The sequence below is a fragment of the Roseimaritima sediminicola genome (assembly GCF_009618275.1).
In the GTDB taxonomy this organism is placed as follows: domain Bacteria; phylum Planctomycetota; class Planctomycetia; order Pirellulales; family Pirellulaceae; genus Roseimaritima; species Roseimaritima sediminicola.
Genome location: NZ_WIAD01000049.1, coordinates 1 through 45,273, shown reverse-complemented (window position 1 = coordinate 45,273; position 45,273 = coordinate 1). Strand labels below are relative to the sequence as shown.

The following is a 45,273-nucleotide window of genomic DNA, read 5'->3' as shown; positions in this document are numbered from 1 at the left end:
GAAGCCTATGCCACTGGTCCACAGGCTGGGAAGAGCCTATGCCACTGGCTTATTCGGCGTCCGCGGCGTCGTCCGCGGGGCCGCTGGGAACCATCTGCGGCTGCAGCTTCTGGAGCAGTTCCGCGGCGATGGCTTTCCGCTGGGCCGGAGAGGCTTTCTCCAGCTTGGCCAAGCCGTCCTCCAGGATGTCCGCCCGTTCGGGGTCGACTTCGCGGACGTTGGCGACCAGGGCCGGGTATCCCATCGATTCACTGCCGATCGCTTGGCCTTCGGCATAGCGTTGCAACAGCGAGCGTGGTTCGGACAGCGGATCGTTGGCCGTGCTGACCTGGATGTCGCGTTCTTGCACACCACGGCTGCACCCCAGCAGCCCAGGCGAGACAAGGCACAGCGCCGCCAGGGCAACGAAGAATCGTTTCTTCATGTTGAAAGCATCTTTCATCAAAAGTTCTGGAAGGTGAATACGAAATCGTCCGGCAACTAGAAATCGCCCAGAGGTTCTCCGTCACGGCGATTGCCCAGTCGTTGGAACGTCAGCAGATTGACCGTCTCGGTGATGAACCGCACCGAGCCGTCGCCCAGCACGGCGTTGACACCGCCGGGGTGCATGCTGCGTGGGGGAAAGATACCGACGCCCCAGTCGTGCGCTCCGCCGGGACAGCAGTCGCCGCCGGTGGTCGGATATTCCCAGTTGGGCGGTGCAGCGGTGGTCAGTGTCGACTGGCCGGCGGCGTACCAGCCCCACATCGTGCCGTTGTTGCTGCGCACTCCCGAAGCGCTATCCCGAGCGGCGATACCGATCGCATCCAGTTCCGCCTTGGTGGGAAAGTCCTTGTCGACCACGGCGTTGAAGGGGCCGTTGCTGGAGTAGAACACGTCGTAGGGATAGCGTCCGCTGCTGCCGGTGGCACCGGATCCGGAGAGCAGTTCCGAAGCCAGCAGCGTTTGCGACAGGCCGTCGGTTACGTCGGCCATTTTCCGCGGATTCTGATAGGAGATCATGCCGTTGAACCGATTTCCGGCCCAGACCGTCTCGGTCCGGCTGCCGGTGCTCCAGCCATAGTTGGTGCCGGGGCCGTCCCAGCCGTTGGGGTGCGAGCCACGCTGCGGTGCTTCGGGCGAGGAAGGACAGAGAAACCCGGGGATCTCGGTGTTGAAGATCGTGTTGTAGAAGAAGCTCCAACGCTGTGCTTCGGTTAGGCTGTCGTCCCGCAGTCGCGACTGACCCTGTTCGTACAGATTGTTCTGTTCGATGTAGGGCAGAACATGGAAGTTGGCACTTGTTGCGTGCCACGCGCTGGCGCCGACCTTGGTGTAGTTCTCAGGAAACTCACCGCGCGTGTCATGGAAGTTGTGCATGGCCAACCCCAGTTGTTTCAGGTTGTTGCTGCACTGCATCCGCCGCGCGGCTTCGCGAGCGGCTTGCACGGCCGGCAAAAGCAAGCCGACCAGGACACCAATAATTGCGATCACAACCAACAGCTCCACCAGGGTGAAGCCGGTCCGCGGTGCGGACGTACGTACTTTAAGACCATTCATAGAAAGGACGCCCCGTTTCTAAGGAAGGAGGGTGCCCGCTATTGCGGGCGTAAAGGAGGGCAGGGGTACGCAATCGTACTTGCCGGGGGGCGTCGGGTCAAGCATTTGAATTGCGCGTCGCTCGGGCGGCATCCGTACAGCGTGGCGGCGCTTTCCGGCTCAATACCGTTCGGCCGCTTCGCGAGACGTGATCACGGGAGCTCGAAGCGTGTTGGTGCCGAGCGACTCGCCGCGGCGGACATCGATATTGATACGCCCGCGGAGGACGCGGTTCGGTTCGAGCCCGATCAGTTTGGTCGTGAACAAAAAGCAATCGTCGGTTTGGGCCGTCAACCAATGGATGTTGTTGCGGTAGTCCGAGATGCTCGACCAAGTCCCCACCCCTGCGACGGGTTCGTCCACCGTTTGACGCACGACCAAGTGTTCGCCTCGGTCTTCCAGTTTGTCGTATTGCCGCACGGCAAACTCGCCGGACAGACATAGAAACGCGCTGGTCATATTGGAGTGACCGTGCGGCGGGATGCTGCGGCCTTTCTTGACATGCGCCACTTTGGTGATCAGCGCCCGGTGAGGTTCACGCCCCGAAGCGTCCGCGTTTGGTTCCCCTCGTAGCTCGACCCGATGAAACAATTCGCCCCGATCGCTGGGGATGTCCGCCAGGATCTGTTGCCGCAGCGAATCAAAACGCAGATGCTTGCACAACGCTTCCAAGGGCGTATCGGCATAGATTGCATCCATCGTCTCCTGCCACTCGAGTCCCGACTGGGCGGCGAGTTTCAATCGTCCGGCATTGCGATACAACCGGTCGAGCCAAACTTGCACCGGGTCGGGCCCTGCCTCCGAGGCCAGCGACCGCTTCGTCCCCAGCAGGCTGTACGCCAAGGCCGCCGCACCAAGAGCTTGCAAGTGATCGCGACGGTTATGCAGACGGGTAGACATGGCAGCGGCCTTTCGATGCGACGAAGAAGCCACGGTGCCGCCGACGGTTCCACCCGATGAGGAACCGAAACGCGGCAGCGCCGCGATGAACCTCATTTCTCAAAGTACCGCCTCGGAGGGGTTTGTGCAAAGTTTTTTTGGGGGTGTTTTTCACGTGCGGCCAGCAAGCGATCGAGGATGGCCAGCCGCTGGCCGGCCACCGCGTCGCGGCCGCCAAGTGTGGCCAGATACCGCTGTTGCTGCTGCAGCTGTTGCACGAACCACGTTTCCCAGCGTCGCAGGTGCCAGGGTCCGAACACCAGGGCGGCTTCCCGGTCGAGCGAATCGTAGACCGGGTCGGGATGCCCGTCACCGCGGACAAAGACCAAAACGTCGAAGCGGCGGCGACCGGCGGTGCGGAGCTCTTCTTGGAGGTGGTAGCCGGCGGCGAACGCCCATCGCCGCAGCTGCTCGGCGTGTTTGTTGGGCTGCAGGACCAGGCGTTCGGGAATCCGTTCGGGCGCCTCCCCCAGGATTCGCTCGATCGATCGGCCGCCCATCCCGCAGATGCTGGCCGAATCGGCTTCGCCCGGACGCAGCGGCTGCAGGCCCTCGCCGAAGCGGACGTCGGCCGGCAGTCCTCGGAGCGTCGCTTGCGAGTTCGCCCACGGTTGCCGTTTGTTCTCGATCGCGATGCCGCGCTCGATCCGGCCGGCGGCGAGCAGGGCCTTTAATAGATGCCCGTGATCGGAACCGATATCGGCGTGGCAGCGCGCACGAATCTGACGCGCAACCAGTTTCAGCCGTTGATCAAGTCGAGGCATCAAGCTTGTAGACCGTTCAGCGTGCCGCGGCCACTGGAGAACTGCTCGACCGGATCGGCCGCCTGCACGCCGGCGCTCGATGCCAAGGTCAGTAGTACCAGAAACGCTTTGCTGAAGCTTTTAGGTAGCATGCAAATCAAAGCCCTCCCCGGGCCTGAGAACCCGACCCTCCCGGAGGGGCGGGGGTTGCAGTTCGAAACACTTCTCGCTACTTGGCGATCCACTGCACGGCGTCGGCGATCACGTGACCGTCGGTGCCGTCGTTCGAAAGCGTCACGACGGCGGGCTGGTCCGCGGCGAACGTGAACTCACCCAGCGAGATAAATAGTTTGTCGATCGGCGGCTCCTTGCGTTGGTTGACCGTCACCGTGGTTTCGCCGTCGGCGTGATGGATGGTGACCGGAACATTGGTGGCCCGATTGCCATGGTACGCGTAGGCCAGACGCACTTCGTAGCGGCCGGCTTCGAGGGGAGCTTCGAAGCGCGCGACGCTGCGTCCGTCGGCTCGGTTCTCGTCGTGGGCGTACTGCCCTCCGACCCAGCGGAAGGCCGACGTGCTGACGTTCCACACGCCCGACAGTTCGGCTTGCCGATCATCGACGACCGTGCCGTCCAGATCGGCCACCGGCGTGCCGCGACCAACTCCGGCTCGGCCGGTCGGGCCGTCGTACTCGAGCACTTGGCCGTCATCCAGCAGTCGCTGGCGGATTTCCTGGTAGTCAACATCTTGAACGGCTTTGTCTTGATCCAGTGCCAGACAGGCCACCGTGGCCGCGGATTGACCCAGGATCATGAATACCGGTTCCATGCGAATCGAACCGAAGGCGATGTGGCTGCTGGAGACGCACACCGGCACGACCAGGTTTTCGCATTGTTCGCGCCGCGGCAGCACCGACCCCAGAGCGATCTCGTACGGGCCTCCGGTGCGCACGCCGATGTCGCCTTCGTTCTGTACGTAACCTTCGGGTGTGACGTAGCGCTGCACGTTGTGCGAGTCGATCGTGTAGGAGCCCATACCGATCGAGTCGGGCGTGGGACGTTTCTTCAGCAATTCGTTTTCAGTCATCACGTACTGGCCGATCATTCGGCGGGCTTCGCGGATGTACAGCTGATGAGGCCAATTGCCGTTGTCCTGAAACTCGTCCTTGGCCAATCCCCACTTGGCGAATTTGCTGCGCACGTCTTCCGGGACCCGCGGGTCGTTGGCCAGGAAGTACATCAAGCCCTTTTGGTAAACCTCGTGTTCGCGGATGATCTCGCGTCGCCGCTCGTAATCGGCTTCGGGGTAATCGTAGTTGAACCCGATGTTGTCGGTGCTGAAAGGGCCGTGGTTATTGGTGTCGGTTTTGTGGTTGGGGATCGGATCGAATTTTTGGAAACCCTCGCGCCAGCCGGCTTCCAACACCCGCAGCAGCAGCGCGTACTGATCCGGGTCGTAGCCTTCGGGTTTGGGAAACGCCACGCGGTTTTCCGGGTGATCGGTCAAGCACATGCGAAAACAATACGCCTGCACGCGATGGTCACCGGAGCCGTACTCGCCGGGAGGATCGGGGCTGATCCGCGGCAGCAGTCCGCTGCTGGGATCGTCCGGGATGCGGTAGGGGCTGACGGGAGTGGGCAGAACGCCAAAGTGATGGCCGTGATGCAGCACGCCGGTCTGCACGCCATTCCACTGTTCGCCGTACTGCTGCTGCGACTCGCGTCCCACGTGGTAATCCACGCCCGCGGCCGCCATCAGATCGCCTTCGTAGGTGGCATCGACAAAGGATCGTCCGCGGTAGGTCTGGCCGCTGAGCATGCGGATCGCCTGGATGCGTCCGTCGCGTTTGCTCACACCCGAGGTGCGATCGAGCCACTGGTCGCGGTGGACGGGGATCTGGTGCTCGCGGACCAGATCGTCGAAGACCTGTTCGGCGACATGCGGTTCGAAAATCCACATCGTCCGCTGCTTGCCGTCGATCGCGGCATTGCCTTGACCTTTGTTGCCGTAGTCGCTGCGCGGCTGCCACTTCCAGGCTTCGTCTTGGTCGTAATGTTTCCAGACGCGATGGTAGAACTCGCGGGCCAGTCCGCCGATGACGGATTTGTTGCCCGTGTCGGTCCAGCCCAGGCCGCCGCTGGACAATCCGCCCAGGTGCTTGTCCGGACAGACCAGGATAACCGAACGGCCCATCTTCTTCGCTTGGACTGCGGCGATCACGCCGCCCGAAGTGCCGCCGTAAACGATCACGTCGGCCTCATGGGTTTCGGACTGGGCTGGCGGCGGGGCGGCCAGAGCAACAGCGGCCGGCAGCAGCAGACCACTGGCAAGCAGCAAAACAAAGCGTCGTAGCATGGATATCTTATTGCGGAAAACGAGGGAGGGGGCGAGAGAGGCAGCGAGCCGCTGCGGCAAGGCGGATCATTATAGTTTGCCCCGCCGCCACCGTGGCGTTGACCGCCGGCCGTAAACCGCCCTTGCGACTGGGCGGGACCAGCAACCCGGCCGCGGCATGAGGTTTGCCACCGCGGCATGAGGTTTGCGGCTTCTGGGCTGCTTTCGTCGTCGTTCGTTGTTTCCTATCCAAGTGCACAGGTTATGTCAGACATCAAAACCAACGGTGGTCCCGAACCCAGCTCTGCGATTGGCCAGTCGATGCGAGCGATCGTCTTCGACGATTACGGCGATGCCTCGGTGTTGCATCCTGCCGAGCGTCCGGTACCCAAGCCGGACAGCGACGAGGTGTTGATCGCCGTGCGGGCATCCAGTGTCAATCCGGTTGACTATCGGTTGCGATCCGGCGAGATGAAGGGGTTGCTGCCCGGCGGGTTTCCGCGCATCCCCGGCTACGACGTGGCGGGTACGGTGGTGCAGTGTCCACAGGGCAGCGGGCTGACCGCTGGCGATTCTGTGATGGCCTTTTTGGATTCGCTCCGCGGCGGGGCGCTTGCCGAGTACGCCGCGTGTGGCGTCAGTGCCGTGGCCAAGATTCCGCCGGAGATGAGCTACGAACAGGCCGCGGCCATCCCCTTGGCCGGATCGACCGCCCTACAGTCCCTGCGGGACCATGGCCGGATGCAGTCCGGTCAGCGCGTGTTGGTCAACGGAGCCAGCGGTGGCGTGGGGATGTTTGCCGTGCAGATCGCAAAAGCCTATGGGTGCCACGTCGACGCGGTGGCCAGCGGCGAGAACGAAGCGTTTTGTCGCGAGCTGGGGGCGGACCACTTCTATGACTACCTGCAAACCGATTTTGCGAAGTCCGATGAACGGTGGAACATCGTGTTCGATGCGGCCGGCAAATCGGGGTACCTGGACGTTCGCGAGGTCCTGCTCGAGGGCGGCCGTTACGTGTCGACCGAGCCGGACGTCAAAGGCATGTTGATGACCGTGTTGACCTGGCCGCTATCGAAATCCGGCACGATTATGTTGGCCAAGTCCAAAGCCGAGGATTTGGAAGAATTAATTCGGCTGTTCGTCGAGAAGAAGCTGGCGGTCACCATCGACAGCGTGTACGACTTTGAGGATGCAGCCGAAGCGCATCGCCGTGTCGAAACCGGCGTCGACCGCGGCAAGGTCGTCATCCGCGTGGCCTAGGCCCGGGAAGCAATCGCCCCGTGGACGCATCGCATCCACGGGGTTCAAGATAAGATTCCTACCGCGTCAACAACGCGACGCGGCAGAGAACTACTCGGTGTCGGCCACCTGAACGTTCTCGGCGCACGGTCCCTTGGGGCCGTTGCCTTCTTCGTAAGTCACTCGCTGCCCTTCGCGAAGGTCATCGAATCGGACGTCTACCAGGCTGGACAGGTGAAAAAACAGGTCCTTGGGTCCACCGGCGTCGATGAATCCAAAACCCTTGTCCGTCAGCCGTTTGATCGTACCTTCTGCCATCTCTCTTTTCCTCTCCAAAAAACTTCAGTCCAGCAATCCCCGCCCGAGTCGCTTCGTTCGGACTGCCAGGAGGGACGCTATGGCGAGAAGTATACCGCTTGCGGCAGCGAAAGGCGAATGGTTCCTGGGGTTTTTGGGCGACTTGGCGAAATATGTCGTTTTTCCCACGCGTTTTGGAGCAGGTCGGGGCCGGCGGCGGTTTGCCGTGGCGGTTCGGAAAAAGCTGACAAGCGACCGCAGACCGCGCTATACTGAGGCCTCTACGGGTCTGCCGACACGCCGCGACCCACTCCGCGTCCTGCCCCGCGATCTCCTGCCTTACGCCTCCTGCCCCGAGAGGTTCTCGCCTGATGCCGCATTCTCGACACCCTGGCCGTTCCGCTGCCAGCGAAGGTTGTTCTGATTTTCGTCGCAGCTTGCGTTCTCGACGTCACCTGCTGCAGGCCGGCATGCTGAGCGGCTTGGGGATGGGGTTGGCGGATTGGTTTGCGGCCACCGACGTCCGGGCCTCTGCGACGGTCGCCAAACCGGCCAAAGCCTGTATTTTCCTGTTCATGTGGGGTGGGCCCAGCCAGCTGGAAACGTTCGACATGAAACCCGATGCGCCGGCGGAGGTGCGGGGCAGTTTCAACCCCGTGTCGACTCGCGTTGCCGGGATGCCCATCTGCGAGCACTTCACGCACCTCGCGCAGATGACCGACAAGTTGGCGATCGTGCGGTCGCTGTCTCACGACGATCCGGCCCACCTCTCCAGCGGACACGCCGCCGTCACCGGCCAACCGGCTCCGGTTGTCAAGAGCGATGCCACACCGCCCAGCAACAACGATTCACCGCACCTGGGATCGTTGGTATCGAAGCTGCGGCCGAGCGAGCAGGGGGTGCCATCCTTTGTGACCCTGCCCTGGAAGGCTTTGCATCCGGCGGCTCCGGGAGGCGAGGCGCCCGGACAACACGGCGGTTGGTTGGGGCCGGCACACGACGGACTTTTGCTGACCGGCGACCCCAACGCGGCGGACTGGAAGCCCAGCTCGCTGGCCCTGCCGGCGGACATGTCACTGGCACGTTTGGAGAGCCGGGTCACGCTGCTGAAACAATTGGACGCCCAGCGCCGGCAGATGGAAAGCGACGCTCCGTTGCTCGGACGCGGCACCGACGATCCCACCGCGACGCTCCGCCAACATCAACAGCGAGCCCACCGGCTGTTGGCTTCACCGCACGTCCGCAAGGCCTTCGATCTGGCGGCCGAACCGGAAAAAGTGCGGCAGCGATACGGACGCAACATCCACGGCCAGAGCGTGTTGATGGCCCGCCGCTTGGTCGAACACGGCGTGCCGCTGGTCAGCGTGAACTGGCACAACGACGGACGCAACTTCTGGGACACCCATGTCAACAACTTCAATCGTTTGAAGGACGACCTGATCCCGCCTTCGGACAGGGCCCTGTCGGCGCTGCTGGAGGATCTCGAGCAGCGCGGCATGCTGGACGAAACGTTGGTCGTGTGGGTCGGCGAGTTCGGCCGGAAACCACAGATCAATCCCGCCAACGCCGGCCGCGAGCACTGGCCGTTCTGTTACAGCGGGCTGATGGCCGGCGGCGGAATCCGCGGCGGAACGGTGTATGGGGCCAGCGATAAACTGGCCGCACATCCGATCCGCGATCCGGTCAGCCCCTACGATTTCGGCACCACCATCGTGCACGCTTTGGGGATGGATCCCGAAACCTACCTGCCCGACCGCGAAGGGCGGCCGCGCCCGATCACCGCCGGCAAGGTGATCCATCCGCTGTTCACCGGATAGTAGCTCGGCTGTCCCAGCCGAGAAGCAGATAGTAGCTCGGCTGTCCCAGCCGAGAAGCAAATAGTAGCTCGGCAGTCCCAGCCGAGAAGCAGAAACGGTCACGGCTCGGAGAGCCGTGCTGCTTTGGCGGCGTGCTGCTTTTTACCGTTCGCCGGAGACGGTTTCGGCAATGTTCTCGGCGTGGTCGCGAACCCGGGCGTAGGCATTCAGCGAGGCCAGGTAGGCGACGCTGACCAGCGGCGGGATGCCGCCACCGGACAATTCGTCCATGTGTTTGCGGCGATGCTGTTTGATCTGGCTGCGCAGCCGTTTGCTCATCGCCACCGTCTTGGTCAGGACGCTGCGGTTGTTCTGCACGTAGGCTTCGTTGATCTCGCTGACGTAGTCGATCGCCTGGGCATTCAATTCGCGCAAGCCCGCCCGCTGGGATTCGCTGAAACGGTGCCCGTCGCGGCGCAGTTTCCGGTCGAACTTGTCCAGGTTCGCCACATAGTCGCTGATCGATTCGTACTCATCGGCCATCCGCAGTTGTTGTCGAGCTTCATCGGCCACGCTGTGCGGCACATCGTTGGCCAGCAGGTTGGTGACGTAGACGGCGATTTCGTCCTGCATCGCGTCGAGCACTTGTTCGCGGTTCTTGAGTTTGTCGGCCAGCTTCTTGTCGGGCTTGTCCGCATCACGAAGCTCGTCCAACCACTTCAGCATCTTGATGCATTCGGCACCCATCTTTTCGACTTCCTTGTGCGACTGTTCGATCGCCATCAGAGGCGTTTCCAGCATCCGCACGTCCAGGTCCGTCAACCGCGGTTTCTCTTTGAACCCCTTGTCCGGAGCCAGGCGGTGCAGCAAGCGCACGAACAGCGGGACGAAGGGCAGGAACAGCAGCATGTTGGCAAGATTGAACACGGTATGGGTTGCGGCAATCATCGCCGTCGTGTCGGGAAACGTCTCGACGCCCTTGACCATTTTTATTCTCTGGACGTCCCCCGGGATGATCGACTGGATGAAGTCGATGTACCAGTGAAAGATGGCGGTGATCCACAGCACCCCGACAAAGTTAAAGATGACGTGGAAGTAGGCCGCGCGGCGGGCGTTGGTCGTCGCTCCCAGCGACGCGACGAAGGCGGTGATCGTGGTCCCCAGGTTCTCTCCCAGGACCAACGCGGCGGCCGTCTCGTAGGAGATGACGCCTTGCGAGGCCAACGAGATCGTGATCCCCAGCGTGGCCGAGGAGGACTGGACCAGGGTCGTCAGCACGCATCCCACGAGAGCGCATTTCAGCACGCCGAAGTAGCTGTCGGCCGTGAAGTAGTGGAAGGCTCTTTCGAAGCTGGGGATTTCGCGGATGATCGCGCAGGCATCCTTCATCAGCTCCAGCCCAAAGAAGACCATCCCCACGCCCATGATCGCCATCGCCCAGTACCGCCAGCGATCGCCGCTGGAAAACAGGTACACAAACGCCGCGGCGCCCAACAGCGGCAGCCCGTACTTGCCGATCTTCAGTGCCAGAAACCAACCGGTAACCGTGGTGCCGACGTTGGCCCCCATGATCACGCCCACCGCCTGAGCCAGTTCCATCACGCCGCTGTTGACGAAACCGATGACCATCACCGTGGTGATCGAGCTGCTCTGCACCACGCCGGTCACGACCACCCCGACGACCGTGGCCATAAAGCGATTGTTGGTGACGATGCTGATCAATCGCCGCAGGCTGTTGCCGGCGACCGCTTGCATCCCGTCGGACATGTTCTTCATGCCCAACAGGAAAATGCCTAAGCCTCCAACCAGTTCAAACACCAGTCTGATGAGCGCGTCGAAATCCAAAAGTACACCGAAGGGGTTTTAGGGATCGCAAGGAAGGGGCGTGGCAACTTCTAAAATCCCTTTCCCGACCCTGCTGGATCCCAGGGCCGGCCTTCACGCAATCTTCCTGCTGAATGGGTAACGGCTCTCAAAAACTACCGGATCACCTGCTAGCTGGCCATAACCCTCGTCGCGATTCTTCCCCGGGCCCGCTCATGACGGCTCCCCGCCCCGCGGCGGCTGTGGGGGCGTGGGGGAATCGGCTACCTCGGCTGGTGAGGCGCTGGCGATCACCGGCGCCGCCATGCTGGCCGCGCCGGGCCGCACCGACAAGACGCGAAGGCGGATCGAGTGCAACTGGAGCCGCGGCAGCCTGATGCCCGAGAGGACCACCAGGCAGGCCAGCCGCCCCACCGACGAGAGCGCGAACAGGCCGTGGTAAGTGCGGCTGCTGAGCCCAAAGTGATACAGGAACGCCGCGCCGGCGGCCGCTCCGATCGCCATCGCCGCGGTGTTGGCAAAGTTATACAGCGTCAGCAGCTGGGTGCGTCGATCCGCCGGCAGGGTTTCGAAAAACAACAGAAAGAATCCCAGTTCGTAGGCGCCCCAGGCGACGCCGCTGAGCACCTGCATGGAGGCCAGCCACCAGACGTTGCTGCTGGGAATCCACAGGGCGGCCAGCGGCACCAGCCCCACGCCGCCCAGCCACAGCACGCGGCTGGCTCCGGCGCGTTCGGCAACGCGTCCCCACATCGACATCGAAACGACCTTGCTGACAAAAGCCAGCGAGATCAGAAGCACAAAAGTGCCGTAGCTGAAGTCCAGTTGCTCCAGCATGTAGGGAACGAAGTACGGTCCGCTGAACTGGAGGAACACCTGCATCAGCACCAGATATACCAGCAAACGCTTGGCCGCGATCACTCGCCAAGCCTTCGGTCGCCGGCGGGACTTTGCGGTCACCCGCACCCCGCGCGATGCCGGGGGCAATTCGCCTGTTCGGTACAATTGCCACGCCGACAACAACCGGCATCCGGCGGCGACCAGAAACAACGCGGCGAACCCAGCGAATTCCCAGCCCCGTTGCGAGCACCACTGCAGGGCACCGCCGGCTAGTAGCAGCCCGGCGAACGTCGTGGTCTGCTGCAACCGCGTGCGCCGGGAAAAGAAACGCGTCCGCATCCGGTCGGGCACCACGCGTTCGATCCAAGTGTTCCAGGCAGGGCCGGTCGCCAGTCCCGACGCCCAGTACAGCGATGCCAGAACCAACAGGACGGTCATGCTGATGCTGCCCTGCCAGGCGGCCAGCGCCAAAGGCAGAAACGTCAGGGCCTGCAGCACCGCGCCCAGGACGATCCAACGCCGCAGATCGCCCAGCCAGGCGATCGCCCAGGGAGAAATTAATTGCAGCGTTCCGCCGGTCACCAGAGGCACGCTGGCCACCAAGCCCGCAGCGGTCTCTCCCAGACCGGCGGCGAGGGCGAAGGCGGCAAAGTAGGTTTCGCCACAGCCGATCATGCCGCCGTAAAAGCCCGCATCGACCATGCTGCGAACCAGGTTGCGATCGGTCGTCTGGGTGGCACTGCGAGCAGCGGACCGAGCGGGGGAACCGTCCCCGTGGCGGGCGCGAGGATCCATCAAGGTGCGGCGATTGGTACGGCAAGGGAAGGAGAGTTTCTGCGGACCAGGGTAAACCATACGCATCCGCGACGAAAACATAGGCCTCAGCAAGGAAACGGCGAAGAGCGAAAATGCATAGCCCGGGCCCACGCCCCGGCCCGCGAATCTCTCTTGCCCTGAACACTCGTCGCCTTCTAGGGTCGCAGCTCCCGGTCGTTCCCGTCCCCCACATTCCCTCTCCGCAAGGTGCCGTTGCTTTGAATCGCCCTGCCCCGCTCGTCCCATCACCTGCCGCCCCGGCCGGTTCCGCTTCGCAGAACCCCGTATCCGCCGCGGACAGCGACGAACACTTGCTCGGCCAGTACATCCCGCTGCTGTACCACTACAACATGCTGCAGGACGCCGACCGGGTTCAGGCATTCCAGGCCGCGATCAACACCGTCGTCCAGCCCGGCATGCACGTCCTGGAACTGGGCGGGGGAACGGGCATCCTGTCCTCATTTGCCGCCCGTCGCGGGGCCCGCGTCACCTGTGTCGAGCGGTTGCCCGCCCTGGTCGAAGCTTCGCGAGGGTTTCTGGCGGACAATGGTTTGGATGATCGAGTGACCGTTGTGCACGCCGATGCGGCTCGGTACGTTCCCGATTCGCCGGTCGACGTGGTGGTCTGCGAAATGCTGCACGTGGCGCTGCTGCGAGAAAAGCAGGCTCAGGTGATTCGCGCCTTCAAGCAGAATTATCGAAGCGCCTTCGATGGAGCATTGCCGACGTTCATCCCAGAGGTCAGCATTCTGATGGCCCAGCCGGTCCACCAGTGCTTTGATTTCGCCGGCTACCACGCCCCGGTACCCAGCTTTCACGCCCCGGTCCTGGAGCGTGAGGGCACGGCCGAGCTGGCAGCGCTGTCCGCCTACGCGAATATCGATTACGCCGAAACCATCCCGCTGGATTTCGCTGTCGCGATGCGGATGAAGGCGGACGTGGCGGGACAGATCAATGCCCTGCGTTTCGTCACCCAAAACGTGCTGGCCGTGGACATGCAAAAGCAGCAGGCGATCACCTGGGCCAACCAGTGCATGGTGCTGCCGCTGGCCACACCGATCTCGATCGACAAAGACCAAAACATGGTTCTGCGCTTCGCCTACGGGGCCGGCGGAACCGTCGAAGACCTGCAGCAAACGGTTGCAGTGGAGACTCTGGCGTAGCCGAAGTCACCAGACTTTGGGAAACACTGACTCTAACGGTAGCTCTGTATGCTTTGCGACATTCGGGCATAGCAGCCACGTAGTGGCGACAGGATGTAGCCATGGGCGTCAGCCCATGGTATGAGCTGTCGTCCCTGCGGGACTAAGTCTTCCTTCCCAGCATACGGTCCAGCGAATCGGAGGTCTGGTAGATCAGGGCTTCGGGATAGTGCCGATAGGGATGGAAGTACTCGAACGTCAGGTAGCCGTCGTAGCCGATTCCGTCGAAGGCCTCCAGGACGGCCGGCCAATTCGTCGTGCCGTCCAGCAGCGGCCGGAACGCTTCCAATGAGTGATCGGTGCTGTTCTTGCTGTACTCTTTTAAGTGCACGTTGCCGATTCGTTTGCCCAGGATCGGAATCCAGTGTTCGGGAAACTGGTACTCCATGATGTTGCCGGTGTCGAAGTGCACGCGGACGTAGGGGCTGGAAAACGAATCGACGAAATCGGCCATCTCCATCGGCGACATCAGAAAGCCGTTGAAGAAGATGTTTTCCAGGTTCAGGTGCACGCCCAGCTTCTCCGCTTGCGGCAGCAGCTTGGTGATGGCGGTTTCGGCGCGGCGATGACACACGTCGTTGGGCGTCGGGTCGTGATCTTCTCGCCAGGGCATGTGCACCGCGCCGGGAACGACCAGCAGATTGTCGGTGCCCAGGTCGTGCGCGGCCTGCGTCATCTTGCCGGCCAGTTCCATGCCGCGGGCGCGTTCGGCCGGATCGTTGCTGGTCAGCGGGTACGGCCAGAACAGAAACGAACACACGCCGCTGATCGCGATCCCGATCTCTTCGGCTTGACGCCGGATCCGCTGAAAATCCTTGCTTGTCGCCTTGGGTGACAGGTCGCTGTCGAGATCGTAGTTCAATTCGATCCCGTCAAAACCGGCGTCCTTGGCCAGTTGCAAGCACTGCACCAGCGTCATCTTTTCCGGATACGGAAACGCCCACAGATTGATCGACTTCTTCATCTGGTAGCGCGGCCGCGGTGAAGGTGCCGGAGCCGCTTCGCCGGTCGGTGGGGGAGCGGCAGCCGTGGCGTCACCGCGATGGCCCGCGGCGGCGACCACGCCACCAAACGCGGCGTAGCTGAGCAATTGGCGGCGGCCCAAGTTCGGTTTGTTGGAATCGTTCACGGTAGGGGGGCTCCTGGTGGAAGGGGCGAGACGAGACCGAGTCAATCGTCCTGGGGATCGGCCACGCGGGCAGGCACGGGGAAGGAGGACAGCCCGACCGTGTTGACCGACTGCAAACTGTACCGCGGCCCCTCGGCGGCCGCGTCGTCACTGATTTGAAATTGCATCGGAGCCAGAGGCTGGGTCGGCGTGTCGCTGTACAGCAGGTTCTGAAAAACGTTGCGACCGAAGCGGTTGGCCGTCGGTGGCACGATCCGTGCAAAGACCTGTCCGTCGCGCAGCAGCACAAAGGACTCCACGCCGCTTTCGAGGTCCGCGCCGGCGTTCCAAAACAGCGTGCTGCCTTCCAGGCGAACATCCGACGGTGGCGGCGGGGGCGTTTCGTCCTCGACCGCGGTGTCGGTGACGTACTGCGTCCACTGCCTTGCGAGCGCTGCATCGGGAATCCAGGCGGCCGTCAGCGGGTCGCCCTGGAACTGGTCGGCCGGAACGGCTTGCCGGCCCGTCGGCTTCGCCAGGTAAGCTTGCTCACGCGGCATCTCGCGCAGCGGCTTGCCCGCTTGATCCGGAAGACGGGCCGTCAAGCACGCATGCAGCCAGGGGATCGCCAGATAGCGTTGGTTGCCGCATTCATGCGAGGTCAGGGGATCGATCGCGACGCCGATCAACCCGCCTCGGCTCCGCAGGGCGTTGAAGAAGGTTTGGTTGGCGGGCCAGACGCCGGCAAAGCGACCTTCGGTGTTGCTGACCCCTTCTTTGGTTCCCAGATTGCACATGATGGGAACGTTCAGGGCCGCATCCTTCAGGGTATGCGGCTTGATCGAAGGCCGGTCGGGATTGGCCTGCAGCAGCGGTACGCCCGAACGCAGCCATGCCGCGGCCACTCGCTCGGGATACAGCAACGTCATGCCGCCGGCCCAGTGACCACCGCCGCTGTGGCCCCACAGGGCCCAGGGGACCGTCGCCAATTCGGGATGCCCGGCCTGTTGGCCGAGGTCCGCCAGGGCTCGCAAGAACGTGTCGGCCGAACCGTTGCGGGGATCGCACCAAAGTTGACAGTCGGCGTCCTGCGGTTGCTCGTACGCCGGTGCCAGGAGGGCGCAGTTGTGTGCAAGTGCCAACGCCTGCCAGTGCAGATCGTAGGCACCGGTTAATCCGCTGCGGCAGGAACCTTCGCCGCAGCCGTGTTGATGCACGATGACGCCGCGCACGTTTTCGACACCCGGCGGAATCCAAACCGTGTACTGAACGGCAAACGCCAGCTCGCCTTCTTTGTCCGATGCTTCGTACCGCACGCGGTAGTAGGGCGGCTCGGCGGCCGGAGCCTGGTCATAGGGAGGAGCTTGAGCCGAGCTGCTGGCGCAGACGACTGCGACCAGCAACAACCAACACAGCGGTCCGGGAAAGCGTCCAGCGAAGTCAAGGGTCATAGTGCGAACTCGGGCGGCGTTTGGCGGCATGAGAGGTCGCACGAGGTCGACCTTGTTCAGCTGCCGGCGATTTCGTATTCCAGGTGTGGGGCGGCCGTCTGTCCGGCTTCGCCTTCCAACAAGCGAACCCCGGTCGGTTCGTTGGGGTCCACGACAAAGCTTTTGGGATAGGCAAACGGTTGCGGTTTGTTAGGCAACAGTTTACCAGCATAACGCAGGCCGCGGGCGAGCATCTGTTTGGCGTGAGCTTGCCAGCCATCGATCTCGGCAGAGCTGGGTTTCAGGCCCAAGCGGTTCCGCAAAAAGTAGTTGGCTTGATGGACGTTCAAGCGACGCCGAGCCGCGGGGTTCTTGTGTTCGGTCGAAAGCGAGACGTTCAACCCGTCCAGGTTCGTCACCCGGTGTGGCGTCAGTTGGGGCCACGTGATCAACTGGCCCGGTTCGGCGTCGAAGACCTCGGCGAACGTATCGTACGAAGCGTCGTAAGGAATCTCCTCGGACCATTTGTTACAGCACACGTGCTCCAGCACGGGCAGGCTGGCCACGCGCGTATCAAACGGCGGATACACCCAAACGCGTTTACGACCGCGCAGGTGCCACAGCATGTTCACAGGCATGTCGACGTGGTAATGGACCACGGCCGAAGGTGAGGAGATCAATAGATTGGCGGTACGGTCTTCGGCGCGAAACTGCGGGTTTTCGGCTTCCAGTTCGTCGTACAGCTCGTCCACCAAACGCGCCAGTTTGGGCTGGTGCTGCATGACCTGACGGCAGTTGATCCACAGTTGGCCCCGGCGCACGGTTTCCAGCAGGGTTTCGCCGGAGACGCCGCCGCGGTCGCCGTCCCGCCATTCGAACGTCATGCTGTCGCGATCCATGGTCGACAGACCGAGCGCGGCATCGGGATGCCGGTCCAGGATCTCGACCAGGCCTTCGTCGCTGAACAGGTCCAATTCGTGCAAGCGATGTTCGGCCAGCAGGATGCGTTTTTCCAGAGCCCCGAAGGTGGCAGGGTTCCAATCAACCAGGTAGGACATGTGAGGGAGCCTGCAGAACGAGGGTGGTGGGGGAGCGGTTACTACCGCAAGCCTAGGTCACGATTCGGCGCAGGCAAGTTCGAAGGTGGGCTGGTGGGAGGTGGTGAAGCAACGGTTATAGAGAGAGGGCACCGATTCACTGCCCCTGCCGCGCCCATTTGACTTTCAAATGGTCCGAGGTCAGATGTTTGACGATGTCCAGCGGTTCGCAGCGGTTGTCGTCGCCGTAGTCCACGTCCAGGGGACCGATCCGGCGAGCGGCTTTGAGGGCCGCCTTGTTTAGCGTCGGATTGCGTTTGCCGATCCCCATCAGCGCCGTTCCCATGGCCTCCCGCACCCACATCGGTTGCTGGGCGATCGTCTGCTCGATCCGCTCGATCTGGGCCAGGAGATACGCGTCGTCCATGCCTTTGGGGTTCTTCTTGGACAGCTCGTACAGCAGCGAGTAGCCGCACTGTCGCCGCAGCGGATCGTCGCTGTCGATCCACCCGCGGGCCAGCTCAAAAGCAAAACGCGTCTTGGCCAGCGTCGCGTCGCAGGAGGCGAACACGTGGACCAGCATCCCTTCGCCCAGTCCGTCGTCCACCTGGGCTTCGACCTGCTGGGGCGTCATCTGTTTGGGATCGTCGACCAGCAGGCTCAAAACCTTGGCGTCGTAGATGTCGCTCTTCCACAGCGACTGAGCCAACCGGTGGTCGCGGCCGACCTGTTTGGCCAGCTTGCGCAGCCGCGTGAGCCCGATCCCAAAGCTCTTCAGCCCACTGGCTCGCTTGTTCCAGTGGGTGATGCCGCGAGGGTCGGCGTTCTCTCTCAGCAAGGCGATGACTTGCGTCTTGGTCATGCTCATGGCAGGGCTCACGAATTAATACTTGCCGGTGGTACCGAACATCTCTTGCTTGGAGGGCCGCGGGCGAACGCGGACGCTGTGGTCGGGTTCACCCGTTGCGCGGTCGAACTCGTCGGGCGTTCGCACCGAGGGGATGTAGTCGCTGGTCTCGGTCGACCACTGCTTGAGGGCTTGCTGCAGCCGCTGGCGAGTCGAGCGGTAGGCGGGGTCGTCGAAGACGTTGTGCAATTCGCCGGGATCACGCTGTAGGTCGTACAGCTCCCAATGCGAACGCGGCAGGAAGGCCGTTTGTTGATGCGTTGGCAGACGGCCTTCGCGCTGCAGCCGCAACATGGCTTGCCAGCTGAGTCCACGACCGGCATCGGCCGAGGGCGTGGGCGGCAGATCCGGATAGTCGTTGCGGATCAACTTGAACTGCTGCGTCATCACGCTGCGGCCATGGTCTTCGTAATCGTGCCAGTGATCTTCGGCAAACGCGTATTGCCGATGCGGCTGGGCGGGGTCTCGCAGCGTGGCGGCAAAGCTGCGACCCGACGTGGCCAATCCGCTGCGCTCGGTTTTGTCGACGCCGGCCAATTCCAGAAACGTGGCGGCAACGTCGACGGCGCTGACCAGTGCCGTCGTCGTTTGCCCGGCGGACACGACGCGGGGCCAGCGAACGATCCAGGGCGTCCGGATCCCGCCGTCGTACAACGTCGTCTTGTCACGCGGAAACGGGCGGCCGTTGTCGCTGATGAATAGAACCAGCGTGTTTTCGTCGACACCTTGCTGTTTTAAAACATCCAACACTTTGCCGACGTAACCATCCAGACGGCCGATCTCGTCGTAGTACAGCCGCAAGTCCTCACGCACCTCGGGAACATCCGGCAGATGCGGCGGGACGATCACGTCGTCGTGGGTGTGCGGCGGGTCGAGCGCTCCGTCGGTGTACTCGCGATGCGGGTCGAGGGCGGCCAACCACAGAAAGAACGGTCGATCGCGGGGACGTTCTTCCAAGGCCCGCTGCCAGTCTTCGCAGCCGCTGGGCTGGGCGGCGATCATCTTGCCCGGCTGGCCGTCCTCGCCGGAGGGCAACACGAAACCCGCCGTCGAGGCTTCGTAGACGCGGTCGAAATGATCGCGGACCGCGTCGCCCAGATGCCATTTACCCGCGGCCGCCGTGTAGTAACCCGCCCGCTGCAACTGTTCCGCCATGGTCTGACTGCCCGCCGGCAGGGGCCAGTGCAATTGTTCGGCGCCCGTGTTGTGCGGGTACTTGCCGGTCAACAAGCTTGCTCGCGAGGGGCTGCAGGAGTTGGTCGTCAGATAAGCGTGCTGGAACCGCAGCCCTTCGCGGGCCAACCGATCGATGTTGGGCGTGCGGATGGCAGGATGTCCGTAGGCGCCGCAGTCGTCCCAGTTCATGTCATCGGCGATGATCAGCACCAGATTGGGCACCGCGCGGGGTTCGTCCGCCGGGGTTGCCACGGCCGTACCCGCCAGCAGCGATATGACCAGACCCAACACGGTTGAGCAAAGCGAGGGCGACCACAGCAAGCGAACGAGTACCGGAAACGATAACACTAATAGACTCCGCGAATATGAGGGGCAACTTCCGCCGCGTAGTACTCGGCCAGTTGACGATGGGTTTCAGGGGCCAGCGAAGCGAGCGCGGAAACGGCGGCGTTGTCGATCACCTGGTCCGGCCGTGAGGCACCGGTAATGACGGTCGAGACCGCCGGGTGGTCCAGGATCCAGCGCTGCGCGAACTGGGCCATGGTGACGCCATTGGGAACCCAAGGTCGCAAACCGTCGGCCAAGCGAACGCCGGTGGTGAACGGCAATCCGGCAAACGTTTCGCCGACGTTGAAGGCGGCTCCATCGCGATTGTAGTTGCGAGGGTCGTCTTCGGCGAACGTCGTGTCGGCGTCGAACTTGCCGGCCAGCAGGCCGCTGGCCAGCGGCAACCGCACGATCAAGCCCACGCCTTGCGCCTCCGCGCGATCGAACAATGCATCGATGGGCTTCTGGCGGAAGAGGTTGAAAATGATTTGCAGAGAGGTCAGTTCCGGTTGGTCGAGGATCTGCAGCGCCTCGTCCATCGATTCGACGCTGGCCCCGAAGTGCCGGATCAAACCTTCCTGTTTCAGCTCTCGCAGCCAATCGAAAATCGCGCCCTCGGCCAGCACTTCCGACGGCACGCAGTGCAACTGCACCAGGTCCAGTCGCTCGACGCCCAGCCGCTGGATGCTGTCGCTGATATGGCTCCGCAGTGTATCCGCGGTATAGGGTCCGGGATAATTGCGGCGTCCCACCTTGGTCGCTACGAAGACGCGATCCTGATGGGAGTCCAGGAAGCGGCCGACCAGCCGTTCGGAGCGACCGTCGCCATAGACATCGGCGGTGTCAAAGAAGGTGATCCCGCGGGCGAAGGCGGTCTCCAGAATCTCCAACGCATCCGCTTCCGCGACCTCGCCCCAGTCCGCGCCCAACTGCCAACATCCCAGTCCAACCTCCGAAACGGTCGGGCCCTGACTGCCAAGTGATCGTGTCTTCATCTATCGCGAGAAGGTGAAAGTTCGAAGAAGATAATGTTGAGCCCTCACGGACTCGTTCCGCTACAGTCCGCAGGGTACACCGCCCCCGACGTCGCGGCCAGAAGTAGGACCGACATACGATGGGCGCGAGTCAGGCAGGCTGCCCCGGCCTGCCCCAAACGCTTGACTTGTTGTCTGTTGCACCATATAGATGGGTGGATGAGTCCCACACAGAAGAATCTCGCCGACGAGCTTGGCAAGTCCAGCGGCTTTGCCAGTTTGCAGCAGGAAACGTTCCTGAATCTGCTGCGCACCCACGAGCAACTGCACACGGAGATGTCGCAGTTCTTCAAATCGCACGGCATCTCCGACGCCCAGTACAACGTCTTGCGGATCCTGCGGGGCGTCGGCCAGCCGATGCAGGTGTATCAGATCGCCGAGCGGATGATCTTTCGCCAAACCGATATCTCGCGCTTGATCGTGCGGCTGGACGAGGCCGGGCTGATCGAGCGGCAGCGCTGCGAGGAAGACCGCCGAGTCGTGTGGGTACGGCTGAGCGACAAGGCAAAAAAGCTGCTTGCGCGGATGGACAAACCGCTGCGCCAGCTGCACGAGCAACAATTCGGCAAGCTGTCCGAAGCCGAACTGCGGCGGCTGAACGCCCTGCTGTTCAAAGCCAGGCAGACGGCGAAGGCAGGCGGATAGAGCCGTCCCGTTGAGGCGAGGGATCCGGTAGACGAATAGAATCGTTTTCTCCCCTCTCCCCCAAATCCTGGCGAGCCTAAGCGAGCCAGGATTTGGGGGAGAGGGGTCGGGGGTGAGGGGGAATTGCAGCGTGGTTTCGTCAGTGCCGCGTCTTGATGCGATACGCGGCAGGAAAATCCGATGCAGAGAGTCAGCCATTTGCACCCGAGCCCCCTCACCCCCGGCCCCTCTCCCACCACGGCTTCACTCGCTGACGCTCGCGGCGCCGCGGGGGAGAGGGGAGAAAACTTCCTTACCTATGTACGGCCTTCAGCCGTCCAACGCAGCAGCCACGCCAGTGGCGATCGCGATGTAGCCATGGGCGTCAGCCCATGGTATGGGTGCCCCCTCGGCGTTTAGTCCCTTCGGGACTAGCGCAATCGTGTCGTTTTCGTTCCACGCACCTCGCGCCCAATGCCACTTCCTTTGTAGCGGAACGGCGCGAGCCGTCCGGTTTTGCGGTGCGAACCTTCACACACCGGGCGGCTTGCGCCGCGCCGCTAACGCTTCAATCGCAAGCGATGGTGAAAGTAGATGGCATTGGGCTCGCGCCCGTGGCTACATCCTGCCGTCCCTGCGGGACTAAAACACGAGCCACGAAGGAAAAATTTGTGTACATAGAATCCGGTAGAGTCAGGAAATCTGAAATCTCAAATCTCAAATCTAAAATCCCTTCCCTCTTCCCCCTTCCCACCACCTGCATCGACGCCTGCTGTCGCTGCTCGACGCGGTGTTGGGCTTGCCGCGTTTTTTGCTTCGCGGCTTCGGGATCTTGGGCCGACCACGGCGCCGGCGACCGCTACTGTTTGACGCTACGGCGGTACTTGCCCGGGGGCAGGCCGGTTGCGCGGCGAAACATGACGCTCATGTACTCTTCGTGTTCAAAACCGGTCAGGCGAGCGATTTTGTGAAGCGACAGGTCGGTTTCCACTAACAGCGTGCGAATCTGCTGGACGCGTTGGCGGAGGATCTCTTCGTGCGGCGTGCGGCCAAAGATGTTCTGAAACCGCTGCTCCAAGGCGCGGCGGGTCAGCGGCACCTGACGCACGACATCGGTCACCTTGATGCCGTCGCAGGCATGCTCGCGAATGTACCGCACGGCGGTGACGATGTCGCTGTCTTCCACAGCCAGCACGTCGGTGGACTGACGCGTGGCCACGCCGCGGGCATCGATCAAGTGCCGTTCCTGCTCGACCGACTGGCCCTGCATCAGCAGGTCCAGCAAGCGAGCCGCTTCACGGCCCGCCCGGTGGGCATCGGGTATGATGCTCGAAAGCGGTGGAAAGCACAGGTTGCACAGCAGTTCGTCGTTGTCCACGCCCAGCACGGCCACTTCATCGGGGACCGAGATCGACGCTTCGCGACAGGCGTCGAGAATCTGTTGGGCGCGGATGTCGTAGCAAGCGAAGATGCCGATGGGTTTGGGCAGCTGTTTGAGCCAGTCGCCCAATCGCTGTTTTTCGCGGTTCCAGGAGTAGTTCGCGGCCGTCTTGGAAGTGGCTGGAAAACGAAGTAGTTCCAGTCCCGGGCGAGCTTCGACCTCGTGGGCAAAAGCGTTCTCGCGCCACAGTGACCAGTTGAAATCCGGGTCGCCACAGAAAGCCAACCGCCGAAAGCCGCGGTCGACAAAATGTTCAACCGCCAGGCGAGCGATCGAAGCGTCGTTGGTTTCCACCCAAGGGATGCCGGGTACGTGACGGGCGGCACTGACATCCACCACCGGTTTGTCCAGTTGGCGGACGATGGCGGCGATGGCATCGGTTTCGATCCGCACGATCAAACCGTCGCCCTGCCAGGAGTGGATCCAGCTGGGCGGCTGCGCTCCGCGTTCCTGCTCGGGCAAGTAGATCGACCACGGCTCGTGCTCGCGGTTGTACGCGACGATACCTTCCAACACCCCGCGGGCGTAGGCGTTGGAGGTTTCGATCAGCAGAGCGACACTACGCAGCTTCTTCACCTGCACTCGTCGCTACAACTGAGCCAGGGGTTGTTCGGCGTCGCCAAAGCCATCCGCCTGGACGCCCATCCGCTGGAGGATGCTGAGGTACAAGCTGCACAGCTTGCGGTCCTCGTCGTCGCGGTCGGTGTAATCCAGGACGCGGCCCGTCTGCAGCGACCCGCCCAGCCCGCCGGCCAGGATCAGCGGCACCTTGGTCGAATCGTGTTTACTGCCCGACCACATATTGTTGATGAACATCAAACAGGTGTTGTCCAGCACCGTGCCGTCGCCCTCGCGCATCGCGTCCAGCCGCTGGCACAGGTAAGCGAATTGGCTGACGTAGTACCGGGTCACGCGTTCGTAATCGTCGCTGGTATCGCGGTGCGAGGCGGAGTGGTGGGCGCTGCGGACGTCCAGGAATGGGTAGAACAAACCGGAGATGTCACGGCACATCAACAGCGTGGCCACACGCGTTTTGTCGGTTTGAAACGCCAGCGCGATGATGTCGCACATCAACCGCATGTGATCGCGAATGTCCTCGGGCAATCCGTTGTCCGGCCGTGACATCTGATGGGCGGGTTTGCCAGAGGTTTGCAAACGGTCGGCAGCCGTTTCCTGACGCTTCCGCATCCGCTGGATCTGTTTTTCGACTTCGCGGACACTGGTCATATATTCGTCCAGTTTTGCCTTGTCGCCGGAGCTGACCTGACGGCTCAAACTGGCGGCGTGTTCCCGGACTCGGTCCAACACGCTCTGATTGCGACGGTTGCCGCGGTTGTCGAACAGGCTGTCGAAGGCCAAAGCGGGGTACACTTCCATGGGCACCGGCGAGGTGGCGTTCTGCCAAGAGATATGCGAGCTGTAAGCCATCGAAAAATTGGTTTCGTGGTAGCCCGTCGTCGGTTGCTCGCAGCCCAGCACGAGGCTGGCCTGGGCGGTCTGGCCGCCGATCTGGTTTGCCAATTCCTGGTCGACGCTGATGCCGCCGCGCAGCTCCGCCCCCTTTTGCAGGGCCGCACCGGACAGGATGTTGCCGGTTTGTCCTGGATGGATGCCCACGCCGACGGCCGAGCGATTGAACAGGCCGTTGACCAAGTTCATCTTGTGCTTGTGCGGCTGCATCGGCGTCAGGCTCTTGCCCAGCTCCATCGACGCACCCTCGCCTTTGGCCCACCAGTGTTCGGCGTTGACGCCACAGGCCATGAATTGCACACCAAACCGCAGCGGCACCGGCGAGGCGGCGGTTTCGGCAGCGCGCGCCGCGGTGCCCCACACCGGTAAGGATTCCAACCAGGGCAAAGCCACGGCCGTACCGGCTCCCTGCAGGAGGATGCGGCGGGAAAGGCGAACAGAAGCGGGGTGGGGTTTACGGCGCATCGTTGGACCTTTTCGTACTGGCAAGTTCCGCGGACGCTCCTTCGCGTCCGCGCTTGTTCAAAAACTGTGGGCTGGTGACGATCGCTTGAACGAGTTCGCTGAAGCGATCGTCGCCCTCGCGCAGTCGCTCTTGCATCTGCACGAGCAGTGGTTCGTCGGACAGCATCAAGCTGCGTCCCAGGGCGTAGGACAACAACTTGCGCGACAGGTTCTGCAAGAATTCCTGCTCACGCCTCTGGCGCAGGTACTCGCGCAAATCGTTCACGCCGTCGCGGCTGGAACCGTCGGGGAACACGGCATGGGTTTCGACCCGGCGGCCACCCAGGTCCACCGTTCGCCGTTCGCCGACCGGACCATAGCCTTCGAAAACCAGCCCGATCGCATCGATTCGGTTATGGCATCCGGCACAGCTGGCGTGATCGCGGTGCATCGCCAACGTCTCGCGCAGCGTCCGCTCGCCCAGCTGGCTTTCGTCGGCGGGCAATTCGGGAACGTCCGGTGGCGGGGGAGGAATGTGTTCGCCCAGCAACCGCCGCACGACCCAGTAACCGCGTTTGACAGGACTGGTGCGTAGGCCCGGTGCGTTCTTGGTCAAAAAGACCGACATCGGCAGCAAGCCACCGCGGCCGTACTGAGCAGCGTTCTCCACGCGTTGCCACTGGCCCGCGTCGAGTTGATCATCTGGAATGCCGTAGTGGCGAGCCAGAACGGCGTTGACGAAGGTGTGGTCGGCGTACAAAAAATCCTTCACCGAGCGATCGTGCTGGAAAACATCCAACAGGAATCGCACCGGTTCTTCAAACATGGCCTGTCGCAGCTGTGCGTCGAACTCGGGAAAGCGTTCACGGTCGACGCTGTTGTGCTGTTCAAAGCGACGGAAGTCCAGCCAGTTGCCGCCGAACTCCACCGCCAAGGCCCGCACGCGTGGGTCCCGCAACATCCGCTGAACCTGCTGGTCCAAGACGTCCGGTTCCCGCAGCCGGTCGTCGGCAGCCAGAGCCAGCAGCGTCTGGTCCGGCGAACTGGACCAGAGGAAATAACTGAGCCGATTGGCCAGCTCCAACGAGGTCAGCGGTCGCGGTTCGGGCGAGTCGTTCAGGAGGTCCCAGCGGTAAGCGAAATGCGGCGAGATCAGGATGGATGTGACCACATCGGCGATCGCCTCTTCGTGGCTCAGTTCGGCTTCGTCGCGTAGTTGGTGGTAAAACGTCACCAGTTCGGTGCGTTCGGCGTCGGCCAGGGGACGACGGTAGGCCCGCCCGCACAGTTCGACCACAGCGTCCAGGTGATGAGCCTGCGCGGCGTCGCGGGTTTGTTCGACCCAGCGGATCTGGCGATTGATCTCGGTGAAGTAATCGGAGATCGCGGCGAGCGGAACGGCCGTGCCACCATTTTTCTTGGCCTTCGCCAGGTACACCCGCGAAAGCTCGGCAATCGCATCGGCCTCCAATGCCTTGACGTTCTCGGGCCGAGCGAAATCGAATTGCGGATCGCGCATGAAGCGCGAATCGGTGCGTTCAAACCATAGAAACCCCTGGTATTGTCGCAGCGGAGCCGAGGTCACGAAATCCAGTTCCTGCCAGAGTGCGTCCAGTTGCTGTTGCTGCTCGGGGTCCAGAATCAATTGCATCAGTGGGGCGTCGTCGCGGAAGTAGCCCATCATGCTGTGGAAACCGGCACTCAGCAAACGGCCCTTCTCCTGCTGGCTTTTGGGTTTGCCCAGATAATCTCGCCCGCGTTCGGAAATGAAGAACGCATCGGGAAACGTCGCGCAGAACCGGCGGCAATCGGCTTCGAAGGCGGGGCGTTCCGCTTCGGTCGGCTCTTTCAATCCCGTTTTTTCGAAGATGCGATCCCATGCTGAGAAATCCGCCGTGCGACGGGCCGCCGCGTACTGCTTGTTCTTCCACAACACGAAGGGCTGGCTGCCGGCGTGCACCTCTTTGATCTTCAGATTCTCAAAGTGCGGCTCGAACGTCTTGCGGGCACGGGCCACATAGTCGCGAAGGTCTTGGCAAGCGGAGCGAGCGGTGTGCGGATCCTCTGTTGAAATTAATTCTTGCCAACGACGCTGCACTTCGGCCAGCGGCCCGAAGCGAACGTCGGCGTCATGGAGGTCCGACCAGACGCGGCGCAGGTACTTTTCGCTAACGGCTTCTTCGGCCGCGAGCTGTGCCAGTCCGGCTTCGCCGGCACCGCTTGTCTCGGCTTTCCAGCAAGCGAAGAAGTAGTCCGCGATGTCGGTCGGCTGACGTTCGTAGAACGCCACGATCCGGTTCACGCAGTACTTGTCGCGGTCGGTATCGGTGGCCACCGGATGCGGGGCAAAGCGGATGCCGGTGGGAGTCAGCACCAAGTGCTCGACCACCGAGCGTGCCGCGGCGAGGTATTTATTCAGCAACGCCGGCGACATCGCCAGCGACTCGCCAGAATTATCGAAGCCGGCTTCGTTGGCCGGATCGACAGGGAAGGTGGCCGTGGGGCGAATGTCCACGCCGGTCAGGTCGCGGATGCTGTAGTCGTATTCGGCGTTGCTCAGCCGGCGGGCGAGCACCGCACCGGGGTCGCCGGCGTTGCGATTCGCTTCGAACGTGCGGACGGCTTCGATCCAGGCGATCAAGCGCTGGCGGTCTTCATCGGCGAGCGGCGCAGCGGCGTCTTCCGGTGGCATGTCGCCGACGTGCAGGCGATCCAGGACGCTTTCCCACAGCTGATGACCGGCGATCACTTGGCTGGTCCGCTCGAACGCCTGCAGGTCCAGCATCGCCTCGGCCGTTTCGGCATCGTGGCAAGCAAAACAATGCGTCTCGAGCAGGGGCCGAATCTCGTGCGTAAACGCCGAGTCCAACCGAGCCCGTTCCGCTTGGTCGGCAACGACCACAGCCGGCATCAGTAGCGTGCAGGCGAACAGCAGTGTCCACGCGAGTCGACTCATTGGCATGGGGCGGGCCAATTGCATGGAGGGAGGGGACAACGGAAGGCGGGGGCGAGTCGGGGAAGACATCGCAGTGGAAGGATTATAGCAGAGCGGAGCCCGCCGTGCTGTAAGATGGGGTTTCGTAAGCGGTAGAAAGCACGGTCCTGTTGGGGGCGGAAGATGAATCGACAATCCACGTTACGGCAATTCACTGGCATGCAAAAACGGCGGCAGGACGACGGCCCTTCGCAGCAGGACGCAGCGGAGCTCTGGCAAGCGTATCTCGATTCGATCATCGTCGACGCCCGCGACGGAACGGTCTACGCCGGCCCCGATGCGGTGGCTCTGCCGCTGCCACCGCCGTGCTATGTGATCACCGCCGCCAACCCTCGGGAAGGCAAGCTGAGCGATGCCGAAAACGATCGTCGCAACCAAACGCTCGAAAAGGTACTGCAGTTGCGGTTCGAGAGCGTCGTGCCGGTCATCGGGCGATCGCGCAGTGGGCACTGGCAGGAGGTCAGCTTTTTGGTCAGCACGCCGGACCGCACAGAAATCCTGCAGTTGGCCGAACGGCACCACCAGCGTGCCGTGTTCGAATTAGACGCAGATACGAAACGAGTCGTCGCCGTCGACGGCACGATCCAAGGCACCATGGACCGGACGCAGTAGTGGCATAGGCATCAGTGGCATAGGCTTCCAGCCTGTGAGCAGTGGCATAGGCTTCCAGCCTGTGAACCCCCCCACCAACACCCAAACCCGTGCCCGCTGAACCAACCCCGCCGCCAACCCCGCCAACCACCCCCAGCCGGCGCTGGCCGCGTTTTCAGCTTCGTTCTCTGTTGGCGGTCGTCACCATCGTCGCGGCCATGATGGGCTGGCTCCGCTGTCGCCGCTGGTTGATGGAGCAGGAGGCACTATGGCGATGGATTGATTGGCTGCCGCTCCACAGCGAGTACGGATGGCTGGCTGTTCAAACCGCTGCGTTCCTGTTGGCCGTGGTCATGTTGGTGATCTGGCGAGGCCCGGTGTCGCTGTACCTCTTGATCGCCGGACAAATGGGTTGGGGACTGATGATTCCGGTCGTCTCCGGTTTGTGGGTTCCCAGTGGACCGTGGGGCGAAGGAATTGGCAGCGTCGCAGGAATTGTTATCTTTTTTGAGCCGGCGTGCGGATTGGTGCTGGTCACGGCGATCACCATCACCGCATTCTGGCATGGGCGATTTCGTTTCGCCGCGACTGCGTCAGCGTTATGGCTGTTGATGTTGATCAGTGATCTGCTGGCGATGCAAACGTTGGCCGCCTTCGCCGCCGCGATCCTAGCGATCGGTCGCGCGTAGTGCGGCACCACACCCTGAGCCGACGGCGCGAGCGGGCTGTCGATTTATTCGAAAACGCACTGCCTATATGAGCCGTTTGGGCGATAGCCCCGGTTCTGCGGTGACGAAACCGAGGCTATCGCCTAAACGGCTCACTAAAGCGACAGGCCGCTCGCGCATTCGACTCACTAACGCGACAGGCCGCTCACGCTCAGGCCTCTGCCTCCACCGGCTCCGCTGCGGCGAACACCAGCCAGGCTCGCAGCGCCAGATACACGACGACGCCATCGATCAGATGCCATAGGAAATGCGTTCCGAACGGCCAGGGGACGAGCCAATCGATCGAGCGAGCTGTAACGGCTGCGGCAAAACACAGGGCCGCAGCGAGTAGCAAAAACGGTTCGGCCGGGCTGCGTTCGATCCACATCACTCCCACGGCCAGCAGGCCGATCAGGGTCGGCACGTAGAACAGCGAACCGTTCAAAGGTTCGCGCAGCGGCAGCAGGCTGAGCGAGACGCCGACGATCCCGCACACAAAAGCGGCGGCCATCAGACGACCCTGCGCGAACGCATGCCGCGCGATCAACCACAGGAACAAGACCTGGAAGGTTGCGATCGGCACAACGTCCATCCACAACGTAACGGCGTTGGGGGCGGTGTGAAAGATGAAGCTGCCCACGCCGATCGTCCCAGCCAAGGCCAGCAGCGCGATGCTGGCCTGTGAATTCGCTCGTCGCCGCCGTGCCAGCATCAGGCCCGCCGCGGCGGCGATCAAGAACGAGACGTTGGAAGCGGCATTGAGGGGTTCCGCCCAAAACGCCGGGTCACCGCTCCGCTCACGGTACGTCCAAAGCAAGCCTTCGCCCGCTTTGGCAGCGGCCGGGACGAACTCAAGCGAGCGGGCAATCATCGGCAATCAAGGTTGGGAACGAGAAGGATTATTTCTCCACATCATAGCCGGCATTCTTCCAGGCTTGCATGCTGCCGGGCACATTGCGGACTTTTTCGTAGCCATCACGCTGCAAGATACTCGCTGCGATGCTGGCCCGGTAGCCGCTGCCGCAGTAGACCGCCACCGGTTTGTCGCGGTCCACGGGCAGTTGACCATTGACGCCGTCTCGCATCTCAGCCACGAAGACGTGCTGGGCATCGGCGATGCGGCCACTCTTGAACTCGCTGTCGGAGCGCACGTCCAGGACCTGGACCGAAGACTTGTTCTCGGCCAGTTCCTGGACGGTCATCTGTGGCAGGGACACCATGGGCATCCCCTTGTTGCTCCAGGCCTTCATGCCGCCGGCCAAGTAACCGGCAAACTTGGTCAGGCCCACGTAGGCGAAGTGCCAACCGATCCATTCCAGTTGGGTGGCATCCTCGACGACCAACAGAATCGGCTTGTCGTAGGACAGCATATCGCCGGCCCAGACGGACAGCTCCGGACGGTCGCCGATATTGATCGCCCCTTTGATGTGACCGCCGCCGAAGGCCAACATCTGCCGCGTGTCGACCAATTGGGCGTCGCCTTGTGCCGCCAATTTCTGAAACGTCTCGGGGTCACGGCCGGGGATGTGCGGCGCCGATCCGATCACCTCCGGTCCCTTGGCGTTAACCTTCTTGAGGATCGGGTAGTGCTGGGGAACCGGTGGGGCGCCCTCTTTGACGTATTTCTTGAACTCGTCAAAGTCGTCGTACTGCAGGAAGTCGTTGGTGCGGCGTTCATAGCCGATCGTGGACATGGGCCGTTCGCCGATGTCCGCACCGCAGGCCGAGCCGGCACCGTGACAGGGATAAACGATCACCCCGTCATCCAGTTTCAGGTAGTAGTCCCGCAGCGTGTGAAACAGTTTCTCGGTCAGTTCCTCGGTTTCTTCGTCGCCCAACAGATCGGGACGTCCGGCCGAACCGACAAACAGCGAGTCGCCGGTGAGCACGCCCCAGGGTTGGTCTTCCGTGCCCGTTTCGGCCAGTTCGTAGGAGACGTGTTCGGGCGTGTGTCCCGGGGTGTGCCGTGTGGTCAGCGTCAAAGAGCCGAACGAGAAGCGGTCGCCGGCGCGAATCTTTTCCACTTCGAAGTCGTACTTGGCGTCGCCCTCGCCACTGGCGTAGATCTTCGCCGAACCGAGCCGATCCTTCAGCTCTCGTGCACCGCTCATGAAATCGGCGTGGATGTGCGTTTCAAAAATGTGTGTAATCGCCACGCCCTGGGTACGGGCCAGTTCCAGATAGACCTCGACATTGGGACGCGGGTCGATCACCGCTGCCGTGCCCGTGCTGTCGTCGCCGACCAAGTAAGAGATCTGAGCGATGCCGTTGGTCTGGACACGTTCGAATACCATGGTCATGGGGAGGTTCTCCAGTCGGTGGGTGGGGCGGGTTAGCTTTGCGAAACTGGGAGTGCGGCCGCCGGGAGTTGGCTGATCGCGAGGGCAGAATGCTGCAAAGCGTATGCCGCGCCTGAGCGGTTGAGGACGCTACCCCCGTTTCGGGAAGGTGTGAGCCAACCGTGGGCTAGCGCCCCCGCGGCTGATGAACCGTGGGCTCTAGCGCCCCGCGGCTGACGGAACCGTGGGCTAGCGCCCTGCGGCTGATGATGGGGCGGCCGTGGGCCCAGCAGCCGAAACGCGCTAGCGTACGGTTCGTACCGTGCCGGTTCACCGTGGGACGCCGCGTGACGGAACCGTGGGCTAGCGCCCTGCGGCTGGTGAAATCGTGGGCTCAGGAAGCGACCGGTTTCGACAACACCTGCAGGTGCCGCTGGACACATTCGGCCAGAGCGTGCGGGTTGTAGCCGCCCTCGAGCACGCTCACCAACCGCCCGCCGGTATGTTGCCGCGCGACCTGGACGATCGCTTCGGTCAGGGCCGCAAAGTCTTCGGCGTCCAGTTGCAGATTGCCGATGGGGTCCAGGCGGTGACTGTCGAAACCGGCACTGATCAGCACCAGGTCCGGCTCGAAGCGGTTGGCGAACCGTTCCAGACGGTCGGCAAACAGCTGGACCTGTTCGGCGGCGGCGGTGCCGAAGGCCACGGGCAGATTCAGCGTCGTTCCCAGCCCTCGGCCGGCGCCGGTTTCATCGGCCGCGCCGGTAAACGGATAGAACGGGGCGCGGTGCATCGACAGAAAGGTCACCGAGGGATCTTCCCAAAAGATGGCTTGGGTGCCGTTGCCGTGGTGCACGTCGAAATCCGCGATCAGGACGCGTTCTAATTGGAAAGCTTGCTGGGCATAGCGAGCTGCGACAGCGACGTGGTTGAACAAGCCGAAGCCCATGACGCGGTCCGCAAGGGCATGGTGCCCCGGCGGCCGCAGCAAACAAAACGCTGTCGAGTGTTCGCCCTGCATCACCTGATCAACCGCATCGCAAACCGCTCCCGTGGCCAACCTTGCCACGTCGTTGGAGCGCTCGCTGAGCACGGTATCGGCGTCGGCTCGTCCCCCCCCGCTTTCGGCCAGCCGAGCGATTTCTTCGATATGCGCTGCGGTATGTGCCAGCGTCAAGCGATCTTTCGGGATGATGCCCCGTGTCGTGCTCGAGGAAGACCGGGGAATAATAAACGTACGTCATCGTGCTTTCCCGGTTGCCCCGTTCTCGATGGAAGTTCGCTCCGCGGCGGCGGCGGCGAAGTGCCACCGAATCCCGAGCGTTTCCGATACGGTACGGTTTCCCCATGGGGCTCGGAAAGGGGAATTGATGGTGTCTGCGGAGGGGGTGGGCGGTCGCTCGAAGTGGCCGCTCGGCGGGACCTGCCGCACGCTGCCCGCCGATTACTGGTATACGGCTTGCTACTATTCACGGGCTGTACTGTTCACTTATCAGCCGCAGGGCACTAGCCCGCGGTTTTTTTTCACAGGCTAGAAGCCTATGCCACTGCTCACTTATCAGCCGCAGGGCGCTAGCCCGCGGTTTTTTTCACAGGCTAGAAGCCTATGCCACTGCTCACTTATCAGCCGTAGGGCGCTAGCCCGCGGTTTTTTTTTCACAGGCTAGAAGCCTATGCCACTGCTCACTTATCAGCCGCAGGGCGCTAGCCCGCGGTTTTTTTTCACAGGCTAGAAGCCTATGCCACTGCTATGGATTTACTAGAACGTTTCGAACAATGGCATCCGGTTCTGCAAGCCTTGACGGCCGGTCTGTTTACCTGGGGCCTGACCGCGGCCGGTGCCTCCTTGGTTTTCTTCACGCGTTCGGTTCACCGCCGATTGCTCGATTCCATGCTGGGCTTCTCCGGCGGCGTCATGCTGGCGGCCAGCAACTGGTCCCTGTTGGTCCCGGCGATCGAGATCTCCGAACAGGGCAGCCTGCCGTCTTGGGTGCCACCGGCGATCGGTTTCCTGTGCGGCGGAGCGGCCTTGTGGGCGATGGATAAATCGCTGCCGCACCTGCACCTGGGCGGCTTGCTGGAGGAAGCCGAAGGTCCCAAGACGACTTGGAGCCGGGCGATTTTGTTGGTCAGCGCGATCACGCTGCACAACATCCCCGAAGGCTTGGCCGTGGGCGTGGCCTTCGGCGGCGTGATCGGTGGGGAGAGCGGCGCGGGCGTGACCGCAGCGCTCGTGCTGGCCTTGGGCATCGGCATTCAAAACTTTCCCGAAGGCGTTGCGGTGGCGATGCCGCTGCGCGGCGAAGGGGTCAGCCGTCGCAGGTGTTTTTGGTACGGGCAACTGTCGGCGGTGGTGGAACCGGTGGCCGCCGTGGTGGGCGCGGCCGCCGTGTTCGCGATGGCTCCCCTCCTGCCGTACGCCCTCAGCTTCGCCGCCGGGGCGATGGTCTACGTCGTGGTCGAGGAGCTGATCCCGGAATCCCACCGCGAAGGCAACGTCGACCTGGCCACGGTCAGCTTGATGCTGGGCTTTGCCGTGATGATGGTCCTGGACGTGGCCCTTGGGTAGTGTTCCGACTGCAGCATTTCGGCGACCGTGATCTCGCCGACTCGCATCCCACCGGTGTGCGCGGCCAGCACGCCGAACCGGAATGGATACCGGCCCGTCAGGCAACTGCCTCGCGTCGGAGAACAAAGCGGCGCGGCGGCATAGAAGCGATCAAAACGAACGCCAGCAAGTCCAGCACGATGCCCAACCAGCACGCGAGTTTGAAGCCTATGCGTTTCACGAACGAAGAACCTATTGAGCGAAGCATTACTTACTCCAGACGATGCTGCCGGTTTCGTTTTCGATATCCACCCGCACCGAAGCGTGGGCGAATTGCCGAGTGAAGATGTAGCCGTCGCGAACGGCCGGCCCCCGGGGCGGACCCAGCGGACGGTCGTACTCCGGCCGATGCGTCATCCAGGTCTTGCTGGTCTTTGCGTCGTAACCATCGTGCAGATCAAAGTAACTGTACTGCTCGGCGCAAGCGAGAAAGATCGCCAACTGGTAATCGAAACGGCTCTGCGCGTCCCCGCTTCGCCGCTGGTGCCCGCCGGCAGATCGCGGCGCTTCGTCGGCGTCTTGCTGGTTGTCGCCCAGGCCACAGGTAAACGCGATGATCGCTCCGTCGCGGGCGGCTTTTTGAAACGCCTCCATCCCTTTGGCGACGTAGTCTTTTCTGGACATCCCCACCGCCCCCTCGAAGCCTTCGATATAGGAACCGTCCAGCGGCTGCATGTCGTCCGGCAGCTTGGCACCGGCCAGCTCGGCAAACGTCGGGTAGATGTCCAGGTGAGCGGTCAGGCCGTCGATATCGACGCCTTCGCCCAGGATGCCCTTCCAGCGGAAGAAAGCCGGGACGTGCGTGCCGCCTTCGTACGGCGAGTTCTTGCCGCCCCGCATCTGGAAGTTGAAATGCTGAACCCGCTGGCCATTGAGAGTGCCTCGCAAATGCGCCGCTCCGTTGTCGGTCATGAAGACCACCAGGGTGTCGTCGAGAGCATTCCACTGCTCCAGCTTCTGCATCAGCAGGCCGACATTATCGTCGATGTTTTCGATCATGCCGTATCGCCCCGCCGTGCCCTTGTCGTAGCCCAGTTCGCGAAACCGCCGGCTGTATTTTTCCGGGGCCACCAACGGACCATGCGGAGCGTTCAGAGCGATGTAGGCAAAGTAGGGTTCGGCGGAACCTTCTTGTTGTTTGATCCAGTTCAGAGCCGCTTGAAAGAAGATGTCGGTGCAATAGCCCTTGGTTTGCACAATCGTATCGTTGTGCAGCAGGACGTTGTCGAAGTAGACGTTCTCGCTGTTGGGCGGAAAATCGCCCAGACGGACCTGTCCGATGCCGCCCGCACCGTGCATCAGGACTTCGTCGAAACCGCGGTTCTGCGGCAGGTAAGCTTCGGCGTCGCCCAGATGCCACTTGCCGAACAGGCCTGTTGCATAGCCGGCCGACTGCAACGCTTGCGGCAGCGTATAAACGTCCGGAGCCAAACGTTCTCGCTGACGAATCGTATGCGTCACGCCCACCTTGAAAGGCGGTCGCCCGCTCATCAAAGCCGATCGCGTCGGCGCGCAGGTTGGGCTGACGTGGAAGTCGGTCAAACGGGTGGACTGGCGGTACAAACGGTCCAGGTTCGGCGTCCGCAGGACTTCATTGCCCAGGCACGCCAAATCGCCCATGCCCTGATCGTCGGTGATCACGAAGACGATGTTGGGACGCGAGCCACGCAGGGAGTCGGCCGCGGCGGCTTGGGCAACCGCCTGATTGAACGTCAGGGTCGCCAGTGCGAGGGCGACCAGCGGGATTAGTCGTTTCATGGGGTGCATTCACGTATGAGAGATTTCTTACGAGGATGAACGTTTGCCGTCCTACTTGCTAACGGGTTTGTCCTCGGCAGAGATGTGCCGGTCGAACAGCGTTCCGTAGCGTTGGTAGTCGTTGTAATCCACGGCCTGCTGTTTCCACTTTGCCAATTCCTGATCGTAGCGCCGGCGCATCTGTTGCAACGTCTCGGCGTACTCGGGGTTGTCGACTTGATTGACCAATTCCAGCGGATCGTTCTCCGTGTCGAACAGCTCCTCGACTGGATCCATAGCATCGTTTCCGAACCACCAGTACGTGTATTTGTGTTGGCGGGTCAGGCAGGTCAGGCTGTGGGTGGCCAAGGGGCCGAAGACGTTGATGAACGCCAGTTGTTCGTGGCCGCCCTGGTCGGGGTTCTGCAGCAGCCCCAGCAGGCTCCGGCCGTCCATGTTCTCAGGGATCGGCAGGCCGGCCAGCTCGAGCATCGTGGGAGCGAAATCAATGTTGCCGGTCAGCCGATCACAGCGAACCTGTTTGCCGCTGAGGGGGCTGCGGGGATCGTAGATGATCAGCGGCACGCGCGAGGATTCTTCCATCGGCAGGACTTTGGATCCGTAGCCGTGGGCACCGCAGATGTAGCCGTTGTCGCTGGTGTAAATGACCACCGTGTTGTCGGCCACGCCCTGGGCCTTCAATTCGTCGCGAATCATCCCGAGGGCGACGTCGATGCCGTAGACCTGTTGGTGGTACTTCCGCATCTCGCCGTCGTAATCCGTGTCGTAGTTCCACTCGGTAAAGCGCGGGTACTGCCGGCCCTGCTTGCTTTGCGGCGAGAGGTGTTCGCCGAACTCGCGGCCAAAGTTCGCCGGTTTGGTGAACTGCTTGCCGGCGTACACAGGATCGAAGCGGGGGTCGGGCGTAGCCGGTTTGTGCGGAGCTTTGAAGCTGATCGACAGGCAGAACGGCTTGTCCGCTGCAGCGGCCTCGCGAATGAAGTCTTGTCCGAAGGCTCCGTAGGACAGCGTGGAGTGCGGGTACTGCGGGGCGTACTTGGCCATCGATTTGTTTTTGGCCGTCGCGTAGTGCGTTTGCCCGGGACCGCCGCCCCAGGCATCAAAGTCGTCTTCGCACAGGCCCTTGCCCTGGACCACGATGCCGAATTTGCCCGCGAACGCCGTCAGGTATCCGGCCTGCCGCAGCAGCACCGGATAGGACTTGGCCCAGACCTCCGGACGCATGTTGCCGTGGCCAAAATTGCAGCCCGTCTTGTATTCATACATTCCGGTGAACACGTTAGCGCGGCTGGCCATGCAGATCGCCGTGGTGTTGTAGTGGTTGTCAAAAGCCATCCCGTCACGGGCCAATTGGTCCATGTTCGGCGTTTGGACGTCGCGGTTGCCGTAGCAGCCAACCGAGTAAGTGTTCTGATCGTCGGCGAACAGGAACACGATGTTCGGACGCGACGCCGCGTCTTCCGCCGCCGAAACAAATGTTCCCCAACAAGACTGAAGAGCCATGGCGGCGAGCAGCAAAAGCAAACGTGTGTTGTGATGCATGATGGATTATTCTCCTGCTGCCATCCTACACGTCCTGTTCTCCCTCGATGGTGCGTTGTGTTCGGGACGGCGGTGATCAAGAACCCGCTGGCATCGGGTTCCGTTAGAATGGATGGTGGAAACCAGGTTGTTTGCAACAGGAATCGTACTCGATGAGCGAATTACGGCCCGATGCGGAATACCATGTCGGCATTTTGCATTCGTTTACAGGTGCGATGGCTGGGAGCGAAACACTGGTCGCCCAGGCGACGCGTTTGGCGATCGACGAAATCAATGCTGCCGGCGGCGTCCTGGGACGAAAGGTCGTGGCGCATCAGCGCGACGGGGCTTCGTCGCCCGAGCGGTTTGCCCAGCAGGCCCGCTGCTTTCTCGAAGACGATGGCGTTTCGGTGATCTTCGGATGCTGGACCTCGTCGTCGCGCAAAGCCCTGTTGCCTGTGCTGGACACACACGACGGCATGCTGTTCTACCCCCAGCAGTACGAAGGGCTCGAGGGCAGCCCCAACGTGATCTACACCGGCAGCACCCTGAATCAGCAGATCGAACCGGCGATCGATTGGGTGATGGATCAGGGCTGGCGACGCTCCGCCCTGATCGGCTCCGACTACGTGTACCCGCGTACGGCCAACACGCTGATGCACGGGATTCTAGAAAAACGCGGTGGCTCGGTGCTGGACGAGGTGTACGTGCCGCTGGAAGACGCCCAGCTGCGGCCGTTCGTCGAGCGATTGTTGGCGTCCGATCCCGAGGTGATCTTCAACACCATCAACGGCTCGGCCAACGCGGACTTCTTTCGCGTGCTGGCCGAACTCGGCCCCGGCCCCGAGCGGCTGCCCGTGGTATCGTTCAGCTTTTCGGAAACGGAACTTGCCGAGACCCCCGAAGCGATCGGGCACTACGCCTGTTGGGACTATTTCTCGACATGCAAGAGTCCCGTCAATCAACACTTCCTGCCGCGGATTCGCGAATTCGTAGGTTGGGACTGTCCGGTTTCGTCGCCGATGGCCAATGCCTACACCCAGGTGTTTCTCTGGAAAGCGATGGTCGAGGACGTCGGCAGCTTTGATTTTGCCTCGCTCCGCCGGTTCAAATTCATCGTCGTCGAAGGTCCCTGCGGGATCATGGAACTGCGGCAGAACCATCATGTGCGAAAACGGGCGATGATCGGACGCGGAAAAAGCGGAGGCGAATTCGAGATCATCTGGGAGTACCCCGAGATGCTCGACCCCGAACCGTGGTTGGGGGTCGAGAACCTGCTGCGGGGACGGATCATCCACCAAGCACTCGAAGCCTTTCCCACGGTGGTGGACCTGCACGCCACGGTGCGCCGCGAAAAAGAAGTTCAGGCCAAATTGATCGAGGCCTTGAATCGGAAACAGCGAGAACTGGAGAAGGCACGCGATCAAGCCGAGGCGGCCAATCAAGCCAAATCGGATTTCCTGGCCGCGATGAGCCACGAGATCCGCACGCCCATGAATGGCGTTCTGGGGATGGCGCAACTGCTGCAGGACAGCGAGCTGACCACGACGCAAACCGAGCAATTGAACGTCATCCTTTCCTCCGGCGACGCGTTGCTGAGGATCATCAACGACATCCTCGATTTTTCCAAAATCCGAGCGGGGCGAATCGAGCTGGAGCAAGTCGGTTTCTCGCTGCATGACCTGCTCAGCGAAACGCTGCAATTGCTCTCTCCCAAAGCCTACGAGCAAGGCATGGAGATCGAACTGGATATCCAATTGGACATGCCCGATGTGCGGCGCGGCGATCCGACACGCATTCGTCAGGTGCTGACCAATCTGACGGGCAACGCCATCAAGTTCACCGAGAACGGCCGCGTGGTCGTCAAGGCCTGCAACGCCGCCGAAGTCGAGGGCTCCGAACCCGCCGTGATGATCCAGGTTTGCGACACCGGCATCGGTATCTCACCGGAGGCCCAGCAGCGACTGTTTCAACCCTTCGTGCAGGCCGATTCGGGAACCACTCGGCAATACGGCGGCACCGGGCTGGGCTTGGTGATCTGCAAACGATTGATCGAATTGATGGGCGGCAGTCTGACGCTGGAAAGCGTACTGGGTGAAGGGACCACGTTTACGGCAATCATCCCGCTGCCGCTGGCCGACGAAATCGAAGTCGGCCGCGTTGCCCCGCATCAAACGCCGCCCCGTGATCTGCTGCGCGGTAAACGCATCTTGCTGGTCGACGATAATGCGGTCAACCGCCGCGTCGCCAAGGGCATGCTCGACGCGGCGGGAGTCGCCGTGACGGTGGCCAACAGCGCCGAAAGTGCCCAGCAGCTTTTGAAGACCTGCGATGATCAAAACGGCTTGGGCTTCGACGGCGTGATCCTTGACGCCATGATGCCGGGCATCGACGGCTGGGAGCTGGCGCGATGGGTGCGGCGTCTGCCGGGTGGAAAACAGGTTCCGTTGCTGTTGGCTTCCTCGGCAGTCGCCCACGACACCGAATGTCCGGGCGATTCGGACCTGTTCGAAGTCGTCCTGCCCAAGCCGCTGCGGCGGAGCACGTTGATGCGCGCTTTGGCTACGTCGCTGACCGCTTGGCAACCCAAGAAAACGGTGGCCGCGCCCCCCGCAGCCGAGCCGCGGCGCATCTTGGTCGTCGAGGACAGCGCCGTGAACCAAATGGTTGCCAAAGCGTTCTTGACCAACCACGGTCATGACGTAACGATCGCCGAAAACGGTCGTGTGGCCCTGGATCTGTTGACCGATCCCCACGCCTTCGATCTGGTTCTGATGGATGTCCAAATGCCGGTCATGGACGGCTTGCAAGCCACGCGGCAACTGCGTCAGTGGGAAGCGGAAAAGGGCTGGTCACGCTTGCCCGTGGTAGCCCTGACCGGCAACGCCATGCAGGAGGAACAGGACGAATGTCTCGCCGCCGGGATGGACGGGTGCCTGACCAAACCGCTGGTGATGAGCGATCTGCAGTCGCTCGTAGCAAAGACCCCGCCTCGACATCCCTCCTCATAAAGAAAGCTGATGATCCGCTCATGAATCACCTCTTTGACTCCACGCCTACCGCTCGTCGTTCTGACCTCCGGAGGTCCGTGTTGCTCAGGATTGCCGCTCCCGCCGCGCTGGTCGTCGCGGCGCTGCTGGCGCAGACGTTGGCGTGTTCCGCCGCTACGGCTCAGTCGACCACTCGGCCCAACGTCATTGTGGTCCTGACCGATGATCAGGGCTGGGGCGACTTGCGCCTGCACGGTAATCTGGAGATCGAAACGCCGCACCTGGATGCTCTGGCCGCCGCCGGGGCTCGCTTCCAGCACTTCTATGTCAGCCCGGTTTGTTCGCCCACCCGGGCGGAGCTGTTGACCGGACGCCATCACGTCCGTTCGGGCGTCTACCACACCTCCGCCGGTGGCGAACGCATCGATCTGGATGAGACGCTGATCAGCGAACTGTTTCAGCGCAGCGGCTACCGGACCGCCGGTTTCGGCAAGTGGCACAGCGGGATGCAGTTTCCCTACCATCCGCTGGCCCGCGGCTTTGACCACTTCTACGGATTTTGCTCGGGGCACTGGGGAAATTATTTCAGCCCAATGCTTGAGCGTGACGGGCACCTGACCACCGGCGAGGGCTTTCTGGTCGACGACCTGACCAATCAAGCGATGGAGTTCATCGACGAGCATCGGGCCGAGAACTTCTTTGTGTACCTGCCGCTGAACACGCCGCATTCACCCATGCAGGTTCCGGATCGCTGGTGGAACAAGTTCAAGGACAACCCGCTGGAGCAATTGCCCGAGGGACTGAACGAAAAACAAATCAACCACGCGCGGGCCGCCTTGGCGATGTGTGAGAATATCGACTGGAACGTAGGAAGGTTGCTCGAGCGGCTGGACCAGTTGCAACTGGCCGAAGATACGATCGTGGTCTTCTTCTGCGACAACGGTCCCAATGGTTCGCGGTACAACGGCGGCCTGCGCGGTCGCAAAGGATCAACCGACGAAGGCGGCGTTCGCTCGCCCCTGTTCATTCGCTGGCCCGAAAAGATTCCCGCCGGTACGCACATCGAAGCAATCAGTTCGGCGATGGACCTCTTGCCGACGCTGTGCGAATTGGCCGATGTGCCGATCGCGGGGGCGAATGAGCTGGACGGGCGAAGTCTGGTGCCGCTGCTGCGTGGCTCTGGCGACGCTGGCTCCGCCAAGGACTGGCCGCCGCGAACGCTGGTGCACACCTGGCGGGGCCGCGTCTCGGTGCGCAGCGACCGCTACCGCCTGGACCACCAAGGACGCCTGTACGATATCGACGCCGATCCCGGCCAACAACACGCCATCGACGACCAGCCCGAGACGTTGGCAGCCCTCCAGCAGGAGGCCGATCGGTTTCGCCAGACGATGCTCGCCCGGCATGGCGCGGAGTTCGATCTTCGGCCGTTCGTCGTCGGTCACCCCGACGCGCCGCTGACGCAGTTGCCGGCTCGGGACGCGGAGGCTCATGGCGGAATCGTACGCTCCAATCGATTTCCCAATGATTCGTTCTTCTCGGGTTGGACCAGCACCGAAGATGCCATCACCTGGGACTGCGTGGTCGACCGGGCCGGTCGCTACCAGGTGGAGCTGCTGTACACCTGCCCGCCCGAGGACGTGGGCGCGACGGTCGAGCTGAGCTTTGGAAATTCTCGGACGGTGGGGCGGGTCAGCGAGCCGCACGAGTCGCCGCTCGTAGGCCGGGAACACGATCGTGTCGAGCGGATGGAATCGTACACGAAGGATTGGGGACGGATGCGGCTGGGCGAGATCGAGCTTGCCGCCGGCCCGGGCCGGTTGCAATTAAAAGCCCTCGAGATCCCCGGATCGCAAGTGATGGACTTGCGTCTGATGTTGCTCACGCCCCAGCCCGAAACCCAAACCCCGTAGCCGAAGTCGCCAGACTTTGGAGGAGTTCCTAACTCTCGCGGAATTTATGTATAAGAAGAATCGTTTTCTCCCCTCTCCCCCGAAGCCTGGCGAGCCTAAGCGAGTCAGGCTTCGGGGGAGAGGGGTTGGGGGTGAGGGGGACCAGCAGAGCAGCACCGCTTCCGTGTTTCGATGCGGTGCGGGAATCGGAAAGGCGTACGCAAACAGCCATTCCGTTGCACCCGAGCCCCCTCACCCCCGGCCCCTCTCCCACCACTGCTTCACTCGCTGACGCTCGCGGCGCAGCGGGGGAGAGGGGAGAAAACATTGCCTTCTACCGTTCGTTCCCCTACATAGAATCCGCCGGTGTCAGCAAATCTCAAATCTCAAATCTCAAATCTCAAATCTCAAATCTCAGATCTCCGTCCGGTGCGTTCGCCTGCGCCTGAGCGCTTATCCCACGGCTTACCCGCGTCGTCGGCGGCGGCTGCGCCACTGCGAGGGGCCGATGCCACGCATCGTGCCATCGTCGCCTTCGAACGCTGTGCCGCCCAGCACGATGTCGAACTCCACCGCCAATTCGCCCAGCTTCGATTTCGGCAAGGGTCTGAATTCCTTCAGCACCGTCTCTCGCGACTTGGCATCGATCCGCTGCAGGATGCCATCGCGAGCGTTGTTGGGGTGATCTTTGACGTACAGCTGAGTCGTCAGAACGCGGTGCCCGTGGATGCTGACGCCAAAGTGAATGTGGGGCGTCCGCCCGGGATAAGGCACCGGTTTGATGGTGCGGAAGTAATACCGTCCGCCTACGTCGGTTAAGAAACGGCCGTAGCCTTGGAAGTTCGAATCCTGGTTGGCTCGGTTGGTCCTGTCGCCGCTGTGCAAGTAAACCGCGTTGTTGTCGACCTGCCAGATTTCTACGAACGCATTGCGGACGGGGGCCCCCTTGGCATCCAGAACCCGTCCGGACAGATGGGTGATTTCGCCGACCGCCGGAGTGACAGAATCGTTGATCACCAACAGGTCGTTGTCGGTGTCCAATGGCAAGCGATCCGGATAAAACGGCCCCTCGGTCTGTGGCGCTGTCTGGATCAGGTCGGCAAACAGACCCGGAGTCGAGTAAGCGGCCGCACCGAGAAAGCAGCCGGCCCGGAGGAGCCATCGACGACGAAGCGGCAGACGGGAACGCATGGAGAATGACCTAACAGGAAGCAGGGAACGAGGGACCGGACGTGACGCTGAAGGACCTCCACCGAGCGATCAGGCACCGGTGACAAACTGAACGATCTGTTGAGTGTTCATCACGCCGGACTGACGCCGGACTTCCTGACCGTGCTGGAACAGGATCACCGTGGGGATGCCCGATATATTGTACCGCGTGGCGGTTTGTGGCGAGAATTCGGTGTTCAGCTTGCCGCACACCGCCTGGGTTGCCAGTGAGGCGGCCGCTTCAGCAAACGCCGGCGACATCATCCGGCACGGCCCACACCAGGCCGCCCAAAAATCCACCAAAACCGGCAGTTCGGTTTTGGACACGACCTTGTCAAAGCTGGTGTCGGTCAGATCAACCGGCGCCGCCGGCAGCAGCGGTTCTTTGCACCTGCCGCAGATCGGGCCGTCGCTGCGCTTGTCTTCGGGAACCCGATTGACCGCCAGACAATGGACACATACCAGCTTCATCGCACTCATTCCGCTGTGATTCGACCGAACAGAACGCCAAGGTCGCGGCGAACCGGTACCAAACCATGGCAGCGGCGACCACCGTTTCTATTATCTTCGATGCGGCACGTGGCCAGCAAGAGCGGGACCTTCAGCAACCAACCACTGGTCTACCGGTTGCGACGTCCCGGGACCTTCCAGGCCGGATGCGGCGTGTGAGCCGCTTCCATCATCGCCTCCATCCTGGCCACCTGATCGGGATGCTCGGCAGCCAAATCGTTCGTCTCGCCGATGTCCTCGCTCAGGTCGTACAACTGGGTTTTGGCACCGATCCAGGGCTGGCGGATCGCTTTCCACTTGCCGCTGCGAACGGCTTGGCGTCCGCCCTGCTCGTAGAACTCCCAGTACAGATAGCGATGTTGCTGTTGCTGCTCGGGGTTGCCGGTGATGGTTGGGACGAAGCTGATCGAGTCGAGGTCCTCTGGCCTTGAGCCGCCGGCCAGCTCGGCGGCCGTGGCCATCAGATCACCGAAGTAGCCGATGTGATCGGAGGTCGTGCCGGCGGGCGTGGTGCCGGGCCAGCGAACGATGAAGGGGACGCGGATGCCGCCCTCGGTCAACGACCGCTTCATGCCACGCAGCGGACCATTCGGGTCGAAGCGGTCCGGGTTGTGACCGCCCTCGTTGTGAGGACCGTTGTCGCTGGAAAACATGACAAGCGTCTCTTCGTCGATGTTTAATTCCTTCAACAAATCCAGCAACCGACCGACGTCTCGGTCCATGCGGGTGATCATCGCGGCTTGGCCCTTGTCCTGTTTGGGCCAGTCACGGTCTTCGTAAATGCCATAGTCGGGCACTTCCTGGCCATCGCCGGTTTTTCCCGTCGCTTCGTTGTTGGCATGGGGAATGGTCAGGGCAAGATACAGAAAAAACGGCGAATCCGTGTCGGCGCGCTCGCGAATCACCTTCATCGATTCTTCCACGAACAGGTCGTGAGTGTAGTCCACCCGCTCCACTGCCCAGCCGCCGGTGAAGCCGCCGTAGCTGCGGTCGTTCCGCCGGACCTTGTTTCGCAGTGGCACCCGGTCGGTGTTTCGCCACAGGAACTCGGGATAGTAATTGTGAGCGTGGACCTGGTTCAGGTAGCCATAGAAATGGTCGAACCCCTGGCGGTTGGGCAACCCCGACCGGCCGCTTTCGTGCGCGTCGCCCAGGCCCCACTTGCCGCACAACGCCGTGAAATAGTCGGCCTCGCGCAGCACTTCGGCGACCGTCACGTCCGAAGCGTCCAGGGACTGTTTGGACATGTCCGGCCCACTGGCGTTCCCGCGAACCGGCGTGTGACCCATGTGCAGACCGGTCATCAGCACGCTGCGCGAGGGAGCGCACACGGTGCTGCCGGCGTAGAAGTTCGTGAACCGCATCCCTTCGGCCGCCATCTGATCCAGCCGCGGAGTCTGAATGACTTGCTGGCCGTAGCTGCCCAGTTCGCCGTAGCCCAGGTCGTCCGCCAGGATAAAGATGATGTTCGGGCGGCGGGGACTCGAGTCATCGTCCTGCTGAGCGGTCGCCCAGGTGGGAGCAAACAAAGCAGCGACGGCGATCGTTGCCAGCGTCGCCGCCAGGGATTGTCGATGGGCAGGAGATCGTTTCATCGAAACACCTA

35 protein-coding genes and 1 pseudogene are annotated in these 45,273 nt (G+C 62.3%); 9 read left to right on the top strand and 27 right to left on the bottom strand.

Translation table 11 applies throughout. From position 1 onward, the window contains the following. Window positions 1-49: 49 nt before the first annotated feature. From GE027_RS18550 to GE027_RS18530, 6 genes are all read right to left on the bottom strand, one after another. Complete coding sequence (locus GE027_RS18550) at window positions 50-442, bottom strand: hypothetical protein (protein WP_162006812.1); 393 nt, start codon at window positions 440-442, stop codon at window positions 50-52. Window positions 443-480: 38 nt separating this feature from the next. Continuing rightward, the gene (locus tag GE027_RS18545) at window positions 481-1,539 is read right to left on the bottom strand and encodes a DUF1559 family PulG-like putative transporter (RefSeq protein WP_153558713.1); all 1,059 of its coding nucleotides are present in this window, start codon (window positions 1,537-1,539) and stop codon (window positions 481-483) included. Window positions 1,540-1,698: 159 nt separating this feature from the next. After that, window positions 1,699-2,478: a cupin domain-containing protein gene (locus tag GE027_RS18540; protein ID WP_153558712.1), complete on the bottom strand. Its 780-nt coding sequence runs from the start codon at window positions 2,476-2,478 to the stop codon at window positions 1,699-1,701. Between the two features lie 92 nt (window positions 2,479-2,570). Then, a complete protein-coding gene (locus GE027_RS18535) occupies window positions 2,571-3,281 on the bottom strand; it encodes a class I SAM-dependent methyltransferase (RefSeq protein WP_153558711.1) in 711 nt (236 codons plus the stop codon). After that, window positions 3,281-3,412 carry a hypothetical protein gene (locus GE027_RS23610; RefSeq protein WP_261344067.1) on the bottom strand — a complete coding sequence of 44 codons (132 nt, stop codon included), beginning with the start codon at window positions 3,410-3,412 and terminating at the stop codon, window positions 3,281-3,283. Before GE027_RS23610 ends, GE027_RS18535 begins: the two co-directional genes overlap by 1 nt. Before the next feature lie 77 nt (window positions 3,413-3,489). Continuing rightward, window positions 3,490-5,616: an FAD-dependent oxidoreductase gene (locus GE027_RS18530; RefSeq protein ID WP_153558710.1), complete on the bottom strand. Its 2,127-nt coding sequence runs from the start codon at window positions 5,614-5,616 to the stop codon at window positions 3,490-3,492. Window positions 5,617-5,859: 243 nt separating this feature from the next. Between GE027_RS18530 and GE027_RS18525 the strand changes: the two genes are divergently transcribed. Further along, window positions 5,860-6,855 (top strand): NAD(P)-dependent alcohol dehydrogenase, encoded by a 996-nt coding sequence (locus GE027_RS18525; protein WP_237607645.1) that lies wholly within the window; start codon window positions 5,860-5,862, stop codon window positions 6,853-6,855. Between the two features lie 90 nt (window positions 6,856-6,945). On the opposite strand, the gene GE027_RS18520 is transcribed toward GE027_RS18525, so the two are convergent. Next, complete coding sequence (locus tag GE027_RS18520; RefSeq protein ID WP_153558709.1) at window positions 6,946-7,152, bottom strand: cold-shock protein; 207 nt, start codon at window positions 7,150-7,152, stop codon at window positions 6,946-6,948. A 416-nt stretch (window positions 7,153-7,568) separates the two neighbouring features. Here GE027_RS18520 and GE027_RS18515 point away from each other — a divergent pair, with 416 nt between their 5' ends. Then, entirely contained in the window at window positions 7,569-8,948 is a 1,380-nt protein-coding gene (locus tag GE027_RS18515; RefSeq protein ID WP_202617463.1) for a DUF1501 domain-containing protein, read from the top strand. 141 nt (window positions 8,949-9,089) lie between these two features. On the opposite strand, the gene GE027_RS18510 is transcribed toward GE027_RS18515, so the two are convergent. Beyond that, entirely contained in the window at window positions 9,090-10,745 is a 1,656-nt protein-coding gene (locus tag GE027_RS18510) for a Na/Pi cotransporter family protein (protein WP_261344066.1), read from the bottom strand. Window positions 10,746-10,964: 219 nt separating this feature from the next. Further along, window positions 10,965-12,386: an MFS transporter gene (locus tag GE027_RS18505; protein WP_237607643.1), complete on the bottom strand. Its 1,422-nt coding sequence runs from the start codon at window positions 12,384-12,386 to the stop codon at window positions 10,965-10,967. A gap of 239 nt (window positions 12,387-12,625) precedes the next feature. Between GE027_RS18505 and GE027_RS18500 the strand changes: the two genes are divergently transcribed. Next, window positions 12,626-13,570 (top strand): methyltransferase domain-containing protein, encoded by a 945-nt coding sequence (locus GE027_RS18500; RefSeq protein ID WP_237607642.1) that lies wholly within the window; start codon window positions 12,626-12,628, stop codon window positions 13,568-13,570. Between the two features lie 142 nt (window positions 13,571-13,712). On the opposite strand, the gene GE027_RS18495 is transcribed toward GE027_RS18500, so the two are convergent. The 6 genes from GE027_RS18495 to GE027_RS18470 form a co-directional block, all read right to left on the bottom strand. Continuing rightward, window positions 13,713-14,738, bottom strand: coding sequence for a sugar phosphate isomerase/epimerase family protein (locus tag GE027_RS18495; RefSeq protein ID WP_153558705.1), 1,026 nt, complete (start codon window positions 14,736-14,738; stop codon window positions 13,713-13,715). Window positions 14,739-14,779: 41 nt separating this feature from the next. Beyond that, window positions 14,780-16,168 (bottom strand): hypothetical protein, encoded by a 1,389-nt coding sequence (locus GE027_RS18490; RefSeq protein ID WP_202617462.1) that lies wholly within the window; start codon window positions 16,166-16,168, stop codon window positions 14,780-14,782. A 56-nt stretch (window positions 16,169-16,224) separates the two neighbouring features. Continuing rightward, the gene (locus GE027_RS18485; protein WP_153558704.1) at window positions 16,225-17,205 is read right to left on the bottom strand and encodes a cupin-like domain-containing protein; all 981 of its coding nucleotides are present in this window, start codon (window positions 17,203-17,205) and stop codon (window positions 16,225-16,227) included. A 136-nt stretch (window positions 17,206-17,341) separates the two neighbouring features. Beyond that, the gene (locus GE027_RS18480; protein WP_153558703.1) at window positions 17,342-18,052 is read right to left on the bottom strand and encodes a DNA alkylation repair protein; all 711 of its coding nucleotides are present in this window, start codon (window positions 18,050-18,052) and stop codon (window positions 17,342-17,344) included. 15 nt (window positions 18,053-18,067) lie between these two features. Then, a complete protein-coding gene (locus GE027_RS18475; RefSeq protein WP_261344068.1) occupies window positions 18,068-19,519 on the bottom strand; it encodes a sulfatase family protein in 1,452 nt (483 codons plus the stop codon). 95 nt (window positions 19,520-19,614) lie between these two features. Continuing rightward, window positions 19,615-20,589, bottom strand: coding sequence for an aldo/keto reductase (locus GE027_RS18470; RefSeq protein ID WP_153558702.1), 975 nt, complete (start codon window positions 20,587-20,589; stop codon window positions 19,615-19,617). Window positions 20,590-20,787: 198 nt separating this feature from the next. Here GE027_RS18470 and GE027_RS18465 point away from each other — a divergent pair, with 198 nt between their 5' ends. Next, a complete protein-coding gene (locus tag GE027_RS18465; protein ID WP_162006811.1) occupies window positions 20,788-21,273 on the top strand; it encodes a MarR family winged helix-turn-helix transcriptional regulator in 486 nt (161 codons plus the stop codon). A gap of 838 nt (window positions 21,274-22,111) precedes the next feature. Here the strand turns inward: GE027_RS18465 and GE027_RS18460 are convergent. Genes GE027_RS18460 through GE027_RS18450 form a run of 3 tightly spaced genes read right to left on the bottom strand, consistent with a single transcriptional unit; the run spans window position 22,112 to window position 27,563 of the window. Then, complete coding sequence (locus tag GE027_RS18460; protein ID WP_153558700.1) at window positions 22,112-23,269, bottom strand: XylR family transcriptional regulator; 1,158 nt, start codon at window positions 23,267-23,269, stop codon at window positions 22,112-22,114. A gap of 12 nt (window positions 23,270-23,281) precedes the next feature. After that, window positions 23,282-24,628 (bottom strand): DUF1552 domain-containing protein, encoded by a 1,347-nt coding sequence (locus tag GE027_RS18455; protein ID WP_153558699.1) that lies wholly within the window; start codon window positions 24,626-24,628, stop codon window positions 23,282-23,284. Continuing rightward, window positions 24,618-27,563, bottom strand: coding sequence for a DUF1592 domain-containing protein (locus GE027_RS18450; RefSeq protein ID WP_162006810.1), 2,946 nt, complete (start codon window positions 27,561-27,563; stop codon window positions 24,618-24,620). The genes GE027_RS18455 and GE027_RS18450 overlap by 11 nt, the downstream gene beginning before the upstream one ends. A 162-nt stretch (window positions 27,564-27,725) precedes the next feature. On the opposite strand from GE027_RS18450, the gene GE027_RS18445 reads away from it, so the two are divergent. Next, window positions 27,726-28,214 carry a DUF3293 domain-containing protein gene (locus GE027_RS18445; protein WP_153558697.1) on the top strand — a complete coding sequence of 163 codons (489 nt, stop codon included), beginning with the start codon at window positions 27,726-27,728 and terminating at the stop codon, window positions 28,212-28,214. 89 nt (window positions 28,215-28,303) lie between these two features. Beyond that, window positions 28,304-28,882, top strand: a complete 579-nt coding sequence (locus tag GE027_RS18440) for a hypothetical protein (RefSeq protein ID WP_153558696.1) — start codon at window positions 28,304-28,306, stop codon at window positions 28,880-28,882. A 190-nt stretch (window positions 28,883-29,072) separates the two neighbouring features. On the opposite strand, the gene GE027_RS18435 is transcribed toward GE027_RS18440, so the two are convergent. From GE027_RS18435 to GE027_RS18425, 3 genes are all read right to left on the bottom strand, one after another. Further along, window positions 29,073-29,771 carry a ceramidase domain-containing protein gene (locus GE027_RS18435; protein WP_153558695.1) on the bottom strand — a complete coding sequence of 233 codons (699 nt, stop codon included), beginning with the start codon at window positions 29,769-29,771 and terminating at the stop codon, window positions 29,073-29,075. Between the two features lie 28 nt (window positions 29,772-29,799). Next, window positions 29,800-31,200 carry an MBL fold metallo-hydrolase gene (locus tag GE027_RS18430; RefSeq protein WP_153558694.1) on the bottom strand — a complete coding sequence of 467 codons (1,401 nt, stop codon included), beginning with the start codon at window positions 31,198-31,200 and terminating at the stop codon, window positions 29,800-29,802. Between the two features lie 373 nt (window positions 31,201-31,573). Then, window positions 31,574-32,356, bottom strand: a complete 783-nt coding sequence (locus GE027_RS18425) for a histone deacetylase family protein (RefSeq protein WP_237607640.1) — start codon at window positions 32,354-32,356, stop codon at window positions 31,574-31,576. Window positions 32,357-32,929: 573 nt separating this feature from the next. Between GE027_RS18425 and GE027_RS18420 the strand changes: the two genes are divergently transcribed. Beyond that, on the top strand, window positions 32,930-33,748 hold the full coding sequence (locus GE027_RS18420; RefSeq protein ID WP_153558693.1) for a ZIP family metal transporter: 819 nt from the start codon (window positions 32,930-32,932) through the stop codon (window positions 33,746-33,748). Here the strand turns inward: GE027_RS18420 and GE027_RS18415 are convergent. From GE027_RS18415 to GE027_RS18405, 3 genes and pseudogenes are all read right to left on the bottom strand, one after another. Beyond that, window positions 33,745-33,942, bottom strand: a pseudogene (locus GE027_RS18415) (sulfatase-like hydrolase/transferase); the annotation flags it as partial. The gene GE027_RS18420 and the pseudogene GE027_RS18415 sit on opposite strands and share 4 nt — an antisense overlap. Window positions 33,943-33,994: 52 nt before the next feature. Then, a complete protein-coding gene (locus GE027_RS18410) occupies window positions 33,995-35,545 on the bottom strand; it encodes a sulfatase-like hydrolase/transferase (protein ID WP_162006809.1) in 1,551 nt (516 codons plus the stop codon). A gap of 51 nt (window positions 35,546-35,596) precedes the next feature. Next, window positions 35,597-37,048: a sulfatase family protein gene (locus tag GE027_RS18405; protein ID WP_237607646.1), complete on the bottom strand. Its 1,452-nt coding sequence runs from the start codon at window positions 37,046-37,048 to the stop codon at window positions 35,597-35,599. 191 nt (window positions 37,049-37,239) lie between these two features. On the opposite strand from GE027_RS18405, the gene GE027_RS18400 reads away from it, so the two are divergent. Next, a complete protein-coding gene (locus tag GE027_RS18400; protein ID WP_153558690.1) occupies window positions 37,240-40,077 on the top strand; it encodes a transporter substrate-binding protein in 2,838 nt (945 codons plus the stop codon). Between the two features lie 77 nt (window positions 40,078-40,154). Then, window positions 40,155-41,969: an arylsulfatase gene (locus GE027_RS18395; RefSeq protein WP_390621610.1), complete on the top strand. Its 1,815-nt coding sequence runs from the start codon at window positions 40,155-40,157 to the stop codon at window positions 41,967-41,969. A 444-nt stretch (window positions 41,970-42,413) separates the two neighbouring features. Here GE027_RS18395 and GE027_RS18390 read toward each other — a convergent pair whose 3' ends face one another. From GE027_RS18390 to GE027_RS18380, 3 genes are all read right to left on the bottom strand, one after another. Further along, window positions 42,414-43,139, bottom strand: coding sequence for a dioxygenase family protein (locus GE027_RS18390; RefSeq protein WP_153558688.1), 726 nt, complete (start codon window positions 43,137-43,139; stop codon window positions 42,414-42,416). 69 nt (window positions 43,140-43,208) lie between these two features. Next, on the bottom strand, window positions 43,209-43,628 hold the full coding sequence (gene trxC / locus GE027_RS18385; RefSeq protein WP_153558687.1) for a thioredoxin TrxC: 420 nt from the start codon (window positions 43,626-43,628) through the stop codon (window positions 43,209-43,211). Window positions 43,629-43,777: 149 nt separating this feature from the next. Further along, the gene (locus GE027_RS18380) at window positions 43,778-45,262 is read right to left on the bottom strand and encodes an arylsulfatase (RefSeq protein WP_153558686.1); all 1,485 of its coding nucleotides are present in this window, start codon (window positions 45,260-45,262) and stop codon (window positions 43,778-43,780) included. Window positions 45,263-45,273: the final 11 nt, after the last annotated feature.

Excerpts from the sequence above, each read along its gene's own strand:
- GE027_RS18525 (WP_237607645.1), top strand. The coding sequence starts at position 5,860 with ATGTCAGACATCAAAACCAACGGTGGTCCCGAACCCAGCTCTGCGATT.
- GE027_RS18535 (WP_153558711.1), bottom strand. The coding sequence starts at position 3,281 with ATGCCTCGACTTGATCAACGGCTGAAACTGGTTGCGCGTCAGATTCGT.
- GE027_RS18400 (WP_153558690.1), top strand. The coding sequence starts at position 37,240 with ATGAGCGAATTACGGCCCGATGCGGAATACCATGTCGGCATTTTGCAT.
- GE027_RS18445 (WP_153558697.1), top strand. The coding sequence starts at position 27,726 with ATGAATCGACAATCCACGTTACGGCAATTCACTGGCATGCAAAAACGG.
- GE027_RS18480 (WP_153558703.1), bottom strand. The coding sequence starts at position 18,052 with ATGAGCATGACCAAGACGCAAGTCATCGCCTTGCTGAGAGAGAACGCC.
- GE027_RS18410 (WP_162006809.1), bottom strand. The coding sequence starts at position 35,545 with ATGAAACGACTAATCCCGCTGGTCGCCCTCGCACTGGCGACCCTGACG.
- GE027_RS18465 (WP_162006811.1), top strand. The coding sequence starts at position 20,788 with ATGAGTCCCACACAGAAGAATCTCGCCGACGAGCTTGGCAAGTCCAGC.
- GE027_RS18455 (WP_153558699.1), bottom strand. The coding sequence starts at position 24,628 with ATGCGCCGTAAACCCCACCCCGCTTCTGTTCGCCTTTCCCGCCGCATC.
- GE027_RS18450 (WP_162006810.1), bottom strand. The coding sequence starts at position 27,563 with ATGAGTCGACTCGCGTGGACACTGCTGTTCGCCTGCACGCTACTGATG.
- GE027_RS18530 (WP_153558710.1), bottom strand. The coding sequence starts at position 5,616 with ATGCTACGACGCTTTGTTTTGCTGCTTGCCAGTGGTCTGCTGCTGCCG.
- GE027_RS18380 (WP_153558686.1), bottom strand. The coding sequence starts at position 45,262 with ATGAAACGATCTCCTGCCCATCGACAATCCCTGGCGGCGACGCTGGCA.
- GE027_RS18545 (WP_153558713.1), bottom strand. The coding sequence starts at position 1,539 with ATGAATGGTCTTAAAGTACGTACGTCCGCACCGCGGACCGGCTTCACC.
- GE027_RS18390 (WP_153558688.1), bottom strand. The coding sequence starts at position 43,139 with ATGCGTTCCCGTCTGCCGCTTCGTCGTCGATGGCTCCTCCGGGCCGGC.
- GE027_RS18490 (WP_202617462.1), bottom strand. The coding sequence starts at position 16,168 with ATGACCCTTGACTTCGCTGGACGCTTTCCCGGACCGCTGTGTTGGTTG.
- GE027_RS18550 (WP_162006812.1), bottom strand. The coding sequence starts at position 442 with ATGAAAGATGCTTTCAACATGAAGAAACGATTCTTCGTTGCCCTGGCG.
- GE027_RS18470 (WP_153558702.1), bottom strand. The coding sequence starts at position 20,589 with ATGAAGACACGATCACTTGGCAGTCAGGGCCCGACCGTTTCGGAGGTT.
- GE027_RS18420 (WP_153558693.1), top strand. The coding sequence starts at position 32,930 with ATGGATTTACTAGAACGTTTCGAACAATGGCATCCGGTTCTGCAAGCC.
- GE027_RS18520 (WP_153558709.1), bottom strand. The coding sequence starts at position 7,152 with ATGGCAGAAGGTACGATCAAACGGCTGACGGACAAGGGTTTTGGATTC.
- trxC (WP_153558687.1), bottom strand. The coding sequence starts at position 43,628 with ATGAAGCTGGTATGTGTCCATTGTCTGGCGGTCAATCGGGTTCCCGAA.
- GE027_RS18405 (WP_237607646.1), bottom strand. The coding sequence starts at position 37,048 with ATGGCTCTTCAGTCTTGTTGGGGAACATTTGTTTCGGCGGCGGAAGAC.
- GE027_RS18435 (WP_153558695.1), bottom strand. The coding sequence starts at position 29,771 with ATGATTGCCCGCTCGCTTGAGTTCGTCCCGGCCGCTGCCAAAGCGGGC.
- GE027_RS18540 (WP_153558712.1), bottom strand. The coding sequence starts at position 2,478 with ATGTCTACCCGTCTGCATAACCGTCGCGATCACTTGCAAGCTCTTGGT.
- GE027_RS18430 (WP_153558694.1), bottom strand. The coding sequence starts at position 31,200 with ATGACCATGGTATTCGAACGTGTCCAGACCAACGGCATCGCTCAGATC.
- GE027_RS18505 (WP_237607643.1), bottom strand. The coding sequence starts at position 12,386 with ATGGATCCTCGCGCCCGCCACGGGGACGGTTCCCCCGCTCGGTCCGCT.
- GE027_RS18485 (WP_153558704.1), bottom strand. The coding sequence starts at position 17,205 with ATGTCCTACCTGGTTGATTGGAACCCTGCCACCTTCGGGGCTCTGGAA.
- GE027_RS23610 (WP_261344067.1), bottom strand. The coding sequence starts at position 3,412 with ATGCTACCTAAAAGCTTCAGCAAAGCGTTTCTGGTACTACTGACCTTG.